General features: G+C 47.1%; 40 protein-coding genes and 1 pseudogene. 17 read left to right on the top strand and 24 right to left on the bottom strand.

Annotated features, from left to right (window positions below; genetic code table 11):
- The 7 genes from Q0174_RS06935 to Q0174_RS06965 form a co-directional block, all read left to right on the top strand.
- Window positions 1–194, top strand: a 194-nt coding sequence (locus Q0174_RS06935; protein ID WP_298042771.1) for a hypothetical protein, incomplete at its 5' end; no start/stop codon positions are given.
- Entirely contained in the window at window positions 194–1,198 is a 1,005-nt protein-coding gene (locus tag Q0174_RS06940; RefSeq protein ID WP_298042774.1) for a DNA polymerase III subunit delta, read from the top strand. The genes Q0174_RS06935 and Q0174_RS06940, both read left to right, overlap by 1 nt.
- 84 nt (window positions 1,199–1,282) lie before the next feature.
- Entirely contained in the window at window positions 1,283–1,696 is a 414-nt protein-coding gene (rpsF, locus tag Q0174_RS06945; RefSeq protein WP_005873267.1) for a 30S ribosomal protein S6, read from the top strand.
- Window positions 1,697–1,706: 10 nt separating this feature from the next.
- A complete protein-coding gene (locus Q0174_RS06950) occupies window positions 1,707–2,297 on the top strand; it encodes a single-stranded DNA-binding protein (protein WP_298042776.1) in 591 nt (196 codons plus the stop codon).
- A 13-nt stretch (window positions 2,298–2,310) separates the two neighbouring features.
- Complete coding sequence (gene rpsR, locus Q0174_RS06955; RefSeq protein ID WP_295151385.1) at window positions 2,311–2,571, top strand: 30S ribosomal protein S18; 261 nt, start codon at window positions 2,311–2,313, stop codon at window positions 2,569–2,571.
- A gap of 111 nt (window positions 2,572–2,682) precedes the next feature.
- Window positions 2,683–2,985, top strand: a complete 303-nt coding sequence (locus Q0174_RS06960; RefSeq protein ID WP_298042779.1) for a hypothetical protein — start codon at window positions 2,683–2,685, stop codon at window positions 2,983–2,985.
- A gap of 102 nt (window positions 2,986–3,087) precedes the next feature.
- Window positions 3,088–3,585, top strand: a complete 498-nt coding sequence (locus Q0174_RS06965) for a hypothetical protein (RefSeq protein ID WP_298042782.1) — start codon at window positions 3,088–3,090, stop codon at window positions 3,583–3,585.
- A gap of 601 nt (window positions 3,586–4,186) precedes the next feature.
- Here the strand turns inward: Q0174_RS06965 and Q0174_RS06970 are convergent.
- From Q0174_RS06970 to hemW, 6 genes are all read right to left on the bottom strand, one after another.
- Complete coding sequence (locus Q0174_RS06970) at window positions 4,187–4,534, bottom strand: hypothetical protein (protein WP_298042784.1); 348 nt, start codon at window positions 4,532–4,534, stop codon at window positions 4,187–4,189.
- A gap of 140 nt (window positions 4,535–4,674) precedes the next feature.
- The gene (locus Q0174_RS06975; protein WP_298042787.1) at window positions 4,675–5,712 is read right to left on the bottom strand and encodes a hypothetical protein; all 1,038 of its coding nucleotides are present in this window, start codon (window positions 5,710–5,712) and stop codon (window positions 4,675–4,677) included.
- A complete protein-coding gene (queA, locus tag Q0174_RS06980) occupies window positions 5,709–6,728 on the bottom strand; it encodes a tRNA preQ1(34) S-adenosylmethionine ribosyltransferase-isomerase QueA (protein WP_298042789.1) in 1,020 nt (339 codons plus the stop codon). Before queA ends, Q0174_RS06975 begins: the two co-directional genes overlap by 4 nt.
- Window position 6,729: 1 nt before the next feature.
- Window positions 6,730–7,485 (bottom strand): twin-arginine translocase subunit TatC, encoded by a 756-nt coding sequence (gene tatC / locus Q0174_RS06985; RefSeq protein ID WP_298042791.1) that lies wholly within the window; start codon window positions 7,483–7,485, stop codon window positions 6,730–6,732.
- Between the two features lie 15 nt (window positions 7,486–7,500).
- Window positions 7,501–8,193 carry a Sec-independent protein translocase protein TatB gene (gene tatB, locus Q0174_RS06990; protein WP_298042793.1) on the bottom strand — a complete coding sequence of 231 codons (693 nt, stop codon included), beginning with the start codon at window positions 8,191–8,193 and terminating at the stop codon, window positions 7,501–7,503.
- Window positions 8,194–8,250: 57 nt separating this feature from the next.
- Window positions 8,251–9,324: a radical SAM family heme chaperone HemW gene (hemW, locus tag Q0174_RS06995; RefSeq protein WP_298042795.1), complete on the bottom strand. Its 1,074-nt coding sequence runs from the start codon at window positions 9,322–9,324 to the stop codon at window positions 8,251–8,253.
- Between the two features lie 136 nt (window positions 9,325–9,460).
- Here hemW and Q0174_RS07000 point away from each other — a divergent pair, with 136 nt between their 5' ends.
- The 5 genes from Q0174_RS07000 to folP are packed head-to-tail and all read left to right on the top strand — an operon-like array spanning window position 9,461 to window position 13,425.
- On the top strand, window positions 9,461–9,931 hold the full coding sequence (locus tag Q0174_RS07000; protein ID WP_298042798.1) for an RNA pyrophosphohydrolase: 471 nt from the start codon (window positions 9,461–9,463) through the stop codon (window positions 9,929–9,931).
- Window positions 9,931–11,136, top strand: a complete 1,206-nt coding sequence (locus Q0174_RS07005; RefSeq protein ID WP_298042800.1) for an aspartate kinase — start codon at window positions 9,931–9,933, stop codon at window positions 11,134–11,136. Before Q0174_RS07000 ends, Q0174_RS07005 begins: the two co-directional genes overlap by 1 nt.
- Window positions 11,136–11,669 carry a HobA family DNA replication regulator gene (locus Q0174_RS07010; protein WP_005873254.1) on the top strand — a complete coding sequence of 178 codons (534 nt, stop codon included), beginning with the start codon at window positions 11,136–11,138 and terminating at the stop codon, window positions 11,667–11,669. The genes Q0174_RS07005 and Q0174_RS07010 overlap by 1 nt, the downstream gene beginning before the upstream one ends.
- Window positions 11,666–12,286, top strand: coding sequence for a DNA polymerase III subunit delta' (locus Q0174_RS07015; protein WP_298042802.1), 621 nt, complete (start codon window positions 11,666–11,668; stop codon window positions 12,284–12,286). Before Q0174_RS07010 ends, Q0174_RS07015 begins: the two co-directional genes overlap by 4 nt.
- A complete protein-coding gene (folP, locus tag Q0174_RS07020; protein WP_298042804.1) occupies window positions 12,283–13,425 on the top strand; it encodes a dihydropteroate synthase in 1,143 nt (380 codons plus the stop codon). The genes Q0174_RS07015 and folP overlap by 4 nt, the downstream gene beginning before the upstream one ends.
- Before the next feature lie 297 nt (window positions 13,426–13,722).
- On the opposite strand, the gene Q0174_RS07025 is transcribed toward folP, so the two are convergent.
- Both Q0174_RS07025 and Q0174_RS07030 read right to left on the bottom strand, forming a co-directional pair.
- Window positions 13,723–14,484, bottom strand: coding sequence for a hypothetical protein (locus tag Q0174_RS07025; RefSeq protein ID WP_298042806.1), 762 nt, complete (start codon window positions 14,482–14,484; stop codon window positions 13,723–13,725).
- Window positions 14,485–14,795: 311 nt separating this feature from the next.
- On the bottom strand, window positions 14,796–15,854 hold the full coding sequence (locus tag Q0174_RS07030) for a hypothetical protein (RefSeq protein ID WP_298042808.1): 1,059 nt from the start codon (window positions 15,852–15,854) through the stop codon (window positions 14,796–14,798).
- Window positions 15,855–16,054: 200 nt separating this feature from the next.
- Here Q0174_RS07030 and Q0174_RS07035 point away from each other — a divergent pair, with 200 nt between their 5' ends.
- Entirely contained in the window at window positions 16,055–16,918 is an 864-nt protein-coding gene (locus Q0174_RS07035) for a DUF2314 domain-containing protein (protein ID WP_298042810.1), read from the top strand.
- A gap of 470 nt (window positions 16,919–17,388) precedes the next feature.
- On the opposite strand, the pseudogene Q0174_RS11000 reads toward Q0174_RS07035, so the two are convergent.
- The 16 genes and pseudogenes from Q0174_RS11000 to glmU form a co-directional block, all read right to left on the bottom strand.
- Window positions 17,389–18,783, bottom strand: a pseudogene (locus tag Q0174_RS11000) (cytochrome C).
- A gap of 262 nt (window positions 18,784–19,045) precedes the next feature.
- Entirely contained in the window at window positions 19,046–19,612 is a 567-nt protein-coding gene (locus tag Q0174_RS07050; RefSeq protein ID WP_298042817.1) for a cytidylate kinase-like family protein, read from the bottom strand.
- 9 nt (window positions 19,613–19,621) lie between these two features.
- Window positions 19,622–20,314, bottom strand: a complete 693-nt coding sequence (locus tag Q0174_RS07055; RefSeq protein ID WP_005873245.1) for an LrgB family protein — start codon at window positions 20,312–20,314, stop codon at window positions 19,622–19,624.
- Complete coding sequence (locus Q0174_RS07060) at window positions 20,311–20,769, bottom strand: CidA/LrgA family protein (protein ID WP_081451750.1); 459 nt, start codon at window positions 20,767–20,769, stop codon at window positions 20,311–20,313. Before Q0174_RS07060 ends, Q0174_RS07055 begins: the two co-directional genes overlap by 4 nt.
- 199 nt (window positions 20,770–20,968) lie before the next feature.
- Entirely contained in the window at window positions 20,969–21,220 is a 252-nt protein-coding gene (locus Q0174_RS07065) for a hypothetical protein (RefSeq protein ID WP_298042819.1), read from the bottom strand.
- Between the two features lie 168 nt (window positions 21,221–21,388).
- Window positions 21,389–22,285 carry an alpha/beta hydrolase-fold protein gene (locus Q0174_RS07070; protein WP_298042822.1) on the bottom strand — a complete coding sequence of 299 codons (897 nt, stop codon included), beginning with the start codon at window positions 22,283–22,285 and terminating at the stop codon, window positions 21,389–21,391.
- The gene (locus Q0174_RS07075) at window positions 22,279–24,402 is read right to left on the bottom strand and encodes a TonB-dependent receptor (RefSeq protein ID WP_298042824.1); all 2,124 of its coding nucleotides are present in this window, start codon (window positions 24,400–24,402) and stop codon (window positions 22,279–22,281) included. The genes Q0174_RS07070 and Q0174_RS07075 overlap by 7 nt, the downstream gene beginning before the upstream one ends.
- A 629-nt stretch (window positions 24,403–25,031) precedes the next feature.
- Window positions 25,032–27,113 (bottom strand): TRAP transporter permease, encoded by a 2,082-nt coding sequence (locus Q0174_RS07080; RefSeq protein ID WP_298042827.1) that lies wholly within the window; start codon window positions 27,111–27,113, stop codon window positions 25,032–25,034.
- 8 nt (window positions 27,114–27,121) lie between these two features.
- Window positions 27,122–28,063: a TAXI family TRAP transporter solute-binding subunit gene (locus Q0174_RS07085; RefSeq protein ID WP_298042829.1), complete on the bottom strand. Its 942-nt coding sequence runs from the start codon at window positions 28,061–28,063 to the stop codon at window positions 27,122–27,124.
- 232 nt (window positions 28,064–28,295) lie between these two features.
- Complete coding sequence (truA, locus tag Q0174_RS11005) at window positions 28,296–29,045, bottom strand: tRNA pseudouridine(38-40) synthase TruA (protein WP_366112629.1); 750 nt, start codon at window positions 29,043–29,045, stop codon at window positions 28,296–28,298.
- A gap of 496 nt (window positions 29,046–29,541) precedes the next feature.
- Window positions 29,542–30,573, bottom strand: a complete 1,032-nt coding sequence (locus tag Q0174_RS07095) for an LptF/LptG family permease (protein ID WP_298042833.1) — start codon at window positions 30,571–30,573, stop codon at window positions 29,542–29,544.
- Window positions 30,566–31,321, bottom strand: coding sequence for an A24 family peptidase (locus Q0174_RS07100; RefSeq protein ID WP_298024950.1), 756 nt, complete (start codon window positions 31,319–31,321; stop codon window positions 30,566–30,568). Before Q0174_RS07100 ends, Q0174_RS07095 begins: the two co-directional genes overlap by 8 nt.
- Before the next feature lie 65 nt (window positions 31,322–31,386).
- The gene (locus Q0174_RS07105; protein WP_298042837.1) at window positions 31,387–31,812 is read right to left on the bottom strand and encodes a hypothetical protein; all 426 of its coding nucleotides are present in this window, start codon (window positions 31,810–31,812) and stop codon (window positions 31,387–31,389) included.
- A 244-nt stretch (window positions 31,813–32,056) separates the two neighbouring features.
- Window positions 32,057–32,734 carry a polyprenyl diphosphate synthase gene (gene uppS, locus Q0174_RS07110; protein WP_298042839.1) on the bottom strand — a complete coding sequence of 226 codons (678 nt, stop codon included), beginning with the start codon at window positions 32,732–32,734 and terminating at the stop codon, window positions 32,057–32,059.
- A gap of 3 nt (window positions 32,735–32,737) precedes the next feature.
- The gene (coaBC, locus tag Q0174_RS07115; RefSeq protein ID WP_291937896.1) at window positions 32,738–33,919 is read right to left on the bottom strand and encodes a bifunctional phosphopantothenoylcysteine decarboxylase/phosphopantothenate--cysteine ligase CoaBC; all 1,182 of its coding nucleotides are present in this window, start codon (window positions 33,917–33,919) and stop codon (window positions 32,738–32,740) included.
- Entirely contained in the window at window positions 33,912–35,213 is a 1,302-nt protein-coding gene (gene glmU / locus Q0174_RS07120; RefSeq protein ID WP_298042840.1) for a bifunctional UDP-N-acetylglucosamine diphosphorylase/glucosamine-1-phosphate N-acetyltransferase GlmU, read from the bottom strand. Before glmU ends, coaBC begins: the two co-directional genes overlap by 8 nt.
- A 150-nt stretch (window positions 35,214–35,363) precedes the next feature.
- Here glmU and Q0174_RS07125 point away from each other — a divergent pair, with 150 nt between their 5' ends.
- The 4 genes from Q0174_RS07125 to Q0174_RS07140 all read left to right on the top strand — a co-directional run.
- Window positions 35,364–36,233, top strand: coding sequence for an EamA family transporter (locus Q0174_RS07125; RefSeq protein ID WP_297926639.1), 870 nt, complete (start codon window positions 35,364–35,366; stop codon window positions 36,231–36,233).
- Between the two features lie 64 nt (window positions 36,234–36,297).
- Window positions 36,298–37,482 carry an efflux RND transporter periplasmic adaptor subunit gene (locus Q0174_RS07130; RefSeq protein ID WP_298042841.1) on the top strand — a complete coding sequence of 395 codons (1,185 nt, stop codon included), beginning with the start codon at window positions 36,298–36,300 and terminating at the stop codon, window positions 37,480–37,482.
- 21 nt (window positions 37,483–37,503) lie between these two features.
- Window positions 37,504–39,432 (top strand): MacB family efflux pump subunit, encoded by a 1,929-nt coding sequence (locus Q0174_RS07135; RefSeq protein WP_298042842.1) that lies wholly within the window; start codon window positions 37,504–37,506, stop codon window positions 39,430–39,432.
- Window positions 39,433–39,445: 13 nt separating this feature from the next.
- On the top strand, window positions 39,446–40,723 hold a 1,278-nt coding region (locus tag Q0174_RS07140), incomplete at its 3' end, for a TolC family protein (RefSeq protein WP_298042844.1).

Here is a 40,723-nt window from a genome sequence, read left to right on the forward strand (position 1 = left end):
TGGGCAAAAAATTTCGCTGCTACATCGACGAAAACGGAAATTCCGTCACCGCAAAGCTAGACGACAAGCTAAAAGGGGCTAAAATTTTAGTTTCAAATTTCGCCGGCGACATTTTAACGCCCGTGCTAGTGGAGCTTACGGACGCAAACATTGCTAGCGGAGTGATTTTAGGCAGGGTGGTAAAGAAGATCTGATGTATAGGAAAGAATTTGACGGGCTTATCGCAAGCGGAAGGGTGCCTAATTTCGTGCTTTTGCGCGGCGGAGACGATTTTTCAAACGAGCTTTACGCGCAGCGATTGAAGCAAATTTACGCCTCGGAAAATTTTTTGAGTTTGTATTTTTTGGAGTATGATTTTGAGCAGGCGCGAAGCTTCTTGGAGCCCTCGCTTTTCGGCGGTAGCAACACGCTTCACATCAAAACCGCCTCGCTCATCAAAAAAGAGGAGTTGCGAAGGCTCATCGCGCTGTGCAAGGCGGACGCGAATAACCACCTGATCTACGAGCTAAACGATAGCGAAATTTCTGTAAGCGCGGATTTTATCAAGGAATTTGAACGAAACGAAGTGAGGTTTTTCAAACCCTCGGGCGTAAACGAAGCCATAGCGCTGCTTGCGCAAAAATGCGAGATGTGCGGGCTTTTTGCAAACACCGCCGCGCTTAGCAGGATCTACGCCATCCACAACGAAAGCCTGAGCCTAAGCGCGAGCGAGATAGAAAAATTTGCAAGTTTGGGGTTAGAGCTTAACCTGCAAAACGTAAATTTGATGGTTTATGGCCTTAGCGAAGTAAGCTACGACGAGCTTTTCGATAAAATTTTTAGCCTTTGCGACTTTCGCGTAGATTTTTACAAAATGGCTCTGGGCGGCGGATACAACGAAATGGAGCTGATAAATTATTTCTACCGCTTGATTTATAGAATTTTTCGCCTGCATGCTTACGTGAAAATAAACGGCAGATTTGATTTTAAGGCGGTTTTGGGCTATCAGCCGCCCCCTTCCGTGGCCGCACAGATGCAGCGCTACGCCACCAACTTTTCAACGCGAACATTTTATAAAATTTTCGCTCACTTAAACGATTTGGAATTTGAACTCAAAAGCGAAAAGAACGCGGCGAAGGACGAGCTTTTGCTCGCGTCGTTTTTGAGGTTGCAGCGCATGCTGCTAAGTTCGCTCGGGCAAAAAGCAAATATTAAGTGAAATTTTAGTAATATCTCTTCGCATTTTTTGCAAAATCCTTGCCCGCAGACACCGTTTGCGAGCTAAAATCCATAAGGAGAATTTATGAGAAACTACGAGGTTTTATTCATCGTTAAGCCCACGCTTACCGACGATGAAGTTAAAACAAAAGTCGATTTCGTCAAAGAAATCATAACCAAAAACGGCGGAGAGATCGCTTCCGTGATCGAAATGGGCGCTAGAAAGCTAGCCTATAAGATCGACAAATATGAGCGCGGAGTTTATTTTGTAATCTATTTTAAAGCCGAGCCGAGCTTGATCTCCGAACTTGTTAGAAATCTGCGCATCACCGAAGATATCATTAGATTTTTGACCGTCAAATATGAGACTAAGCGTGAAATTTCCGCTTGGGATAAGCTAAGCAAAGGCATCAAACTAAGCCCTGCGAAAAAAGAGCGCGAGCCAAAAGCGCCGGTAGAGCCAAAAGAGCCTGAAGAAGCAGCCAAAGAGGGCGAATAAAGGATAAAATATGTTCAATAAAGTAGTTTTGGTAGGTAATTTGACCCGAGATATCGAGCTTAGATATACGACTGCGGGCGCAGCCATAGGCAACAGCGCTATCGCCGTAACTAGAAAATTTAACGTAAACGGCGAAAAACGCGAAGAGACGTGCTTTATAGACATAGATTTTTTCGGTCGCACGGCCGAAATCGCAAATCAATACTTGCGAAAAGGCAGTAAAATTTTGATCGAAGGCCGCTTAAAGCTAGATCAGTGGCAGGATCAAAACGGACAGAACCGAAGCAAGCACTCCATTAGCGTAGATACGATGGAGATGCTAGGAAGTAATCAAGGTGGAAGCGGCGGCTATAATCAAGGCGGCAATTACGAGGGCGGCAATTATGGCGGAAGCTCCGGCGGCTACGGCGGAGGAAATTCTAGCTACAGTAATTACGGCGGCGGAAATAGCTATGCTAACAGACAAAACTCAAATTCAAGAGGCGCAAAAAACGATTACAACGCACCTAAACAAAAAGAGCAGAGTTACGAAAGCACGATTCCGGAAGTCGACGTCGATGCCGATAAATACGACGATGGCAACGACACGATCCCATTTTAATTAAGGAAAAATCATGGCAGATAAGAGAAAATATACTAGGAAGTATTGCAAATTTACGGAGGCAAAGATCGAATTCATCGATTATAAGGACACGGCGCTGCTAAAGCACTGCCTAAGCGAGCGCTTTAAGATTATGCCGCGCCGCTTAACCGGCACTAGTAAAAAATACCAAGAGATGGTAGAAAAGGCTATCAAGCGCGCGCGCCAAGCAGCCCTTATACCTTATATCGTCGATCGCAAAGACGTGGTCGTAAATCCATTCGAAAATCTTTAAATTTTAGCGGTACAAAGCCGCTAAAATTCCCCCTATTTTAAACTCTAAATTTTAAAATTTAAGCCCGCTCTTATATATATAATCCACCTATATTTTTTCAAAGGAGAAATTATGGCAGAGAATGGGCAGGCGGAATATTTGGAATGTCCTTTTTGCGGCAAAGATGACATCAAATACGGTGCGGTCGTATGTAGCGGATGTCAGGCGGAGATATCTTATAGTAGAGCATGGTTTTTGAAATTTCTAATAGGCGTGGTATGTCTTGTTTTTGGAATACGTGTCCTTATAAGAGCTGGTTTTATAATTCAAGATGTTTTTCTCATCTCTATCGGTACGATTTTGGTTTTATATTCTTTTGCGCTAGCAAGAGATCATAGCCCGGAATTTCATAGGACTATGAAACATGTCGAATAGTCTTGCATATTTTTCATCGCCCAATCGGCGGTTAAATTCTAAAACTCTCCGATTGAATTTATAATCAGAGAGTCTCGCTATTTAAATTTTTAAAGGTTGCTTATGGACTTTTTATTGGGTCTCATTATTGCGGCGGCTACTTCACTTGAAGGGCTTGCGGTAGTGATTTTAATCGCTGCCGCTATGGTTATTTTCAGTGCTTTTAATGCCACGATTGCTTTTGCCGCAGGATATATAGTATTTTGTATCGCGACCTGGTTATTATATGTAATTATTATATGCAATACGAATAATAGATTTATGATAATTACGTCTCTTGCGGTAAGTTTGACTCTGGGGTATTTAGCGGCTGATGCTGTTTATAAAAGTGAGCAGGCAAAGGATGCTGAGCGCGAAGTGCAGAAGCAACAAAATATGACGCAGCAAGATAAAGTCTATTATATCCAGCGAAGTTTGATGTTTAGCGGCTACGGCGTGACGATCGACGGTAAATGGGGCAAAAAAACTATGCAAGCGTCACAGAAATATTCGGGCTCGTCCGCAACCTCGATCGACGAACTTTATGAGGCAGTCAAGGCTAAAAAAGAGGGCAAAAGATAAAATTTAAATCGCGAGCAAAGTTTGCCTGGCTAAATTTTAAAATTTGCTAGTTTTTTTATATCTCTTATCGAGCGCGCTTTTAAATGCAACGTAGTGATTGTCAAAATTCCTTTAGGTTCGTTTGGAAGTTCAAATTTTAATATGATTTGAATGCTTTAAGGGCAGAAGGAAATCTGCTTGCATATGACGTCCAGAACTTAAATTTAGAGATTTTGCCTTAGAGGGTTTGGCGAATGACACTGTCGCCGAATGATTCTGGCTTAAATTTAATGGATTTCAGCTACAAGGCACAGCTAAATTTACGTTACTTTGTGTCTTTTCTAAAAGCATAATGCGTCAGCACTCGAGCGAGCAAAATTTTATCTCACATCGCTACGCTTTGACCTGAAGTACGCGACACATTCTAAGTCACGAAAAACTAAAATTCTTATACCTCCGAAGCTCACATCGTTTGTCAAAAGCTCGTGTCTAAATCAAAATCCATACCTCCCAAAACTTCGCTAGCTAATATTTTTAATTTTAGATTGTAAATGAGATAAATACCGAGGCGGCAATCTTTAGCGGATGAAATTTATACGTAAAAAACCGAGGTTTGGATTTACTATGAAAGTTTCAATTTCTTAAACTCGCGGCTATATTTTCTTTGCGAAATCGCGTTAAATTTAAGGCTATCTATCCTGGAAAAATTAACGGCGTATTCCTTCAAGCAAGCGAGAATGAAAGAGAAGCGGTAATTGCCATTTTCGTAAAATATCTCGCTCGTTATTATTTCCCCGGGCGCCGCATCGCATCTTTGATCCGAGCTCATAGCGCATTTTAGTTCATAATATCCATTTTGCAAATCTCCGATGTAAAATTTCAAATGCAACTTTTCATTAATTTGCTTTTTGGGTAGCAATAGCGCATCGTTGAAGTTTATGCCCGCAAAAATTCTTTCTAGCGTATGCATATTTTTATGCAGCCTAAATACGCCTCGTACCGCCGCTCTCTTAAAGCATATTCGCTATCTTTTATATTGCCCCTGATCCAATCTAAGTCAAAATATAGCACTTCAATCTCTTCGGTTTTAAATTTATCGCTGCCTGTTCGCTACAGCCCCAAGAAATTCTCATCGTTTTTGATCTTTTCGATGAGATCAAGCGTGGCATAAAATTCGTCGTAGAAATATGGCATCTCGAGCTTGAAAAATTTAAAGCTTAGCCCCTCCAGCACCTTGAGCGAGTGTTTGTTTTTAAGTAAAAATATGAAAAACACCCCGTCTTTTTCCAGCGCGTTGAGGTAGTTTATTTCGCTTATATTGGCGCGCAAGATCTCGGCGTCAAGGATGACGACGTCGGCTACGTAGATGAAGTCGTTTAGATGTCTCTTCGCGCTCTCCCAGTTGGAGTTTGGCATCACGTCGCAGCCAAGCCCACTTAAAAAATCTCTTAGCTCCTCAAAGATCGCGCGGTTTTTATGCGTGATTATGACGTTGTAGTCGTATTTTTTAGCGCTAAAGCTCTGCTGCGCGAAGCAGCTAAGCACGGCATCCATTTTGATAAAGGTTCCGCGCCCGTCGGCTCCAATACTTGGATGCGAACCGAGTGCACGCAAATGGGTCTGCGCCGAAGTAAGATACTCATCGTCCGTGCTAGCAGCGCTTTCTAGTGCACTTTTAAGCGCATAGGTACGCGGATCCTTTAGCTCGCGATCGATACCTACTCGCACGTCTAGCTTGATAGAGCTTATATTTGCTCTAAGTTCCTTGCTACTAAATTCCACGCTCACGCAGATCGGCTCGGCGATATTTTGCAGAAAAAACTCGCACGCATCAAAGACCGCGCTAGTGAGATTTAGCACCTCGCCGCCGTAGATACGCGGCAGCTGCGGCGGGAAGCTAAGATAGAGCGTGCTATCGTATTTCGTGCACTCCTCAAATAAAATTTCGCTTTGAAATTTTAAAATTTTTAAAATATCGATCTGCGCGATATCCTCGCGTCTAGGCACGACGGAATCGCTTTCTTTGGCTTTAGGCGCAGCGGAGAAAATTTTGCCGCTTACGGCGGGCTTTTTAGCAAAAAGTTTTCTTGCCGCAAAACCTGCCGTCGCAGCCAATATTGCTAGCGCGCCTAAAACCACGGCTTTCATAGCACAAGCATCCCATCGCCATAGGAGTAGAAGCGGTATCTTTGCTCCACTGCGATGCGGTAGAGCTCAAGCGTGCGCTCAAGACCGATGAAGCTCGCTACGAGCATTATCAGCGTGGATTTTGGCAGGTGAAAGTTCGTAAGCAAAAAATTCTGTCTTATCGGCGGATTGCCCGGGTGCAAAAACAGCTCGCAGATCCCGCTGCTTTGCCCGTTGCGCGCAAAATTTTCGATCGTTCTCGTCACCGTCGTACCCACGCCTAAAATTTTTCGCTCGCTTTTTAGGATTTGCGCGGTCTGCGGCGGGATGGAGTAGAGCTCGCCGTGCATCTTATGATCGCGCAGATCCGCTACTTCCACGGGCTTGAAGGTGCCCGCGCCTACGTGTAGCGTGATAAAATAAATTTCGTGGTTTTTGCGCAGATCGTTTAGCATCGCATCGTTAAAATGCAAGCTCGCGGTGGGTGCGGCGACGGCGCCTTGCTCGCGCGCGAAGATGCTTTGATACCAGCTCGCATCCTCCTTCGTATCGGCGCGCTTGATATACGGCGGAAGCGGCACATGGCCGATACGTTCGCAAATTTCAAAAACATCGTGGGTATTTAAAGCCTTGCCGCCGCGCTCAAATTGCACGATGCGAAGCCCGCCTTCCATCAGCTCGCAAACGCGCGCATTAAGATTGCTTTGAAATTTTAATTCGCTGCCTACTTTGACGCTGCCGCGAATATAGGCGCTAAATTTATTGCCTTCAAGCGGCGAGTTTAGCAGAAGCTCGATCTTGCCGCCGCTATTTTTGTGACCGAATAGGCGCGCCTTAATTACTCGCGTGTCGTTAAAAATAATATCGCAGGGCGGCAGGGCGTCCGCCAGATCGCCGAAGTGCGCGTGCGTGATCTGCTCCTTAGCGCGGTCGTAGATCAGTAGGCGCGCGCTTTGTTTGGGCATGACGGGAGCGCTTGCGATGAGCTCGCTAGGAAGCTCGTAATCGTAGCTGCCAACTAAATTTAGATCCGCCATCTCACGCCTTCGCTACGTCCGTGGAATTTTCGCTTTCGTCATCCTCAGGCTTATACGGATTTATCATTTTGGCGATGAAGATTGAGAGCAGATAAAGCGCAATTAGCGGAGTTGCGAGCATAAACTGACTAAGCACGTCCGGTGGCGTCATCACCGCTGCAAAGATGAAAATAATGACGATTGCGTAGCGGAAAAAATCGCTTAGGCTTTTGTTCGTCACAAGCCCGATCTTGGCGAGAAAAAAGGTCACCACCGGAAGCTCGAAGCTGATGCCAAATGCGACGACGAGCTTAGCGAAAAAGCCTACATATTCGCCGATTGTAGGCATCGCAGTAAATTGCTTGGCGCCAAAATTTACCAAGAAATTAAATGCGACGGGGATTACGAAAAAATAGCAAAACGCCGCGCCCAAAAAGAACATAATGCTTGCGCCGCTAACGAAGGGGATGACGTATTTTTTCTCGTTGTCGTAAAGCCCGGGCGCTATGAAAAGCCACGCCTGCCAGAAAATTATCGGCATCGCTAGAAGCAGCGAGGTGAAAAACGATACCTTCATCGCGGTAAAAAACGTTTCGCCAAGCTGGGTAAAGATGATCTCACTGCCTTTAGGAAGCACGCGCACTAGCGGGCGGGTCATAAAGCCTAAAATATCTTCCCAAAAGCCGAAGCACGCGATAAAAAGGACGATGACGGACAGAACGCAGATAACTAGGCGCTTGCGAAGCTCGGCTAGATGGGGTTTTAGCTCTTCAAACATTAAATTTCTCTCTCATTATGATTTTTGCGTATCGTTATTTTGCGCGAAATTTTGCATAGAATTTTGCGCATCGCCGTTTAAATTTGCATTCAAATTTTGCGCAGCGCTTTTCGCTTCACCGCTTGCATTGGTATTTTGTGCGGAATTTCCCGCGCCGCCATCCGTGCTCGGCATAAAATTTTTGCCTTTGTTTTCAGCGCCAGAATTCGCACTTTTGCTTTCAACGCCGGAATTTGTTGCGCTGCCGGCGGAGCCTTGCGCAGAGTTCGCGGCGCCCGAGCTTTGCGCGGAATTTCCGCCGCTCGAATTTGCTTTTAAATTTGCCGTCTCGCTTTGTTTTTGCGCCGAGACTTCCGCGGAATTTAGCGTATCTTTTACGGAGCCTTCTATGTTTTTTAGCCCCGCATTTAGCGTCTCTTTGACCGAGTCTATGCCGCCTTTTATCTCGTCGAGCTCCTCAAACGTGAGCTTTTTGCGCACGCCCTCACTTGCTTGTGTGATACTCTCTTTATATTTTTTGGCGTCCTCTTTGAGCTCGGCGATGCGAAGCTCCTGATCGAAGCTCGATTTTGCGTCGTTGATGGTTTTTTTGATGACTTTGAAGTATTTCGCGAGCTCGACTAGCACTTTCGGAAGCTTTTCGGGCCCCAGCACGATTATCGCGATGATTAAAATGACCGTAATTTCAGGCATACTGATACCAAACATAAAATTTCCTAACGTAAAAAGTGGCGTATTGTAACTAAAATTTCATTAATCTTAAATTTAGCGCCCGCGGCGGCTTTCTTGCGTGATAAAAAGCGCGATCTCGTCGGCGAGCAAAAAGTTAGGATTATAAAATTTATCTTCGCCGAATTTCAGCTTTTTTGCCCGCACGAGCAGCTGCGCGTTGCTTAGCTCCGCGGCGTTTAAAATTTGCGCCTCAAATCCCAAAACGCAGCGCAGCCCAAGAAATATGCGCTCGAGCTTTTTATCCTGCGCGCTTAGAACTTCGCGCTGTTTTTGCAGCGGATCTGCAATGTAATCTCGCAAATTTTTAGGCGAGCTAAGGCGCACCTGAGCGCTAGTCCCGACCGCAAATGCCCCAAATCCAGCGTAATCCTCGCCGCGCCAGTAGGCGAGATTGTGCTTACAGCGCAGTCCGCGCGCGGCAAAATTTGAAATTTCATACTGGCTAAAGCCGCTATCCGCCGCCAGAGCAAAGAGAAATTTAGCTAGAGCCGCGCTTTCCCTTTTGAAGCTTTCGCGCCCGAAAAAGGGCGTGTTTTCCTCAAGGCTTAGCGCATAGGCGCTTAGATGCGGCACTTCGCAGCGCGCAAGCTCATCCATTTCAAATTTTAAATTCCTTTTATCGTCAAATTTACTCGCGTAGATTAGATCTAAATTTATATTGTCAAAGCCCGCCGCTTTGGCATTTTGCACCGCCAGAAAAATCTGCGCCACACTGTGCGCGCGACCGAGGAGCTTTAGCTTGGCATCGTTGAAGCTCTGCGCGCCGAAGCTGATGCGATTTACGCCGAGCTTTCGCATCGCCCTAAGCCAAGCGAGGCTGGCGGAGTTTGGGTTGGCTTCCGAGCTGATTTCGGCTTTGGCGGCAAAATGCTGCGCGAGCAGCGCAAAAATTTCATCATAAAGTCTCGCATCTACGGCGCTTGGCGTGCCTCCGCCGATAAAAAGTGTCGAAATTTTCGCTTGCGGATTTTTCGCCAAAAAGTCGCGCACCTCAAGCGCTAGCGCGCGAAAGTAGCTTTTTACGAGGCTAAACTCATCGCTGAAAGAGCCAAAGGCGCAATACGGGCATTTGGAGGTGCAAAACGGCACGTGGATATAGATGTGCAAGGTCGGTCCTATGGGCTAAATTTATGTCACAAAATTTAGCGAATTAATTTGAAAATTTATATAAATTTTAAGCCTCTTAACGCAAATTTTAATATTTTTAGGTAGAATTTTGAGAAATTTTTTGTGAGAAAACGAGATGGAAAAAGAGAAAAATTACAGACCAAATGTCGCTGCAATCGTGCTTTCGCCATCGTATCCGTTTAACTGCGAAATTTTGATTGCGCAACGAAGCGACATCAAAGGCGCTTGGCAGTTTCCTCAAGGCGGTATTGACGACGGTGAGACGCCTACGATGGCTATTCGCAGAGAGCTCGGTGAGGAGATCGGGACAAGCAAAGTCGATATCATCGCTGAGTGCCCGAAGTGGCTCAGCTATGACTTTCCCGATGGGGTAGCTCAAAAGATGCGCCCATATGACGGGCAAATTCAAAGGTATTTTTTAGTACGATTGCGAAATTTGGCTGATCTGAACATCAATACCAAACTTCCGGAGTTCGACGCATTTAAATTCGTAGGCGCGAATGAGGTTTTAAGGCACGTCAATCACTTCAAAAAGCCGATTTACGCGACGGTTTTAAAATATTTTAAGGAGGAGGGTTACATTTAATGCTGATCGTTCAAAAATACGGCGGTACGAGCGTCGGCACGCTAGAGCGGATCGAGGCGGTTGCGCAGCGCGTGATAAAGACTAAAAACGAAGGACACGATGTCGCGGTAATCGTCTCTGCGATGAGCGGCGTTACCAATCAGCTCATCGAGCAGGCGGAATTTTTTACTAAAACTCCCGTAGGCAGAGAGATGGACGTGCTGCTAAGCTCGGGCGAGCGCGTCACGAGCGCACTTTTAGCTATCGCGCTAAACGCCAAGGGCTATGCTGCGATCGCATTTAGCGGGCGAGGTGCGGGCATCGTGACGGATAATTTTCACACCAAAGCTCGCATCGTCTCGATCGATCCAAAAAGCATGCAAGAGGCGCTAAAGCAGGGCAAAATCGTCGTCGTCGCGGGCTTTCAGGGCATCAGCACCGCAGGCGAAGTAACTACGCTCGGGCGAGGCGGAAGCGATCTTAGCGCAGTCGCCGTCGCAGGAGCGCTGAATGCCGATCTGTGCGAAATTTATACTGACGTAGACGGCGTATATACGACCGATCCGCGCATTGAGCCAAAAGCTAAAAAGCTTGATCGCATCAGCTACGACGAGATGCTTGAGCTTGCGAGCTTGGGGGCGAAGGTTTTGCAAAATCGAAGCGTTGAGCTTGCGAAAAAATTAAACGTAAATTTGGTGACGCGAAGCAGTTTTAACGATCATGAAGGAACACTCATAACAGGAGAAGAAAAGATGGAAGATGCGGTAATTAGCGGCATTGCACTGGATAAAAATCAAGCAAGAATTACGATTAGAAACGTAGAGGATCGCCCCGGCGTCGCGGCTGAAATTTTCTCCGCGCTTGCGGGCAAGGAGATCAACGTCGATATGATCGTGCAAAATATCGGACGAAACGGCGAGACGAATTTGGGCTTTACCGTGCCGCAAAACGAGCTAGAGACGGCCTATAGGGTAATGAAAGAGGTAAATCCAAATCCGAATTCCATCATCGAATCCGACGCCGATATCGTAAAGGTTTCTTTAGTGGGCGTAGGTATGAAAAGCCACAGCGGTATAGCCAGCAAGGCGTTTAAGACGCTCGCGGACGAAGGGATAAATATTCAGATGATCTCCACGAGCGAGATTAAAATTTCGATGATCGTAGAGGCCAAATACGGCGAGCTCGCCGTGCGCGCGCTGCATAAAGCCTACGATTTGGATAAATAATGCAGGATCTGCACACTTGGAGCGTCACGGCGATGCGCTCCGAGCCCGGACTTGAGTGGCTCGAGGATCGCAAGGAGGACTGGACGCCGCTTTTAGCATCAAAGCTAAAATTCCTCCACGACGGCTTTGCTTTCATCGTCATCTGCGATGATGAGCGAAGCTGGTTTAGCGAATACATCATCAAAAAGATCAACTCCTCGACCAACTCACGCCCGCTGCTGCCGTTTTTTTCGCTGCGTTCGCTTTATCGCGGCGGCGTAAATAGCCTAGAGGACGCGCTGCTGCTAAACGATATGTTAAGCCTTGCGTTTGCCAACGGCTTTATATATTTTTACATCGGCAACGGCAACCATCCGCTAGCCAAAATCGCCAAAAGCCACGAGGACAGCTATCTGTGGCTCATCGACGAGAGGCTGCAAAACAGCTTTTACATGAGCGAGAGCGATCCGAGCCTGGATCTCAAACTAATCCAGCTTTTTAAAATTTTAGACAAAAGCATCGACGCCGTGCTTTTTGACGAAGTGGTGCTTTGAAAATCATAAATCAGATCGTTTTAACGAACGATTATGAGGGCTTTAAAGATAAAATTTTAGCCGAAATTCCGCGTAAAAATTTAAGGTTTTTTGAAAGCGTCGAGCTTAAGATCGACGAGGCGCGAAAGATCATCGACGAAGCCTACGTCGCCGAGGGCGAGGATAAGATCATCGTCATCGCCGCTACAAAATTCGGCGAGGAGGCGCAAAACGCTTTGCTTAAAATTTTAGAGGAGCCGCCTAAAAACACGGTGTTTTTCCTGATCACCCCTTTCATCAACGCCCTGCTGCCCACTATCCGCTCGCGCCTGATCGTGCAAAATCTCTGCGTGCGAAAACCCAGATACCGCACCGGGTTAAATTTAACCAGACTCAGCCTAAAGGAGGCGGTGGAGTTTATCGACGCGCAGATCGCGCTGGAGCGCAAGGGCGAGCTGGATAAAACGGCGCTAAAAGCGCTCATCGGCGAGATCGCGCTGGAGTGCTTCGAAGCGGGCGTCAGGCTAAGCGGCGATGAGCTGCAGCGAATAGATCGCTTAAGCTACCTCGCCGAGCACAACGCCAAAGCCCACGCCGTGCTTACTCCGCTACTGTTGATGATCGAGGAGAAAAGATGAAAATTTATAAAATTTCAAACGAAGCTGATTTTGCGCTGATTTGCGAGCGCATCGGCGTGCGAAATGCGGGGCGGGCGATAATGCAGAAAAAATCGCGCCTAAACTTTTTCTATCTAAAAGATCTGCGAGCGCCCGCGGCGAATATTTTAAAGCAAGATGCCCTTAGTATCGGCGCCGAGCTTGTGTGCAATGAAGGAGTGGTCCTAGGGCGCGATGATACGGATGCGGTTTTGATCGCAAACGACCGTCAGATCGAGGCTTTGGCGCAAAAGGAAGCTCTGCAGGATTTTGGGCTAAAAGAGGTCGCGAAATTTCTAAGCGAGAAATTTACTAAGCCGCAAAGCTGCGAAATAATGGGTGTCGTCAATATCAATTCCGACAGCTTCAACCCCGCAAGCCGTGCGGCAAACCTAAAAGAGGCGATCTGCAAGATCGAAAAGATGATCGAGCAGGGTGCCGCTATCATCGATATTGGCGGCGTGAGCTCGCGCCCAGGTAGCCAGTACTGCGGTAGGGATGAGGAGTTTGCGCGCATAAAGGATGTGCTGAGTGAAATTTACCGCCTGCGTCTGCACGAAAAGGCTAAATTTAGCCTCGATAGCTTTGATGAGTATTGCTTGGAATTTGCGCTAGATCGGGGCTTTAGCATCATCAACGACATTAGTGCGAACCTAGCTCTTGCCCCGCTTGCGCTTCGCTACGACGCCGCTTACGTGCTGATGCACATGCAAGGAAAGCCGCAAAATATGCAGCTTGCGCCCAAATATGACGATCTAATGGGCGAAATCGATGAGTTTTTTGCGCAGAATTTGCAGCAGCTGCAAAGTGCAGGGCTTAAAAAGATTATCCTTGACGTGGGCATCGGCTTTGGCAAGACTGCCGAGCAAAATTTGGTGCTGATTAAAAATTTGCAGCATTTTTTGCACTTTGGCTGCCCGCTGCTTGTAGGCGCAAGCAGAAAGAGCGTTATCGATTTTTACAGCCCCTCTGCGGTCTCGGACAGGCTTGCAGGCTCGCTGTATCTGCACCAGATCGCGGCTTTAAATGGCGCTGCGATCATCCGCACGCACGATGTTTTCGAACACGCTCAAATGCTGCGGCTAATGCGCGCGATGGACGCTGCTGCGGTAAAATTTTAAAATTTTGTAGAATTTTCGTGAAATTTCATATTTTTCACTAAATTTTTACAAATCCGCCTTATGCGGAATTTTAAAATTCCTTAAGGAAATATTTTAATTCTTTTAAAATTTTGCGAAAGAGCTTTTGCGGAATTTTATCCACATTTCATTTTGTGCCTAAGTTTTCGTGCGCTTGCTCGTAGAAACTTATAAAAATTTATAAAATTTCGCTCGATTTATGTGGCGCGTCAAAACAGCGAAGTAAAGAGGGATAAATTCTAGCGACGATTGCACGGATTATTTGCTGCGCGAGCCGAATTATTTCATTCTCGGGCGAAACGAGCGCTTTACGTCAAAGCCCTTGCTGGCAATTTTTATATCATTTGGTATCGTGCCTGCCGGAGCGGAGGCGTCCTTTTTGGCGGATAAAAACTCGACTAAGCTTTGCCAGACGAAATCGGCGTTCAGATAAAACCCCATCGCGTTAAACTGTGGATTTATCGCTGCGGTGTGAATGTTCTGTGTGAGCTTAAAAAATACGATTGGGGCGCTCAAAATTTCATCTTTGCTTATAATTTTATCGTCGCGAACAATATTTTTTAGCGTCGTTTTGCGGTCGCCCTCTAGCGCCACGAGCTGCAAAATTTCCTCGCGCGTAGCCTGCTCGCCGACCTTGCCTAGCCACGAGATGATATGGGCGCGAAATCCATCACTAAAGCTCAAAGTTCTGTCTTCCCAATACTGCCTTCTTAGCTCCGTCTCGTCAAGCTCTAGGCTCGTGTAAATTTTACCCTGAGAGGCGAAAATATGGACTAAATTTTTGCCGATGAAAATCACGGAGTGAATCAGACGCGGCAGTTTATTTACGTCAGTTTTGCTCCAGTTTATAAATTTACCGCGGATAAAGCGGTACCCGCTAAGCTTCCTTTCAAAGACCTTTTTATCGCCCTCGTCAAGCCTCCATAGCTCGTCCACATCGACTAGAGTAGAGTTTCTGCGGTCATAGACCAAAGTCTCGTCAAGCCCGTATTTTGACACCATAAAATCGTAATTATCTTTAAATTTCGAGATAATTTTCATGTTTGTTTCCTAAAATTTTATCTTTCAAAGCTCCTGAATCGGCGCGCTTTGTACTGAAACCGAAGCAAAATTTATCATCGTAAATTCGCACTGCGAACCTCGCAAATTTTACTGCTAAATCGCCAAAAATTTATATCGCAAGCTCACGGCTCGCTCAATTTTACCGCGTGTCGGCGAAATGGTAAAACTGAACGAAAAGCGTGCGGTAAGGCAAATTTTAAATTTATTTTATGCGGCGGCGTAGAATTTTAAAATTTATTTTCCGCGATGGCGCAAAATTTCAAATTCATCTGCCGCAAAAACAGAGACCGCTACCGCTTAAAATCATGGATTTCTATATTCGCACCGTATTTTTTGCAAAGCTCGCTTACTTTTTCTTTTAGCCTCTCCTCGTCATAACAGATGAGATCGATGTATGCGTGCCTCTGTCCGGTTGCGCCGCCGATTATCTCTAGAAACGAGCCGCAGCTCTCTAGCTCCTCGTCCTCGATCTTGTTTCGCAGATCAAAGCCCGCCTGCACGTCGCCGCCGTTACCTATGCTAAGAAAGCAAAATTTAATGCCGAGCTCGAAGGCTTCGTTATAGATGTCGCGCTCGCCGTTTAGATATTGATTTACGATGGCCGTTAGGCAGGTGGTGCCTACGATCACGTCCTCGCGCACCTCGCTACCGCGCGGCTGCATCTCATAGCTGAAAAAATTCTTTAGCGGTTCGCGCGCGGCTTTTTCGCCGAATTTCTCATCGATCAGATCGGCAAATTCGCTTAGCGGCACGCCGTTTTCTTCGGGCTGGGCCAGCACCTCAAGCTCGCCTAGCGTATTTATGATCGCCGTTTCGCCGATCATATTGTCAAGCAGGATAAAGCTAAGATTGTAGGCCTTGCCTTCGTCCTGCGCGAGTAGAGCCGCTAGGTTTTCGTTGTAAATTTTAATATCCACGTCGCTTTCGTTAAACTGCGCGTAGATCATCGACTCCTCGGCGTTTACGTGCGTATTGTACATCTCGATCCCGCCGATACCTCGCGGTGCACGCGGCTTTCCGAGCGTGCAGCGCATTCTGCCCTCAAGCTGTTTTGGCATGGCGTTTTTGATGAAGCTTAGCCAAAATAATCGATGTCTCATACCCTCGGGAGTTAGCACTAGATCGAGCCGCTCGCCCGCGAGCCCCGTCATAAAATAGGGCTCGGCAAGGCAGATGCGAAGCTTCTCGTCGGTCTTTTGCATCGCCTTTTCAAACTCCTCTGCCGCCAGATTGGCCTTGATCTCGTCTACCATGCCGCTAAATTCCGCCCAAAATTTATCCACTCTGCCGGCAAAAGTGCTTGGGATTTGTGCTTTCTCAGCCTTTTTGCCCAAACCGAATAGCCCCATAATCTCTCCTTTAATTAAATTTAAACGCAATTATAGCTTAATTTTTTGCGCAGGCTCGGAACGCGAGCTGCAAAACCGTCCTGCTCTTCTGCGCTCCGCTATACGGCTCGCGCGGTGAAATTTTGCCTGCTATTTTAATCAGGCAAATGAAAGTAAATTTAAAATACAATACGAATCTCAACTAAATTTAAGGGGAGCAAATGGGACTGTTTAAAAAGCTATTCGGCGGCGATGACGCGTGCTGTGAGGACAAAGGCTCCTGCGAGCGCGCCGCACGCGATCTTGAAGGCGGCTGCGAAGGAAAAGGTAGCGCAGACGGCGAGCCCGTGTTTTACGCGGACGGCGAAGATGAGGCGATGCTAAAAGCATTCGAGCAGGCGCAAAAGAGCTTTCGCTACTTCTGGCGCGAGCTGTACTGGGAGCGCCTCCGCATCGTCCCCGCGCTTAGCTTTGCCTGCGTCAAGGTCGCCTTTTCGCAAGAGCTAAACGGTAGCACCGAGGTCGAGCATATGTGGGTAAACGACGTGTATTTTGACGGCGAGCGCGTTTGCGGCGTGCTCGTAAATGACCCCAACGTGCTAAGCAACGTCAAAAACGGCGACGAAGTCGCGGTGCCGCTAGAGCAGATCAGCGACTGGATGTTTGCGATAGAGGGCAAGACCTACGGCGGCTTTAGCGTGCAGGCGATGCGCAAAGCTATGAGCCAGAACGAGCGCGCCGAGCACGACGAGGCGTGGGGGTTAAATTTCGGCGATCCGGGCGTCGTGCTGGTGGCGTACGAACAGCAGGAGCATCCGCAAAATTTAACCGAGCACCCGATGAGCGTCAATACGAAGAAAAATTTCGAGGAATTTTTGCGCGGGTATCCGGACGAGATCACGCGCACGGACGATGAGGGCTACACGATGCTGCACCACGAGGCGATCGCGGGCAATCTGACGAGGCTCGAGCTTTTGCTCGCTAAGGGTGCAGATAAAAACGCTAAAAGTATCCACGGCAAAACCGCGCTCGATTATGCTAGAGCGCTCGGCTGGGATCACGTCGCGGAGGCGCTTAGTAGGTAGGCGGCGCAAGTTTGTCGCTTGAAATTTAGCTTTTACCGTTTGTGAAATTTAACGGCGAGTCTATGGCGATAAATTTGGCTGCATCCGAGATGAAAATTTTACTATCGCTAGACATGCCGAATACCGTTGCGGGCATTGTTTAAATTTCGCCGCTTGTAAATTCTGTTTGCCGCCAAATACGTTCGATATAGCACGGCAAGCTTATTTAAAATTTGAAACTTTTAAAATTTAGGCTCGCTAGATTTATATATTTGGTTATAGTGCGAGCTACTTTGATAAAATTTCATTAGCCGAATTTGGTTATGGCGCGAAACGCCGGCGAGGCTAAATTTTATGGCTTGTAAATTTAACTCGTACCTATTCTTTTTACCGAGGCCAAATAGCCCCATAATCTCCGTCTTGATTAAATTTAAAGAGTACGACGCCGATTTTTGCGCAGGCTCGGGGCGCAAATTTTAAAAACCCCGCCCTCACGTGTACTGAAAGCAACCGCCCAAAATCTCGCATTTCTCGCAGATCTGCACGTATATGACCCCCTCGCCCTGCACCAGCTCGCCGAATGGGATCTGCGCTAGATGCTTCATCGTCCCGCCGCAGCTAGGGCAGCTCAGATACGCGGCATCCTGCACCCACTGCGGATAGCCGCCTACTGTCACGTCAAGCTCGTCAAAGTAGCCGTAAAAAGGCGAAACTTCGCTGCCTAGTTTAAATTTCATACCGCTCGGCCGCGCAAGATCCTGCTGCGAAAAGTAGCTCTTCTCCATCCCTTCGCCCTCGCAGCTTAGCTCCATCTCGCCGTCCGCGCCGCGTTTACAAAAATATCTGACTGAACCGACGCAGGTCGGGCAGCAGCGAAAGATCGCGTCGCGCTTTAAATTTAGAAACGCAAGCCGCGGCTCATCGGCCTTAAGACGCAGCATATCGAGCATCTCGCAGCCGCAAAACTCGCACTTTTGCCCCGTAGATCTGCCAATCTGCACGGGCTCATCCGCGTTTTGGTTTGCGCATTCGCAGCGGGCATCCTTTGCATTTTCGCTTAAATTTAAACCGCTACTGGCGTCTTTTTGCGCGTCTGATTTGAAATTTACGCGCTCGTTCCGCAAGCTCGCGTCTTCGTCCATGCCCGTGCGAGCGCTCTGTGCGCCCACGTGTAAATTTGAAATTTCGTCTACGTCTTTTTGCGTGTTTTGTTCGGAATTTGCGCTGCCCGCACCGCCTTTGAAATTTAAAATTTCGTTTGCGTTTTCATCTCCGCGCTCGCTAGCGCAGCCGCTGTTTTTCTCCGCGCTATCTTTTACGCGCACTACTGCAAGGCACTTATCAAAAACGAGTGATTTTCGCTCACCCATCCGATCAAAGCTCCAGCCGCCGATTTGAGCGTAAATTTCGGTGCCTGCATAGAGCTTTTAGCGCCACGGCTTCGGGTTTTGATACAGCTCGTAAAAAAGCCGCGTCGTCTGCTCGTCGCCCTGCCACGCAAGCGCGCACAGAACGTCATTTAGAGTGTTTTTGGCGTTGTCTTGTAGCGAGTCTAGTTTCGCTATGAGCGCGTCTCTTACGTCCTTAGGCGCGCCGAAGTAAAGCTCCGGCGGGCAGTATATCTCCGCCGCCGCGGCGGCTCGCGCGATCCTTGGATCGTGAATACCCAGCAGGCTAAAAAGTGCCCAAAAATCGTTGTAAATCTCCTGCCATTTTTCGATCTCGCCGATTCGCTCTGCGATTTTTAGGATCATCGCCTCCACTTCGTCCGCGCTTAGGTTTAAAATTTCATCCCGCCTCTGCCTTTGGCTGCATGAGTGGCAGATGCCGTCGAAATAGATCGTGTTTTCACCGCACTGCGGGCATAGATGGGCTTTGCTTTGCATTTTATCTCCTTAAATTTGGATTTAAATTTCGTCAAATTTTAGCTAAATTTTACCGCTTTTCAGTGAGTAAGCGCGGTTTAGAATTTAATGTCGCATTGAATGAGAGGCTTTATAATACACCTAAATGCGTCATTTGCAAATATAATTCGAGCTCAAAAAAGATGTAAATTTTAAATTACGATAGAAATAGGGCGGGTTTGCGAGATAAAGTAGAATTTATCTTTTTAAAGATGAATTCTACTTTTGTGCGCTTAGGCACAAATCACTTTTCAATGTGATGTTTGACCAGATACTCGATGATATTTACCGCATTATCGATGCCGCAATATGACGTATCAATGCAGATATTGTAGTTTGCGGACGCGCCCCAGACTTGGTTGGTGTAGTATTGATGAAAGCTCATCCTGCCTGCGTCGCTGTTTTCCATATACTCTCGCGCGTCGGTATGGCCCTCTTTTTCTAATCTAGCGAGCTTAAACTCATCGTTCGCGCGTAAAAATACCGTCAGCAGATCCGGATGCCCGCGCAAGAAAAACCCGGCGCAGCGCCCAAGCACTATAACGTTGCCGCCCGAGACAATCTTCTCGTAAATTGCTACGATACGATCGCGCTTCTGCTCATTGGCTAGCTCGTTGTGCGATATTGCCTGAAGTAGCGTATTTACGGGCATTTCGTTGTAGAACTCATACATCTGCTCGAAGCAGCCAAGCTCGTCTGCTTTGCGGAGCAGATCCGCCTTGGCTAGATAGGTATAGCCTAAGCGCTCGGCTAGTTTGCGCGCGGTTTCGCGCCCGCCTGCGCCCGTTTGTCTAGCGATCGAGATTATCATATTTTCTCCTTAGATGAAATGTGCAAAAATACCGGCACCGATGACGGTAAGAAGCCCCGTAACCGCCATCGCTAAAGACGCCATTGCGCCTTCTACGTCACCGATCTCAAGAGCGCGCGCCGTTCCCATCGCGTGGCTCGCGCAGCCTAGGGCGATACCTTTTGCCATCGCCTTTTTGATGCCAAAAATTTTAAGTAGTGCCTCGCCGAATACGCTACCGATGATGCCCGTAGCGATGATGCAGGCCACCGTTAGCGTCACGATACCGCCTAAGCTTTCGCTGATACCCATACCGATCGGCGCCGTGACAGATTTCGGTAGTAGCGTGACATACATTGTGTGATTTAGCCCAAATATCACCGACATCGCGTAGATGCTGCCTAGTCCTGCGATCATACCCGAAATCAGTCCTGCAAAAATAGCTAAAAAATTACTTCGCAAAAGCGCCAGCTGCTCGTATAGCGGCACAGCTAGACAGACGGTAATCGGCGTTAAGAAAAAGCTAATGTGCGAGGCGCTCGCGTTAAATTTTTCGTATGGAATTTTAAAGAGTAAAAGCACGCAGACGGTAAGCACGATACCGATTAGAAGCGGGTTGAAAATCGTTAGCTTAAAGCGCTTTTTTAGATAAAGCCCCAGCTCAAACGAGCCTAGACACAAAAACACGCCGAAAAAAGCGGAGTTCATTAAAATTTCTCTCATTTTTTGTCGTCTCCGGATAGAATTTCGCGCTCCAGCTTCGCATCCACGCCCTTTGTATTCACGCCGTCTTGTTCGTGCGCGGCTGCGTAAAGCCTGCGCTTAACGCGGGCGAGGGCGATTTTATAAAAAATTTGCGTTACCGCGCCGCTTGCACCGATGACTACTACCGTAGAGACCGCCGTAATCGCGATGATTGCGAAAAGATGCTGGCGTAGCGCGTCGCCTGCGATGATGATCGCAGCGCCCGCCGGGATAAAGATCACTGGCATAATCTGCATAAAAAACGACACGGTTTCTCTGATCTGCGATACTTTGATGAGTTTGAAGATCAGGGCTAAAAGCATAATGACTAGCCCATAGATGCTAGCGGGGATTGGCACAGGCACGAGCGCCGCCAAAATCTCTGCAACAAAAGATATTCCTAAAATCACACTAAATTGGATTAAGTAGTTCAAAGTTTACCTCGGATTAAAATTTAGGGCTAAATTTAGCACTTTGCAGTTAAAATAGATATTAATCTTGCTAGGTTTGGGCGAAATTTTGCAGCAAAATTTACTTAAGCAAGCTCTGTAGCTAGGCTGTAGGTAGAATTTTGCGATTTATTATAGCGCTAAATTTAGCCTTGCGGCACGGATAAAATCTGGCGATGACTATTCAATCAAGCGTCTCACCTAGCTCTATTTTGACGCCGAGCACCTTGCAGACTAGATCAAAAATTTCAATATCGACGTTGGGCGCGTATTCGTCCAAGACCGTGTAAACTTCGGCGCGCATATCCTCATCGTGGCCCGGGTGCGAGCGCGAATACAGCTCGTCCGTGTGCCGCACGAGCGCGAGATTATCGATATCTCGCTCGCGCATCGCCTGCTTGAGCCGCTTTGAAATTTGCCATTTGAAACTTTGCATTTTCGCTCCTTTAAATTTGCGCGATACTAGCCAAAAAGGCTTTAAAGTTTAATTTCTTAAATCCGGTGGCGCGTTTCGGCGCGATCAGCGAGCCTGCGTCGCTCGGTCTTGCGCTTGCAAATATAAACGAGCCGGGTTTAGATTGGGGCTTACCGGCTAAATAGAAGATTATCTTTGCGTAAATAGCACTAAATCTTGCAAAGCCAATGGGATTACTTCGCCGTGCGAAGCGCCTTCGTAGAGCCTAAACTCGCAAGAAAGCCCCCTTGTTTTTAAAATTTCAGCTAGATCGGCCGCTTTTAAAATTCCCGCTTTATCGGTTTTTCCTTTACGCATTTCACGCGAGCCAGCAACGAGCATTATGAATTTTGCTTTTAAATTTGATCTAAGCTTTCCCTCGTCTAGGGCATCTCTGATCAGTTGTGATTCACCCCACCATAACGAAGGCGAGGCGATAAAAAACTCGTCGAAAATCCCATCGTCGCGCAGCAAAGCATAAATACCGAATAGCCCGCCAAAAGAATGTCCGAAGTAAATTTTATCGCTTTTTGCCGTAGAGTATTTTTTATCCACGAGCGGAAATAGTTCATCTTTTACGAAATCGTAAAATTCTGCCGCGCCGCCGCCGTTTGCATATTCTTCGCCGCTCGCCGCAGGCGTTAAATCTCTCGTGCGACGCTTAGTGTCATACGCTAGCGGGCTATCGTATCCGATACCTACTATAAGGACGGTTTTATTTAATTTAGACCCGGTTTCGGCGTTTTGCTTTGCGCCATTCGCATAAATTTTCGCATAGGAGTTTAAAAGTATCGGAAACTGCGCGTTCGCATCAACCATAAAAACTACCCTATCGTAGCGAGCGATATTTTTTTGGCGAGCTATAAAAATTTTATATTTTTCGCCGCTTTTGCTTTTTAAAATAAAATCGCTCACGCTAAATATCTCGCGCGCAGCCTCGCTTATCCGCTCGATCTTTTGCGGCGGACGCGCGCTTAAATCGCTTGCGAATAAGCCAGCCAAAAAGATCGCCTTGCCCGTCGCGAGAAGCTTTTTTAAGCTCACCATTTCGCACTTACCTTAAACCAAAACCTCCTGCCCTCCTCGGGATACCAATAGTAATTGCCGTCGTCTGCGAGACCCTCGTCGTATCGGACGTTATCAAAGACATTGTAGGCGGTTAAATTTAGGCTCAGATTATCGTTTAAATCGTATTGTGCACCCAAATCCGCAGTAAAAAGCTTTTTGTCGTTTTTGCTGACTCTGTTGCCCGGACCGAATTGTACGCTTGTAAGCTCGCTTTCGTAATTAAAGCCGATAAAGGTAGAAAGTGGAGCGATCGGCCTATAGCTAAGCGTCGCATGTGCGGCATGCTTCGGAGTAGCGGTCAGGGATTTGCCATCCAGCCTACTAAGATTGGTTTGGCTAAATTTAACGGCGCCGTTTGGCGTATAGATCGTAGGATCTCCGGTTTCGATCTCGGAGTGGCTATAGGTATAGTTTGCCTTGAAATTTAGCCTCTTAGTAATATCGTAATCGCCACTCAGTTCAACGCCGTAAACCTCGGCTCCTTCTATATTAAAATACGTTCCCCAACCCGGGCAATTAACGCTCGGTGCGCCGGCGCAGCCTCCGTAAGCGGGAATCCTATTGATATTGCTGCCATCGGTATCTAAAATTTTATCTTTGAAGTCGTTTTTAAATAGCGTGATATTGCCGCGCAGATCGTCTGCATTGTCGTAATAAAGCCCGATCTCGTAGGTCGTGCTTTTCTCGGGCTTTAAATCCTTGTTACCGAAATCTATAATCCTCCAGCCGCCCTGAATCGTGCCTACTTCCGGCGAAATTTGATTGACGTTGGGAGTTTTATAACCGGTTGCGACGCCGCCTTTGATCGTCCAGGTATCACCTATATTAAACGTCGCGTAGGCTCTAGGAGAAAAGTGGTTGCCGAAGTATTCGTTGTGCGTGAGCCTGCCGCCGAGCGTTAAAAATAGCGTATTTTCCAAAATTTCGATCTCATCCTCTAAAAATCCCGCATGCTCGTTCATAGAAAATCGCTGCGGAGAGCGTAAATTTTGCCTATTCGCGTTTGAAACGATGAAAGTGGTTTGCACATCCTGTTTGCTAAAATCGTAGCCGAAGGTAAGCGTATTTATACCGAGATAAGTCGTAAATTTGGAATTAAAATTTCTATTTTTTACGATTGCGGGAGAAAGGCTATCAAAAATGCTCGTACGGCGAGTCTTGTCCCAAAAATAACTTATATCAGTACTTAAGCTTTCAAACTCACCCAAATATCCGACGCCGTGATTTTCTCTTTTATATTTATAATGATTTAATCCGCGCGCGTTGGGATAAACGGCGGTTTTACCAAGAGTTCTTGAATAATCGTGATTTTGCCTCCCGGTTTGAACGTAAAATTTATTATTTTCATCCGGCGCTAGCCAAAGCTTGGCGTTAGAATCCGATTTATCACTCTTTTGATAGCCTCCCTTATAGCCGTCCTCGTCGCGCAGCTTTTTATATCCCCACAACTGAAGCGCTGCATACTGCCCGAAGGGAATATTGACGTAGGCTTCGCCCATCTTGCCGTCTCCGATACCTTCGTGATCTTGGATAGTTGTAGATATAGCAGCGCTTCCGCTAAATTTAGAAAAATCCTTTTTCGTAATGATATTTATCACGCCGCCCACCGCGTCACTACCGTAAAGCGAGCTCATCGGCCCTCTGATGACCTCGATCCTCTCGATCGCTCCTGCGGGCGGGATAAAATTTGAGTTCATATCGCCCGCTCCGCCTTTTGGGTTCGCCGCCGCGGAACTTACACGTTTGCCGTCGATAAGCACAAGGGTTTGAGAACTTTCCATTCCTCTGATGGATATCCCGCTTGCCGGGCCGTCGTCGCCTGCGATAACGCTGACGCCAGGCATTTTATTCGCGATATCGTGCAGCGAAGTGAAGCTGCCGCTTGATATCTCTTTATTATCCAAGGTGGAAATGGTGGCGGGCGCCTGCCTAATATCTTGGCGAAAGCCGCTCGCGCTTACTACGATTTCGCCAAGATTCGTGCTATTCGCGTCACTGCTTAGGTGTGAGCCTTCGACGCCGCATAAAATCGAAACGCTCGCGCATATCGATAATGCGATAAATTTCGCCTTTTTAAAATACATATCTTTTTGCATTTTTGTTCCTCTATTTTGAAATTTAATCGCGGATTATAACTCAAGGCGGATAAATTTAATATTAATTATTAAAGTATTTTTATAGAATTAAATTTCACTAATAATTCCCCATTCCATCGATATTTTTATAAAAAATTATGTTAAATAAAGTACAACATATAATCAAGGAGTCGCTCTAAATAAGTAAAATTTTGTAACGCTAATCCTTAATCATCAAGTTGTTTTGGAGAAATTTTGCACAGTTTTTGATTTTATCTGCTTTAAGAATCATTTTCGCTTTTGTGGACGTGTATATTTTAAACTATCAAAGGCATTACAAGCGGCAACGCGAAAACGGCTTTGCTCTATTGATTTCGCGTATCCTGTGGCTTGCGATAATCATATAGACAAGCATGGATTTAGTACACGATAGTTTTAACACGGTAACTTCGTATGAATAAATTCATCTACTAAGCAGCATAATTACTTCGGCGCAATTTAAAATTTTGAGTAGTTTAGATAGGCGGATTTAAATTTAGAACAAAGAGTCAATTCAAATTTAAAATCCTGGTGCAAGAATAAAAAGCAAGAAGATAAATTTAATAAGACCCCGCAAATTTATCTAAAATTTAGCGGGATCAAATTTGATTTTACGCCACAGGCGCGCTATTTTCGGCGTGCGTACCATCTGAGTCTTTAGGTCTTAAAACCCACTGCTTTGCAAAGATCAGCGCGTAGATCGCAGCGCCGATAGCGTAGCTTGCATATTCACTTGGGATAAACTCTATAAATTTCGCGCAGATATTAGGCACCAGCATTAGCGGCGTTACGAGCAGCAATAGCAGGCGCTCTACCGGGTTGCACTTGGTTACGAACCAGCCCTGCAGCGAGGAGCTGAAGGCAAACATACCCACGATCGCCGTAGCAAAAATCAGCGCGATTTGCAGCGGATTGCCGATCCAAATGATACTTTTCGAATCCGTCGGATTGCCGACGCTTTGGATCAAAAGCAGCTTGTTGTTGAAAAAGAACGCAAACGGAAGCACCGCAGTGCGCAGATCGTAAATGAAGCCCTGAAGTCCTACTATTACCGGATTTGCTTTTGCGATGCCCGCGGCGGCGTATGCGGCGATGCCCACGGGCGGGGTATCGTCGGCTAAAATTCCGAAATAAAAGACAAAAAGATGCACCGCGATCGCAGGGATCAAAAAGCCGTTTTTGCCGGCCAGTATTAAAATCACCGGAGCAATAAGGCTCGAAACGACGATATAATTCGCCGTCGTAGGAAGCCCCATGCCCAAAATCAGGCTCATTATCGCAGTCATCAGAAGTATCAGCACTATGCTATTTCCCGCGACCGCCTCCACGAGCTCTGAAAGAACCTGTCCCAATCCGGTAAGCGAGATCGAGCCGATGATGATGCCCGCTAGCGCGGTGGCAACGGCTACCGTGACCATATTTTTGGCAGCGCCCACCATAGCCCAAAAAATATCGACAAAACCGACGATAAAATCGGACTTGCCAACCTTTTCGCCAAATATCGTTTTTTTAGCGGGCTCTTGTACGATCATTATTAAAAATAGCACGCAGATCGAGTTGAATGCCGCAGAGATCGCGCTTTCTTTTAGAATCAATAGAGTAAAAAGAAGCACTAAAATCGGTATTATGTAATGAATGCCGCTAAATATAATTTTTAGCTTTGAAACCTTGGCGTAATCGCGGCTGCCGCGAAGCCCTAGCTTGCAGCTTTCAAGATGCACGATAAAAAATAACCCCGCGTAGCAGACGAAAGCGGGGACCACCGCCGCGATCATTACGTTGGTGTAGCTCATGCCTAAAAATTCCGCGATGATAAACGCCGCAGCGCCCATAATAGGCGGCATAAGCTGCCCGTTTACGCCTGCGGCGACCTCGATAGCGCCCGCTTTAGTGGCGGTAAGCCCCGCTTTTTTCATTAGCGGGATCGTAAAGGTGCCCACCGTCACGACGTTTGCGGTCGAGCTGCCGCTTACCATGCCGGTTAGTCCGCTGGCGATTACGCTAGCCTTGGCGGGTCCTCCGCGAAAGCGACCTAAAATCGCAAACGCTACGTTTATAAAATACTGCCCCGCTCCGGCTCGCTCCAAAAGCGCACCGAATAACACGAACAGATAGATGAAGCTGGTGCTGACCCCTACCGGCACGCCGAATACGCCCTCTGTCGTTAAAAACATGTGTCCTGCAAGCAGTTCAAAGCTTGCGCCGCGGTGCGCGATGATATCTGGCATATAGGGGCCGAAGTAACAATACAGAAGAAAGGTAAAAGCGATAATGCCAAGCGCTGGTCCCATCATACGACGACCTGCTTCAAAGAGTATGAAAATTCCGATAAAGGCTGCTACGATATCTCTGGTTAGATAATTTCCCGGGCGCTGCGCTAGCCCGTTAAATTCTATCGCAGGATACAAGATCGCGGCGACTCCGACGATTAATAAAATATAATCGTAAAACGGGATATAAAAATGCGCCTTAGAGCGCGGGCGAAACGGAAAAAGCGAAAAAATTATAAAAATGGCGAACGCCAAGTGGATCGAGCGCGCGATATTTGTATTTAACGTAAAATACGCGATGTAAAGCTGAAAGACCGACCACGCGAAGCAGACCAGCGTCACGAGCCAGAAGAGCTTTTTAGAGGTAAATTCTCTACTTTTTACCTCTAAAACCTGCTCGTCGTTTTGTGTAGATTTCTCCATCAACTAGCCTATTTCAGCAGCCCGGCTTCTTTATACACCGCCTCTGCCGCAGGATGAAGCGGCGCGCTAAGCCCCTCTAAAAGAGATTCTTTGCTCACTAAATTTAGCGCAGGGTGTAGCTTTTTATACTCGTCGAAATTATCAAGTATAGCCTTAACTACCGCCCTAACCGCCTCGTCGCTTTGGCTAGCGTCGGTTACGAGTACAGCCTTTACGCCGATAGTCTGCGTGTCGTGATCTACTCCGTCATACATCTTCGCAGGGATCACGCCTTTAGCGAAATAGGGATATTTCTCCATAATTTTTTTGATATGCTCATCGTCGATGCCGACTAAGTCGATAGGAAGCGAAGTCGCCGCATCGGTGATATTTGCGGTCGGATGTCCTACGACGTAGAAGTATCCGTCGATCTTCTTATCTTTTAGCGCCATAGGGCATTCTTGCGCCGTTAAAACGCCGTGCTGGGCGAGCTTTTTAAGATCGAAGTCGTAATTTTCAAAAACTATCGTACTGGTTAGCTCGTTGCCGCTACCTGGGTTTCCGATATTGATCTTTTTGCCCGCAGCGTCGCCGTAAGCTTTGATGCCACTCTCTTTAGAAACTACGAAAGCCAAAAGCTCCGGATAGATCGAAATTACGGAGCGTAAATTTTTATCCGCCGCACCTTGGAATTTGCCCGTACCGTTGTATTTATCATAGACGACGTCGCTTTGAACGAAGCCGAAATTTAGCTCCTTTTTAAGCACGTTATTGACATTATACGTTGAGCCGCCCGTCGATTGCACGGAGCATTTCATATTTTTATCCATATTTACCAAGCGGCAAATCGCGCCGCCTACCGGATAATAGGTGCCGGTCATACCGCCGGTGCCGATATTGATGAACTCCTTAGCGCCCGAAACGCTTGCTAATAGGGCCAAACCGGCCAAAGCAACAGAAAATTTTTTCATCTTTGCTCCTTTTTGAGTTAAAAGTTTAAAAGTATTGCTAAATTTCTATAAAATTCTAATAAAAATAGATCGAATTTCGCGCAAATTTACGATTTTACACATTGCGGCGCAGGTGATTTAATATCAAAGTAGGGTGGCGATCTACTCTGATATGCGAATTTTACCGCGATAAAATTCTAAGCTTGAAATCCAAACGCTCGTGGATAAAATTTAACGCTATAAATTTAAAGCCTTAATAACTCACGCTGCTAAGATACAGCCCGTTTGGCGGAAAGGGAATTCTGCTAAGCGCTCGCGAGAAGCTGATCTCGCGCCCGCTCTGCACGGATTTTAGGGCGTTTGCGACCATCAACCGCACCTGCGCTCGCAAAAATCCGTTAGCTTTAAAATTTATCAAGGTTAAATTTCTAAAAGAGTAGGCGCGCGCGACGTAGAGCTCGCGCACAGGGCTTTTTATGTCGCTGCCGCTTTTCATAAACTCGCTAAAATCGTGCTCGCCGACGAAATTCGCAAGCGCAGCATTGAGCGCGGCAAGATCCACGCGCGGATAAAACACGCAAAAATCGCTAGGAAAGGGGCTTGGACGTCCGTGGTTTAAAACGTAGCGATAGCATCGCGCCACGGCATCGTAACGCGGATGAAAATCGCGCGGCACCGGGCTGATGTGTTGCACAAAAATATAGGGTGCGCAATGGCGGTTTATGAGCTCTTTTAGACGCGGCAGCTCCCAGTGCACGGTGCATTCGACGCAGCTTACCTGGCGCAGCGCGTGCACCCCTTTATCTGTGCGCGAGCTGCTGATGAGCGGCGCAAAGATCCCCACGCGCCCCAAAGCCGCGCGTAGCACGTTCTCGACGCCGCGCCCGTGAGGCTGAGACTGCGAGCCGCTAAATTTCGAGCCGTCATAGGAATAGATGAGCTTGAGCTTTACGCGCTCGGAGTTTGCGCTCGCTGCAAAGTCGCTTGCAGGCGCGCTTTCAATAATATTTTTGAGTTCGGACGCGCCTGCGAGGGTGTTTGCGGAAATGCCCGCTTTGTAGGCGGTATCTGCTTTGAGAGAGTCTGCGGCGCGGTCGTCTGCGGGACTTGTGCAAATCTCTTCTGTGCTTGCCGCGCAAATATCCGAAGCGGCTGCGTCCGTAGAATTTTTGCGGGCGGAATTTTTATTTGCCCTGCGCGCGACCTTTTTGACGCAAACGGCGTCCGAATTCCGCCTGACGCCTTCGTGATTCAAATCGCAAGCAGGCGCAGCATAGGTAGCCGTATCGCTTGCCGTATCCGCAAGAGCGGAATTTTTAAAATTTGAAATTTTATCGTTTAAGATCAAAGCCTGCTCGCCGCTTTGCGCTTCGTGTTCTAAATTTACGCCACGCAAAATTTTAGAGGCGCTAGCCTTGCTCGCCGAAATTTTATCAGCCAAATTTCGAGCGGACGAGCTTTTGTTTAAAATTTCGCCGCCGCAGAGCTCGGAGCTTTTTTCAGTACCTCGGGGCAATTTTGATCCTGTAGTAAAGCAGCGATGCGATAAGCGTAACGCCGAATGTCACGGGAAGCGCGATGCTTGGGTATTTACAGAGCAGCATGATCATCGCGAAGTAGCTAAAAAGCACGCCGAAGATCCCCGCGTAAACGAAGCCCTTTTCGTAGCGATAGGTCACGATGCCGAGGCTTAGCGCAAACAGGAAGCTCGCCAGCGGAAAGAGCGAGACGAGGGTGTAGATGCTAAATTCTTTCCTGCGCTTCTCGCTGCCGCTCATATCGCTCCAGTATCCGATCACGCCGCCTCCGCCGCGGATATTGCGGTCGCTTTGCGTGCGCAGGGTTAGGCTTTCAAACTCGCTTACGTGCCACTGCTCGCCGCCCATCGTGTAAATTTTGCCGTCGTGCAGCATCGCAGAAAAGCTCGCGTTTTCGTTTTTAAACTCGCCGCTACGCGCTACGATCATCCGCTCGTGATCCTGCGAGTTACCCGGATTATACAGCACGAGATCCTTATACAGCGTGCTTGTGCCGTTGTTTTCCTGCGAGTCGATAAAAACGAGCCAGTCGGAGAATTTCTGCCCGAATTCGTTGGATTTGATATTTAGCGTCGCGCTGATCTTCTTGTAATCGATGAAATTGTCCTTTAAATTTTCGGCTATCGGCATCATAAAAAGCGATACGAAAAGTAGCGCCAAGGAACACAGCGCGGCGCTTATGCCAAAAAACAGCGCGATCTTGCGCGTGGCGTAGCCGATGGTAAATATGACGATGGTTTCGTTCTCTTTAGATAGCCTAAAAAGCGAGATGCTAAGCGCTACGAAAAACGCGATCGGCACCGTAAATATGAGTATGCGCGGTAGCATGAAAAGGTAGAGCTTGACTAGCTCTGAAAAATTTATCTCGATAAACGACGTAATGCGCGCGATCTGAAGGAAAAATACGATCGACATTATGATAAAAAGCGTGCTAAAAAGCGACGCGAACGAGCTTACGAAGTTGCTAAATAAATAGCGCTGCACCCTATCCATAAATGACGTCCAGAAGCCTTAAAATTTGATCTTTGAAGATAAAAGTAAGAAGCAGACCCATCGATAAAAACGGCACGAAAGGTAGCTCGTAGCCTCTTTTGTGCGCGATGAGATACGCAGGCAGCGTCAAAATCGCGCCGATGTAGATCGAGATGCCGCCCAGCTTCCAGCCCAAAATTGCCCCCATAACGCCCGCGATAAAAATATCCGCGCTTCCCATCGCTTCGCGCTTGAGCACGAAAGTGACGATTAGGCGCAGCACGAAAAATATCGCCGCGTATCCCGCCGCCGCGCCAACGCCGCTAAGATCAAAATCATACATCAGCGTATAAGCAAGCGAAAGCGCCGTAACTACGTAAAGAAGGCTCTCCGGTACGGCTTTATACTCAAAATCGATCGCCGAAAGCGCCATAAGCAGGATGAAGCAAAGCCCGAGCACCGCGGCTTTTGCAAGATCGGGCTCACCGAAATACGCCGCAAGCGCAAGCGCGCCGCCTAAAAGCTCGACGATCGGGTAGCGGATCGAAATTTTGGTTTTGCAAAAGGCGCATTTACCGCCCAAAAAGAGCCACGAAAGCAGCGGAATGTTGTGGTAAAATTTTAAAGCGTGAGAGCATTTTGGGCAGTGCGATGCGGGGAAATTGACGCTCTGTCCGCGCGGCAGGCGGTAGATCAGGACGTTGCAAAACGAGCCTACGCAGGTGCCGAATACCGCAAAAATCACGCCGTAAACGATATTTAAATCCATCTTTTTCCTTTGGAGCTTTAACTTTTTAAAATTTAATCAAACGCTCTATGGTAGCGAGAAATTTCTTAGTTTTCATTGATTTTTTGCCTCTCATAAGGGAAAAATTTTACGAAAATCGCCGCCGCGCCTACGCAAAATAAAATGGCTATGAGCCCTGCGATTAGCGGCTCGCCACATGCCTCATATAATCTGCCGAAAATCAAAAATCCCGCCACCAGTATCACGGCGTCCAAAAGATCGAAGTTCAAAGTATCTACGATCCATAAAAACATAATATATGCGCCTATCCCGCTGCCTGCGGATGCCAAAATCCCCATTTTATCGGGGATGAAAGCAAACGCTAGCATAAAAAACACAAGCAGGCAAATGTAGACCGTCAGTATAAATTTCTTGGGTTTTTTATACACTCTGCCGCATCTTGGGCATCTTAGAGTTTTCATCGGCTTTTTGGTAAGTTTTTTGCCGCAATCACACTGTATATAATAGCTCATGGCCTTCCTTTCGCTCTTTGCGTGAACGCGCGCGATTTTAAAATTCTGCCGCGTAAATTTACCGCGCCGCGTAATGCAGCTCGTGCTAGAGCTTTAAATTTAAAAGGGCGAAATTTTAAAATTCTAAAATTTTGAAATTTCACGGCGTCGCGGATTAAATTTTAAAATTTACCGCGTCGCAGGCGGTTCTTGCAAATTAAAATTTTAAAATTTAAAGCGCCCGTTAGAGCGACTGCGCAGCAGCTTAAAGACCGCCGAAGCGGCGCTGTTTGAGGCGGAAATCATCCACTATGCGCGCAAGCTCCTCGCGCGTGAAATCCGGCCACAGCGTCGGCGTAAACGCAAGCTCGGCGTAGCTCGCCTGCCAGAGCAAGAAATTCGACAGCCGCTGCTCGCCGCCCGTGCGCACCAGCAGATCCACGTCGCCGCTGTGCGCGGTATCCAGATGCGCGCCGATGCCCGCTTCGCTTAGTCGCTCGCCGCTTGCAAGTAGTCTCTCGCACGCTCGCACGATCTCGTCGCGCGAGCCGTAGTTGATCGCTAGGTTAAAATTTAGCGCTCGCCCGTTTTGAGTTAAATTTGAAAGATATTCGATCTCGCTTCGCAGATCACCCTCAAAAGCCGATATGTCGCCGATCGGATAGAATTTTATCCCGTTTTGGGTAAATTTTTCGCGGCGTGAAATTAGGAATTTTTGAAGCAACTTCATCAAAAATTCCACTTCGCTTTTCGGGCGCTTCCAATTTTCGGTGCTAAAGGCGTAGAGCGTGAGGTTTGCGATGCCTTCGTCGATGCAAAACTCGCAGATCTGCTCCACGACCTCCGCGCCTGCTTCGTGCCCGCCGGTGCGCAGCAGACCGCGCCTTTTCGCCCAGCGCCCGTTGCCGTCCATCACAAGAGCGAGATGATTTAGGCTATTCACGGATCAGATTTTTTTCAGCTCAGCCGCGATTTTTAGGGCGACTTCGTCCTTCGGCGCGGTGTCGATTACGACCTGATCGTTTTTCGTGATAAAGGTGACCTTAAGGACGTCGCCGCCGAGCTTGATGATGTCGTCCAGCACGTTTAGGCAGACGGCGTCGAGATGCTTTTCGTTTAGCATGCGTTTGGCCTCGCCGACGGCATTTTCGCGGTCGGTTTCGAGTTTAAAGCCCACTTTTTTGATATTTCCGCGCACGGAGCTTAAGATATCCTCGTTTTCGCCCAGGCGTAAATTCCAAATTTCGCCGATCTCCGCTTTTTTTACCTTATCTTTATAGCGCACCTTCGGCGAGTAGTCGCTTACCGCGGCAGCCATTATCAAATACGCGCCGTCAGGGAATTTTGTGCTATCAAGCGCCGATTTTAGCCCGATAGTGCTTTCAAATTTAACTAGTTTGTACGGTAAATTTTCATATTCGTTGCTAGAGATCAGCGTCACGTCCGCACCCAGATAAAACAGCGCGTCGGCAATCGCTTTAGAGGTTTTGCCGCTGGAAAAATTCGTAATGCCGCGCACGCTATCGATCTTTTCGATCGTCGCACCTCCGGTGATGATGACGGTTTTATCCTCCCAAAATTTATCGTTATAAAGCGCGCGCTTTAGCGTCTGCATTATCGCCTCGGTGCTCGCTAATCCGCCTTTGCCGGTATCGCCGCAAGCTAGAGTTTTTTCTATCGGATCCACAAAATACGCATTGACGCTCGCTTTTAGCATATCGATGCAGTTTTTTGTGATGTTATTTTCAAGTAGTGCGGGGTTCGCAGCGGGCGCGATAACCACCTTGGCATGGGCAAAAGCCGCGTTTAGTACCTCTAAAAATACGTTGTCGCAGACGCCCCACGCGAGCTTGTTTATCGTATTTGCCGTTGCGGGCGCAATCAAAACTAAATCCACTTTGGAATAAGCGATGTGGTTGATGCCCGCCTGCCAGTTTTCGTTGGCTTTGCAAAGCACGGGGTGATCGCATAGCGCCTCGAACGCTTTGTAGCTGACGAACTCCTGCACGCCGTCGCTAAGCGCGACATAGACGTCGAAATTCGACTTTTTCAGAGCGGATAAAATTTCAAACGCTTTATAAAAACTGATACTCCCGCAAACCGCCAGTAAAACCTTTTTCTTACTCATCTTCGCTCCTAAAAAATTTATGGAAAAACCCATCTTTGTTGATTTGTTTGCTTCGGCTGATCGCCAGCGCGCCGCTCGGAACGTCGCTCGTAACCGTCGTGCCCGCGGCGATTATGACGTCGTCGGCTATCCGCACGGGCGCTACAAGCTGCGTGTCCGAGCCGATAAAGACGTTTTTGCCGATTATTGTTTTGTATTTTTTCTTGCCGTCGTAGTTGCACGTAATCGTGCCGCAGCCGATATTGCTGCCCTCATCGATCTCGCAATCCCCAAGATAGCTTAAATGCCCCGCCTTGATCTTGTTTACTTTCGCGTTTTTAAGCTCGACGAAATTTCCGATATGGGTGCCTATAACTTCGCATTTTGGGCGCAGATGTGCCATCGGACCGATGTCGGAGTTTTTTACGACGCTATCTTCGATGACGCAGCCGCTTTTAATGAGCGAGCTTTCGATCACGCAAGGACCGATGATGCTTACATTTTCTTGCAGCTCGCACTCGCCGATAAATTTCGCCCTGCTGTCAATGTAGATGCTTTGCGGTAGGCGCATTAAAACGCCTTGTTTCATCAAATTTTCTTTGATCTCGTTTTGCATTAAATTTTCGGCGACGCTGAGGGCGAGCTTATCGTTTATGCCCATGAAGCTTTGCTCGTCCACCCACACGGCGGCGCATTTTAAGCCCATATCTTTGGCGATTTTGATCGCGTCTGTGAGGTAGTACTCTTTTTGCGCGTTATCGGGTTTGATCTGCGGCAGGATCTGTTTTAGCGCCTCGCTTTTGAAGCAGTAGCAGCCGGCGTTTGCGTCTTTTACCGCCTTTTCCTCTTCGTTTGCGTCCTTTTGCTCGACGATCTTTAAAATTTCGCCGCCGCGGGTGATTACGCGGCCGTATCCGAAAGGATCGCGCGCGCTAAAAACGCTTAAATTTACTTCCGCGTTCCCCTCGCAGAGTTTGCGAAGCTCGGCGCTTTTGACCAAAGGCATATCGCCGCAGATTATGAGCGTTTTTTCCCCGCGGATTTCGACCTCTTTTAGTCCGCCCGCAGTGCCGGGGAAATGCTCGTGGTCTTGTTTGTAGATTTTAGCGTTTGGGAAGTGCGCTAGAACCGCGCTTTTAACCTCGTCGAATTGGTAGTGTAAAATCACGCTCACGTCGTTTGAAATTTCGTAAGCTTTCTTTAGGATGTGGATTATCATCGGCTCGCCGCAAAGCTCGAAAAGAACCTTAGCTTTTTGCGACTTCATCCGAGTGCCAAGTCCTGCGGCAAGAACTATAACCGAAACGTCGTTCATTTTTACCCTTAAATTTCAAAAATCGGATAATTTTAACACATTTAAAATAAATAAAAACCTAAATTTATGCCGCGCGGGCGAAATTTAAATCCCAAATTCAACTAAAATTTTATAAAATTCCGCCTAAATTTTAAAGCTTAGGTGGACATTTTGAAAAAACTGATTTTGGTTACTTGTATTTGGGCTTTTAGTTTCTCTTTGATAGGCGAGTTTTTGCGCGGCATAGACAGCGCGTATTTGGCGTTTTCGCGCGTATCGTTGGCGCTAATTTGTTTTTTGCCGTTTATGAAATTTCGTGGCGTAAATCCAGCCCTGGCGCTTAAAATTTGCGCCGTGGGCGCCGTGCAGATCGGCGTGATGTATATCTTTTACTACCGCAGCTTTGCGTATTTGAAGGTCTATGAAGTGGCGCTTTTTACGATATTTACTCCGTTTTACGTGACGCTGCTTTACGACGCGCTTAAGCTTAGATTTCGCGCGCTATATCTTTTCAGCGTCGCTGTCGCGGTGCTGGGGGCTTTGGTGATTAAATTCGGTGCGATAAATTCCGAGTTTTTGACGGGCTTTTTGCTTGTTCAAGGCGCAAATTTATGCTTTGGGCTCGGACAGAGCGCGTATAAATTTATGCTGGAGCGCCACGGCTTTAGCGAGCAGAAGGAGCTTTTCGGCTACTTTTTTGTGGGGGCTACCGCGGTTACGGCGATTGCCGCGATCGTGCTCGGGGATTTTTCTAAATTTAATCCCAGCTTCTCGCAAGGCGCGGTGATCGTGTATTTAGGAACTGTCGCAAGCGCTCTGGGGTATTTTTTGTGGAACAAAGGCGCGTGCGAAGTCGATAGCGGCGTGCTTGCGATTATGAATAACGCGCTCATTCCCGCAGCGATCGTCGTAAATTTAGTGTTTTGGCAAAAAGACGCCGATCTGGCGCGCCTACTTGCGGGCTCGGCGCTGATTTATGTTTCGCTAATTTTGCATAAAAAGATTATGAAATTTTACGCCGTGCGCGAGCAAAGAATTTAGTATTTAACTAAAATTTTATATTTTTACATTAGAATTACCCCTTATTTTATTTGAAGTTGGCAAAATGAAAAAAATCTTGAAATTTATCGCCTTTACCCTGCTCATAGTCATTGCGATATATTTCTTATACGGCAAATTTTTTAAGCAAGAAGAGGCGCCGAAGGCCCTTACCACAAGGCTTGAGAAGGGCAGTATTAGAGGCACGGTGACGGCTGCAGGAGAGGTTTATGCCAGGGATTTGGTCGATGTGGGTGCGCAGGTAAGCGGTCAGATCAAAAAGCTCTACGTCAAAGTGGGCGATATCGTAAAAAAAGGCGATATGATCGCGCAGATCGATTCGGTCACTCAAGAAAACGAGATCGCGCAGCAAAAGGCGCAGCTTCTGATCCACGAAGCAAATTTAGCTTCGGCAAAGATCGCCGCGGTAAACGCCAAAACGCAGTATAACCGCGAGCTGCAGCTGTATAAAAGAAACGCTGCTTCCAAAGAGGCTGTGGAAAACGCTAAAAATAGCGCCGCTTTAAAAGAGGCCGAGCAGAAGCAGATCGAGGCGCAGATCGAGCAGACCAAACTTCAGCTAAGCACGGCGGAGACGAATTTCGGCTATACCAAGATCACGGCTCCGATAAGCGGTACGATCGTTTCAATGCCGGTAGAGGAGGGCAAGACGGTAAATTCTAACCAAACTACGCCTACGATCGTAAAGATCGCTGATCTGAGCAAGATGGAGATCAAGATGCAAATCGCAGAGGGCGATATATCTAAAGTAAAGGTTGGAATGGACGTAGAATACTCCATACTATCGGATCTGGATAATATCAAAAAGGCTAAAATTTACAAGATCGATCCGGGTCTTACCACGCTTAGCGACGGGACTTACGATAAAACCTCTAGCGGTTCGTCCTATTCTTCGAGCAGCAGCGACAGTGCGATCTATTTTTACGCAAAGATGCTCGTGGATAACGAAAATGATTTTTTAAAGATCGGAATGACGACCGAAAACAACATAATCGTAAGCGAAGCGAACAATACGAGCTACCTACCTACCTCGGTTATCAAGCGCGACGGGGGAGGCGATTACGTCACGGTGCTTAACGGCAAAGAGTCCGAGCAGCGATACGTAAAAACGTGCGTCAGCGACGATTTGAATACTGAAATTTTAAGCGGTTTGGATGAAAAAGATGAGGTGCTTATCGCCGACGGAAAAGCCGCGCCGTTAAATATGGACGGGCCTCCGATGGTATTTTAGTTAAAATTTTATGGTATGAAGATGCTAGAGCTTAAAGATATAAACAAAAAATTCATTCTCGGCGATAACGAAATCCACGTCCTAAAGGACGTAAGCTTAAATATCGAAGCGGGCGAGTTTATATCGATAATCGGGCAATCCGGAAGTGGAAAATCGACGCTGATGAATATAATCGGCTGCATCGATACGCCAAGCAGCGGAAGCTACAAGATCGAAGGTCGCGAGACTGCGAATTTAAGCGGCGACGAGCTCGCGGCACTTAGAAGTAAAAAATTCGGCTTCGTCTTTCAAAAATACAATCTCATCGCTACGATGGACGCGACCGCAAATGTCTCGCTGCCTGCGGTGTATGCGGGCGTAGGGGCGAGCGAACGGACGAAACGAGCAGTGGAGCTTTTGAATAAGCTGGAGCTTGGCGATCGCATTAAAAATTTACCGAGCAAGCTTAGCGGCGGACAGCAGCAGCGCGTAAGTATCGCCCGCGCTCTGATAAACGGCGGCGAAGTGATTTTGGCCGACGAGCCCACCGGCGCGCTTGATAGCAAAAGCGGCGAGACGGTGATGCAAATTTTAACGGCGCTGCACAAAGAGGGTCACACCATCATCATAGTTACGCACGATGCGCATATCGCAGAATTTGCAGATCGTATCATCGAGATAAAAGACGGTAAAATTTTAAGCGATAAAAGAAAGGCGGAGCGGGTTTTTGAGCGCAAAAAAGAGGAGATTAAAACGAAAAATTCCTTTATATTGCGCAAAGATCAGCTCATCGAAAGCTTTAAAATGTCGATTAGCGCGATATTTTCGCATAAACTAAGATCGATTTTGACGATGTTAGGTATCATCATCGGCATCGCCTCGGTTATCTGCGTAGTAGCTCTCGGTAAGGGTTCGGAGGAGAAAATTTTATCCGAGATCCGCAAAATTGGCACCAATACGATCGATATCTTTCCCGGTAAAAATTTCGGCGACGTGCGAGCGGGCTTTGTGAGCACCCTTACGATAAGCGATTCTAAAGTTTTGGCGCGCCAGCCCTACGTTGATTATGCCACACCAAATGCTTCTGCAAGCGGTACGGCAACATATGCGAATTTAAGCTCCAAGGCTCAACTGCGCGGTGGTGGCGTGAATTCTTTGGCGGTTAATGGCATAGATATAGAAGATGGTAGAAATTTTAGCGACGATGATATTAAAAATTCTGCCTCTGTCGCGATTATCGATCCAAACACTAAAAAAACATTTTTTAAAAATTCAGATCCGATCGGCAAGACGATTTTATTTTCGGGTAAGCCGCTTAAGATCATAGGGGTTTCGGGTAAGGATAAGAACGCCTTCGGAAGCAACGAAAATTTAAGAATTTACGCGCCGTACTCAACTGTGATGAATAAAATCACGGGCAATCGAAAAATCAGCTCTATCACCATCAAAATAAAAGACGATGTCAATACTCAAGTGGCCGAAGAGAGCCTAACTCAGCTACTTATTCAAAGACACGGCTCGCGGGATTTTCATACGATGAACGCAGATACTATCAAACAAACAATACAAAGCACTACCGGCACGATGACGATTTTGATCTCATCGATTGCGGTTATCTCGCTCGTCGTCGGCGGCATCGGCGTGATGAATATCATGCTCGTAAGCGTCACCGAGCGCACGCGCGAGATCGGCATCAGGATGGCGATCGGCGCGAAGCAATCCAACATCTTGCAGCAATTTTTGATAGAGGCGATCTTGCTTTGCTCGCTAGGCGGAGCTTTGGGAATTTTAATCGCTTTGGCGCTTGGATTTGCATTTAATACCATAAGCCCAGATTTTGCGATGAAATTTACTACCGCGCCTTTCGTGATCGCCTTTGCGGCGTCGTCCGCGATCGGCATAGTTTTTGGCTATCTGCCGGCAAGAAACGCCAGCAGGTTAAATCCGATAGATGCTTTAGCACAAGAATAAACAAGGAGAGAAAATGATAAATTCCAAAGTAATTTTAAGCGGCGTTTTAGCTGTTTTTATCGGCGGTTGCGCCTCAAATCAAAGTGAGGTCGAATTTAAGCCTGTAGAGCATTTCAAGGACGAAAATGCAAGCTATGAAATAGATACGCTGTGGTATAAAAAATATGGCGAATCATACTTAAATAAGCTTGTAGATCAAGCCCTTGCGAATAACTACGATCTAAAAACAGCGGCTTTAAACGTTGAGAGTGCTTATGCAAATTTAGGGCTAAGTAGGGCTGATCTTTTTCCTACGCTAAGTAGCTCGTGGAGTGCGGGCGCTAATCGCGACATAAGCACCGGCTCGAACTGGAACAAAACCTATAGTTCGGGCTTTAACGTAAGCTATGAGCTTGATCTTTTCGGCAAGATCCGCTCGGCGGTAAATGCCGAGGGCTGGAACGCCAAAGCTAGCGAGTTTGATCTCGAAAATACCCGCCTGACTCTTATAAATTCTGTCGTAAGCGGCTACTTCGAGATGCTTTATCTAAACGATTCGCTAAAATGGACAAAACAGAATTTAAGCGATTACCGAGAGATCGAAAAAATAATCAAGGCAAAATACGATTACGGCAAGTCCGAGCAGCTAGATTACAGGCAGATTCAAAATTCTATCCTAGGGCTTGAAAACAAGGTCTTAAGCATTCAAAAAAATATCGAGGATAATCATAAATATATGAGAAATCTCATCTCCTCCAGCTTGCAATTTGATGATAACACCGATTCGATAAATTCCATAGAATTCCAAGGCGTTGATCTAAATGTGCCTTACACGGCGCTTGCTAATCGCCCCGACATTAGAGCTGCGATCGCTAGGCTAAATTCCAGCTTTTACGACGAACAGACCGCTAAGTTAAATTTCTTTCCTAGCGTAAATTTAGGCGCAGGACTTACTAATGGGCAAGGCGTGAGCGCTAACGATAGTTTCAAGCTAAATTTTTTAAGTGGCAACGTAAGCATAAGTCTGCCGTTTTTGGATTATGCAAGGGTTGAAAACCGCCTTAAAATTTCGGAGATCGCTTTTCGCAAAAACGTCGTAAATTATGAACAGACGCTCTCTAACGCTACGAATGAGGTGCTAAATTTATATAGAATTTACCAGATCAATCTGGCTAGCCTTAAAAATTTAAGTGCCGCTTATGACGAAAAGGCGCGTATTGCCGATCTTTACGCCGCGAAATACGAAGCAGGTTCAAGCGAGCTAAAGGATATGCTAGAGGCCCGTACCGACGCCGTAAACGCCAAGATAAAA

The sequence above is a fragment of the uncultured Campylobacter sp. genome (assembly GCF_937996225.1).
In the GTDB taxonomy this organism is placed as follows: Bacteria; Campylobacterota; Campylobacteria; order Campylobacterales; family Campylobacteraceae; genus Campylobacter_B.

What these genes read in the sequence shown, in the direction of transcription:
- Q0174_RS06940 (WP_298042774.1), top strand. Translation starts at nt 194, where the DNA reads ATGTATAGGAAAGAATTTGACGGGCTTATCGCAAGCGGAAGGGTGCCT.
- rpsF (WP_005873267.1), top strand. Translation starts at nt 1,283, where the DNA reads ATGAGAAACTACGAGGTTTTATTCATCGTTAAGCCCACGCTTACCGAC.
- Q0174_RS06950 (WP_298042776.1), top strand. Translation starts at nt 1,707, where the DNA reads ATGTTCAATAAAGTAGTTTTGGTAGGTAATTTGACCCGAGATATCGAG.
- rpsR (WP_295151385.1), top strand. Translation starts at nt 2,311, where the DNA reads ATGGCAGATAAGAGAAAATATACTAGGAAGTATTGCAAATTTACGGAG.
- Q0174_RS06960 (WP_298042779.1), top strand. Translation starts at nt 2,683, where the DNA reads ATGGCAGAGAATGGGCAGGCGGAATATTTGGAATGTCCTTTTTGCGGC.
- Q0174_RS06965 (WP_298042782.1), top strand. Translation starts at nt 3,088, where the DNA reads ATGGACTTTTTATTGGGTCTCATTATTGCGGCGGCTACTTCACTTGAA.
- Q0174_RS06970 (WP_298042784.1), bottom strand. Translation starts at nt 4,534, where the DNA reads ATGCATACGCTAGAAAGAATTTTTGCGGGCATAAACTTCAACGATGCG.
- Q0174_RS06975 (WP_298042787.1), bottom strand. Translation starts at nt 5,712, where the DNA reads ATGAAAGCCGTGGTTTTAGGCGCGCTAGCAATATTGGCTGCGACGGCA.
- queA (WP_298042789.1), bottom strand. Translation starts at nt 6,728, where the DNA reads ATGGCGGATCTAAATTTAGTTGGCAGCTACGATTACGAGCTTCCTAGC.
- tatC (WP_298042791.1), bottom strand. Translation starts at nt 7,485, where the DNA reads ATGTTTGAAGAGCTAAAACCCCATCTAGCCGAGCTTCGCAAGCGCCTA.
- tatB (WP_298042793.1), bottom strand. Translation starts at nt 8,193, where the DNA reads ATGTTTGGTATCAGTATGCCTGAAATTACGGTCATTTTAATCATCGCG.
- Q0174_RS07000 (WP_298042798.1), top strand. Translation starts at nt 9,461, where the DNA reads ATGGAAAAAGAGAAAAATTACAGACCAAATGTCGCTGCAATCGTGCTT.
- Q0174_RS07005 (WP_298042800.1), top strand. Translation starts at nt 9,931, where the DNA reads ATGCTGATCGTTCAAAAATACGGCGGTACGAGCGTCGGCACGCTAGAG.
- Q0174_RS07010 (WP_005873254.1), top strand. Translation starts at nt 11,136, where the DNA reads ATGCAGGATCTGCACACTTGGAGCGTCACGGCGATGCGCTCCGAGCCC.
- folP (WP_298042804.1), top strand. Translation starts at nt 12,283, where the DNA reads ATGAAAATTTATAAAATTTCAAACGAAGCTGATTTTGCGCTGATTTGC.
- Q0174_RS07025 (WP_298042806.1), bottom strand. Translation starts at nt 14,484, where the DNA reads ATGAAAATTATCTCGAAATTTAAAGATAATTACGATTTTATGGTGTCA.
- Q0174_RS07030 (WP_298042808.1), bottom strand. Translation starts at nt 15,854, where the DNA reads ATGGGGCTATTCGGTTTGGGCAAAAAGGCTGAGAAAGCACAAATCCCA.
- Q0174_RS07035 (WP_298042810.1), top strand. Translation starts at nt 16,055, where the DNA reads ATGGGACTGTTTAAAAAGCTATTCGGCGGCGATGACGCGTGCTGTGAG.
- Q0174_RS07050 (WP_298042817.1), bottom strand. Translation starts at nt 19,612, where the DNA reads ATGATAATCTCGATCGCTAGACAAACGGGCGCAGGCGGGCGCGAAACC.
- Q0174_RS07055 (WP_005873245.1), bottom strand. Translation starts at nt 20,314, where the DNA reads ATGAGAGAAATTTTAATGAACTCCGCTTTTTTCGGCGTGTTTTTGTGT.
- Q0174_RS07065 (WP_298042819.1), bottom strand. Translation starts at nt 21,220, where the DNA reads ATGCAAAGTTTCAAATGGCAAATTTCAAAGCGGCTCAAGCAGGCGATG.
- Q0174_RS07070 (WP_298042822.1), bottom strand. Translation starts at nt 22,285, where the DNA reads ATGGTGAGCTTAAAAAAGCTTCTCGCGACGGGCAAGGCGATCTTTTTG.
- Q0174_RS07075 (WP_298042824.1), bottom strand. Translation starts at nt 24,402, where the DNA reads ATGCAAAAAGATATGTATTTTAAAAAGGCGAAATTTATCGCATTATCG.
- Q0174_RS07080 (WP_298042827.1), bottom strand. Translation starts at nt 27,113, where the DNA reads ATGGAGAAATCTACACAAAACGACGAGCAGGTTTTAGAGGTAAAAAGT.
- Q0174_RS07085 (WP_298042829.1), bottom strand. Translation starts at nt 28,063, where the DNA reads ATGAAAAAATTTTCTGTTGCTTTGGCCGGTTTGGCCCTATTAGCAAGC.
- Q0174_RS07095 (WP_298042833.1), bottom strand. Translation starts at nt 30,573, where the DNA reads ATGGATAGGGTGCAGCGCTATTTATTTAGCAACTTCGTAAGCTCGTTC.
- Q0174_RS07100 (WP_298024950.1), bottom strand. Translation starts at nt 31,321, where the DNA reads ATGGATTTAAATATCGTTTACGGCGTGATTTTTGCGGTATTCGGCACC.
- Q0174_RS07105 (WP_298042837.1), bottom strand. Translation starts at nt 31,812, where the DNA reads ATGAGCTATTATATACAGTGTGATTGCGGCAAAAAACTTACCAAAAAG.
- coaBC (WP_291937896.1), bottom strand. Translation starts at nt 33,919, where the DNA reads ATGAGTAAGAAAAAGGTTTTACTGGCGGTTTGCGGGAGTATCAGTTTT.
- glmU (WP_298042840.1), bottom strand. Translation starts at nt 35,213, where the DNA reads ATGAACGACGTTTCGGTTATAGTTCTTGCCGCAGGACTTGGCACTCGG.
- Q0174_RS07130 (WP_298042841.1), top strand. Translation starts at nt 36,298, where the DNA reads ATGAAAAAAATCTTGAAATTTATCGCCTTTACCCTGCTCATAGTCATT.
- Q0174_RS07135 (WP_298042842.1), top strand. Translation starts at nt 37,504, where the DNA reads ATGCTAGAGCTTAAAGATATAAACAAAAAATTCATTCTCGGCGATAAC.